This is a genomic window from Oceanospirillum maris DSM 6286, assembly GCF_000422865.1.
Lineage (GTDB): Bacteria > Pseudomonadota > Gammaproteobacteria > Pseudomonadales > Halomonadaceae > Oceanospirillum > Oceanospirillum maris.
Genome location: NZ_KE383936.1, coordinates 280127 through 336864 on the forward strand (window position 1 = coordinate 280127; position 56738 = coordinate 336864).

The 56738-nt window shown below is 45.3% G+C and carries 62 protein-coding genes and 3 tRNA genes (1 of these 65 cut by a window edge); 38 read left to right on the forward strand and 27 right to left on the reverse strand.

The genetic code is table 11. From position 1 onward, the window contains the following. The first annotated feature begins 44 nt into the window (after positions 1 to 44). Both G517_RS0113260 and G517_RS0113265 read left to right on the forward strand, forming a co-directional pair. Positions 45 to 296 carry a type II toxin-antitoxin system Phd/YefM family antitoxin gene (locus tag G517_RS0113260; protein ID WP_028304808.1) on the forward strand — a complete coding sequence of 84 codons (252 nt, stop codon included), beginning with the start codon at positions 45 to 47 and terminating at the stop codon, positions 294 to 296. After that, entirely contained in the window at positions 293 to 547 is a 255-nt protein-coding gene (locus G517_RS0113265; RefSeq protein ID WP_028304809.1) for a Txe/YoeB family addiction module toxin, read from the forward strand. Before G517_RS0113260 ends, G517_RS0113265 begins: the two co-directional genes overlap by 4 nt. Before the next feature lie 48 nt (positions 548 to 595). Here G517_RS0113265 and G517_RS0113270 read toward each other — a convergent pair whose 3' ends face one another. Further along, positions 596 to 1501, reverse strand: coding sequence for a helix-turn-helix domain-containing protein (locus tag G517_RS0113270; protein WP_051206394.1), 906 nt, complete (start codon positions 1499 to 1501; stop codon positions 596 to 598). Between the two features lie 131 nt (positions 1502 to 1632). Here G517_RS0113270 and G517_RS0113275 point away from each other — a divergent pair, with 131 nt between their 5' ends. Beyond that, positions 1633 to 2619 (forward strand): DMT family transporter, encoded by a 987-nt coding sequence (locus tag G517_RS0113275; protein ID WP_245543253.1) that lies wholly within the window; start codon positions 1633 to 1635, stop codon positions 2617 to 2619. Here the strand turns inward: G517_RS0113275 and G517_RS0113280 are convergent. From G517_RS0113280 to G517_RS19215, 3 genes are read right to left on the reverse strand one after another with little or no spacing between them, the layout of a single operon-like run. Continuing rightward, positions 2581 to 3888: a peptidoglycan DD-metalloendopeptidase family protein gene (locus G517_RS0113280; protein ID WP_028304812.1), complete on the reverse strand. Its 1308-nt coding sequence runs from the start codon at positions 3886 to 3888 to the stop codon at positions 2581 to 2583. The two genes, G517_RS0113275 and G517_RS0113280, sit on opposite strands and share 39 nt — an antisense overlap. An 8-nt stretch (positions 3889 to 3896) precedes the next feature. After that, positions 3897 to 4763, reverse strand: a complete 867-nt coding sequence (locus G517_RS19210; RefSeq protein WP_084632235.1) for a metal ABC transporter permease — start codon at positions 4761 to 4763, stop codon at positions 3897 to 3899. Continuing rightward, positions 4753 to 5505 (reverse strand): metal ABC transporter ATP-binding protein, encoded by a 753-nt coding sequence (locus tag G517_RS19215; protein ID WP_051206395.1) that lies wholly within the window; start codon positions 5503 to 5505, stop codon positions 4753 to 4755. The genes G517_RS19210 and G517_RS19215 overlap by 11 nt, the downstream gene beginning before the upstream one ends. A 160-nt stretch (positions 5506 to 5665) precedes the next feature. Between G517_RS19215 and G517_RS0113295 the strand changes: the two genes are divergently transcribed. Further along, positions 5666 to 6721: a zinc ABC transporter substrate-binding protein gene (locus G517_RS0113295; protein ID WP_028304813.1), complete on the forward strand. Its 1056-nt coding sequence runs from the start codon at positions 5666 to 5668 to the stop codon at positions 6719 to 6721. Between the two features lie 25 nt (positions 6722 to 6746). Then, positions 6747 to 7643: a GTP cyclohydrolase FolE2 gene (folE2, locus tag G517_RS0113300; protein ID WP_028304814.1), complete on the forward strand. Its 897-nt coding sequence runs from the start codon at positions 6747 to 6749 to the stop codon at positions 7641 to 7643. Here folE2 and G517_RS0113305 read toward each other — a convergent pair. From G517_RS0113305 to G517_RS0113320, 4 genes are all read right to left on the reverse strand, one after another. Then, positions 7626 to 8231 (reverse strand): class I SAM-dependent methyltransferase, encoded by a 606-nt coding sequence (locus tag G517_RS0113305; RefSeq protein ID WP_051206396.1) that lies wholly within the window; start codon positions 8229 to 8231, stop codon positions 7626 to 7628. The genes folE2 and G517_RS0113305 overlap by 18 nt on opposite strands. Continuing rightward, positions 8232 to 10367 carry an FAD-dependent 5-carboxymethylaminomethyl-2-thiouridine(34) oxidoreductase MnmC1 gene (gene mnmC1 / locus G517_RS0113310; protein ID WP_028304816.1) on the reverse strand — a complete coding sequence of 712 codons (2136 nt, stop codon included), beginning with the start codon at positions 10365 to 10367 and terminating at the stop codon, positions 8232 to 8234. A 334-nt stretch (positions 10368 to 10701) separates the two neighbouring features. After that, complete coding sequence (locus tag G517_RS0113315; protein ID WP_028304817.1) at positions 10702 to 11001, reverse strand: YciI family protein; 300 nt, start codon at positions 10999 to 11001, stop codon at positions 10702 to 10704. A gap of 69 nt (positions 11002 to 11070) precedes the next feature. Then, complete coding sequence (locus G517_RS0113320; protein ID WP_028304818.1) at positions 11071 to 11661, reverse strand: septation protein A; 591 nt, start codon at positions 11659 to 11661, stop codon at positions 11071 to 11073. 198 nt (positions 11662 to 11859) lie between these two features. On the opposite strand from G517_RS0113320, the gene G517_RS19220 reads away from it, so the two are divergent. The 8 genes from G517_RS19220 (at position 11860) to nadA (ending at position 18234) form a co-directional block, all read left to right on the forward strand. Then, entirely contained in the window at positions 11860 to 12756 is an 897-nt protein-coding gene (locus G517_RS19220; protein WP_036591510.1) for a PHP domain-containing protein, read from the forward strand. Positions 12757 to 12758: 2 nt separating this feature from the next. Then, entirely contained in the window at positions 12759 to 13379 is a 621-nt protein-coding gene (locus G517_RS0113330) for an L-threonylcarbamoyladenylate synthase (protein ID WP_028304819.1), read from the forward strand. 468 nt (positions 13380 to 13847) lie between these two features. Continuing rightward, the gene (locus G517_RS19225; RefSeq protein WP_051206397.1) at positions 13848 to 14696 is read left to right on the forward strand and encodes a segregation and condensation protein A; all 849 of its coding nucleotides are present in this window, start codon (positions 13848 to 13850) and stop codon (positions 14694 to 14696) included. Continuing rightward, complete coding sequence (gene scpB / locus G517_RS20260; protein ID WP_051206398.1) at positions 14686 to 15636, forward strand: SMC-Scp complex subunit ScpB; 951 nt, start codon at positions 14686 to 14688, stop codon at positions 15634 to 15636. The genes G517_RS19225 and scpB overlap by 11 nt, the downstream gene beginning before the upstream one ends. Positions 15637 to 15817: 181 nt before the next feature. After that, on the forward strand, positions 15818 to 16618 hold the full coding sequence (gene rluB, locus G517_RS0113345; protein ID WP_084632284.1) for a 23S rRNA pseudouridine(2605) synthase RluB: 801 nt from the start codon (positions 15818 to 15820) through the stop codon (positions 16616 to 16618). A gap of 84 nt (positions 16619 to 16702) precedes the next feature. After that, a tRNA-Lys gene (locus G517_RS0113350) sits at positions 16703 to 16778 on the forward strand. A 73-nt stretch (positions 16779 to 16851) separates the two neighbouring features. After that, positions 16852 to 16927 (forward strand) — tRNA-Lys (locus G517_RS0113355). A 263-nt stretch (positions 16928 to 17190) separates the two neighbouring features. Then, a complete protein-coding gene (gene nadA / locus G517_RS0113360) occupies positions 17191 to 18234 on the forward strand; it encodes a quinolinate synthase NadA (protein ID WP_028304821.1) in 1044 nt (347 codons plus the stop codon). Between the two features lie 41 nt (positions 18235 to 18275). Here nadA and G517_RS19235 read toward each other — a convergent pair whose 3' ends face one another. After that, on the reverse strand, positions 18276 to 19790 hold the full coding sequence (locus tag G517_RS19235; RefSeq protein ID WP_051206399.1) for a M48 family metalloprotease: 1515 nt from the start codon (positions 19788 to 19790) through the stop codon (positions 18276 to 18278). Between the two features lie 311 nt (positions 19791 to 20101). Between G517_RS19235 and G517_RS0113370 the strand changes: the two genes are divergently transcribed. After that, positions 20102 to 20341 (forward strand): sulfurtransferase TusA family protein, encoded by a 240-nt coding sequence (locus G517_RS0113370; RefSeq protein ID WP_028304822.1) that lies wholly within the window; start codon positions 20102 to 20104, stop codon positions 20339 to 20341. Positions 20342 to 20346: 5 nt separating this feature from the next. After that, positions 20347 to 21432, forward strand: coding sequence for an AI-2E family transporter (locus tag G517_RS0113375; RefSeq protein ID WP_028304823.1), 1086 nt, complete (start codon positions 20347 to 20349; stop codon positions 21430 to 21432). Between the two features lie 21 nt (positions 21433 to 21453). On the opposite strand, the gene G517_RS19240 is transcribed toward G517_RS0113375, so the two are convergent. Next, complete coding sequence (locus tag G517_RS19240; protein ID WP_028304824.1) at positions 21454 to 22659, reverse strand: GGDEF domain-containing protein; 1206 nt, start codon at positions 22657 to 22659, stop codon at positions 21454 to 21456. A gap of 207 nt (positions 22660 to 22866) precedes the next feature. Here G517_RS19240 and G517_RS0113385 point away from each other — a divergent pair, with 207 nt between their 5' ends. Genes G517_RS0113385 through G517_RS0113395 form a run of 3 tightly spaced genes read left to right on the forward strand, consistent with a single transcriptional unit; the run spans position 22867 to position 24682 of the window. Then, positions 22867 to 23925, forward strand: coding sequence for a permease (locus G517_RS0113385; RefSeq protein WP_028304825.1), 1059 nt, complete (start codon positions 22867 to 22869; stop codon positions 23923 to 23925). 36 nt (positions 23926 to 23961) lie between these two features. Next, positions 23962 to 24273 (forward strand): hypothetical protein, encoded by a 312-nt coding sequence (locus tag G517_RS20265; RefSeq protein WP_051206400.1) that lies wholly within the window; start codon positions 23962 to 23964, stop codon positions 24271 to 24273. Next, entirely contained in the window at positions 24266 to 24682 is a 417-nt protein-coding gene (locus G517_RS0113395) for an ArsR/SmtB family transcription factor (protein ID WP_028304826.1), read from the forward strand. Before G517_RS20265 ends, G517_RS0113395 begins: the two co-directional genes overlap by 8 nt. Before the next feature lie 264 nt (positions 24683 to 24946). Here the strand turns inward: G517_RS0113395 and G517_RS0113400 are convergent. Next, positions 24947 to 25023, reverse strand: a tRNA-Arg gene (locus G517_RS0113400). A gap of 64 nt (positions 25024 to 25087) precedes the next feature. Between G517_RS0113400 and arsS the strand changes: the two genes are divergently transcribed. Genes arsS through G517_RS0113415 form a run of 3 tightly spaced genes read left to right on the forward strand, consistent with a single transcriptional unit; the run spans position 25088 to position 27390 of the window. Beyond that, positions 25088 to 26050 (forward strand): arsenosugar biosynthesis radical SAM (seleno)protein ArsS, encoded by a 963-nt coding sequence (gene arsS, locus G517_RS0113405; RefSeq protein WP_028304827.1) that lies wholly within the window; start codon positions 25088 to 25090, stop codon positions 26048 to 26050. Positions 26051 to 26055: 5 nt separating this feature from the next. After that, on the forward strand, positions 26056 to 26730 hold the full coding sequence (locus G517_RS19250) for a TIGR04283 family arsenosugar biosynthesis glycosyltransferase (RefSeq protein ID WP_342662516.1): 675 nt from the start codon (positions 26056 to 26058) through the stop codon (positions 26728 to 26730). Between the two features lie 45 nt (positions 26731 to 26775). Further along, positions 26776 to 27390, forward strand: coding sequence for a TIGR04282 family arsenosugar biosynthesis glycosyltransferase (locus G517_RS0113415; RefSeq protein ID WP_028304828.1), 615 nt, complete (start codon positions 26776 to 26778; stop codon positions 27388 to 27390). 7 nt (positions 27391 to 27397) lie between these two features. Here the strand turns inward: G517_RS0113415 and G517_RS0113420 are convergent, their stop codons facing one another. The 4 genes from G517_RS0113420 to flgA form a co-directional block, all read right to left on the reverse strand. Then, positions 27398 to 28189 carry a flagellar brake protein gene (locus G517_RS0113420; RefSeq protein ID WP_028304829.1) on the reverse strand — a complete coding sequence of 264 codons (792 nt, stop codon included), beginning with the start codon at positions 28187 to 28189 and terminating at the stop codon, positions 27398 to 27400. A gap of 32 nt (positions 28190 to 28221) precedes the next feature. Next, the gene (locus G517_RS0113425) at positions 28222 to 28710 is read right to left on the reverse strand and encodes a flagella synthesis protein FlgN (protein ID WP_028304830.1); all 489 of its coding nucleotides are present in this window, start codon (positions 28708 to 28710) and stop codon (positions 28222 to 28224) included. A 9-nt stretch (positions 28711 to 28719) separates the two neighbouring features. Continuing rightward, positions 28720 to 29025 (reverse strand): flagellar biosynthesis anti-sigma factor FlgM, encoded by a 306-nt coding sequence (flgM, locus tag G517_RS0113430; protein ID WP_028304831.1) that lies wholly within the window; start codon positions 29023 to 29025, stop codon positions 28720 to 28722. A 222-nt stretch (positions 29026 to 29247) separates the two neighbouring features. Further along, a complete protein-coding gene (gene flgA / locus G517_RS0113435) occupies positions 29248 to 29988 on the reverse strand; it encodes a flagellar basal body P-ring formation chaperone FlgA (protein ID WP_157833200.1) in 741 nt (246 codons plus the stop codon). 131 nt (positions 29989 to 30119) lie between these two features. Between flgA and G517_RS0113440 the strand changes: the two genes are divergently transcribed. Both G517_RS0113440 and G517_RS0113445 read left to right on the forward strand, forming a co-directional pair. Beyond that, complete coding sequence (locus tag G517_RS0113440; protein ID WP_028304833.1) at positions 30120 to 31067, forward strand: chemotaxis protein CheV; 948 nt, start codon at positions 30120 to 30122, stop codon at positions 31065 to 31067. A 73-nt stretch (positions 31068 to 31140) separates the two neighbouring features. Further along, complete coding sequence (locus tag G517_RS0113445) at positions 31141 to 31980, forward strand: CheR family methyltransferase (protein ID WP_028304834.1); 840 nt, start codon at positions 31141 to 31143, stop codon at positions 31978 to 31980. Between the two features lie 151 nt (positions 31981 to 32131). On the opposite strand, the gene G517_RS0113450 is transcribed toward G517_RS0113445, so the two are convergent. Beyond that, entirely contained in the window at positions 32132 to 32596 is a 465-nt protein-coding gene (locus tag G517_RS0113450) for a peroxiredoxin (RefSeq protein WP_028304835.1), read from the reverse strand. A gap of 268 nt (positions 32597 to 32864) precedes the next feature. On the opposite strand from G517_RS0113450, the gene G517_RS0113455 reads away from it, so the two are divergent. Together G517_RS0113455 and G517_RS0113460 are read left to right on the forward strand one after the other, a co-directional pair. Beyond that, complete coding sequence (locus G517_RS0113455; protein WP_028304836.1) at positions 32865 to 33368, forward strand: LexA family protein; 504 nt, start codon at positions 32865 to 32867, stop codon at positions 33366 to 33368. A gap of 47 nt (positions 33369 to 33415) precedes the next feature. Next, positions 33416 to 34021: a YigZ family protein gene (locus tag G517_RS0113460; RefSeq protein WP_028304837.1), complete on the forward strand. Its 606-nt coding sequence runs from the start codon at positions 33416 to 33418 to the stop codon at positions 34019 to 34021. 48 nt (positions 34022 to 34069) lie between these two features. Here G517_RS0113460 and G517_RS0113465 read toward each other — a convergent pair whose 3' ends face one another. Both G517_RS0113465 and G517_RS0113470 read right to left on the reverse strand, forming a co-directional pair. After that, complete coding sequence (locus tag G517_RS0113465; RefSeq protein WP_028304838.1) at positions 34070 to 34465, reverse strand: PilZ domain-containing protein; 396 nt, start codon at positions 34463 to 34465, stop codon at positions 34070 to 34072. Between the two features lie 342 nt (positions 34466 to 34807). Further along, positions 34808 to 35185 (reverse strand): hypothetical protein, encoded by a 378-nt coding sequence (locus tag G517_RS0113470; RefSeq protein ID WP_028304839.1) that lies wholly within the window; start codon positions 35183 to 35185, stop codon positions 34808 to 34810. Positions 35186 to 35570: 385 nt separating this feature from the next. Here G517_RS0113470 and phaR point away from each other — a divergent pair, with 385 nt between their 5' ends. The 11 genes from phaR to G517_RS0113525 all read left to right on the forward strand — a co-directional run bounded on the left by phaR (position 35571) and on the right by G517_RS0113525 (position 45491). Next, positions 35571 to 36020: a polyhydroxyalkanoate synthesis repressor PhaR gene (gene phaR, locus G517_RS19255; RefSeq protein ID WP_084632239.1), complete on the forward strand. Its 450-nt coding sequence runs from the start codon at positions 35571 to 35573 to the stop codon at positions 36018 to 36020. A 295-nt stretch (positions 36021 to 36315) separates the two neighbouring features. Continuing rightward, positions 36316 to 36672 (forward strand): hypothetical protein, encoded by a 357-nt coding sequence (locus tag G517_RS0113480; RefSeq protein WP_028304840.1) that lies wholly within the window; start codon positions 36316 to 36318, stop codon positions 36670 to 36672. A gap of 383 nt (positions 36673 to 37055) precedes the next feature. Beyond that, a complete protein-coding gene (gene purD, locus G517_RS0113485) occupies positions 37056 to 38345 on the forward strand; it encodes a phosphoribosylamine--glycine ligase (RefSeq protein ID WP_028304841.1) in 1290 nt (429 codons plus the stop codon). A 176-nt stretch (positions 38346 to 38521) separates the two neighbouring features. Next, complete coding sequence (locus G517_RS0113490; RefSeq protein WP_028304842.1) at positions 38522 to 38965, forward strand: acyl-CoA thioesterase; 444 nt, start codon at positions 38522 to 38524, stop codon at positions 38963 to 38965. Positions 38966 to 38985: 20 nt separating this feature from the next. After that, positions 38986 to 39858, forward strand: coding sequence for a phosphoribulokinase (locus tag G517_RS0113495; RefSeq protein ID WP_028304843.1), 873 nt, complete (start codon positions 38986 to 38988; stop codon positions 39856 to 39858). A 155-nt stretch (positions 39859 to 40013) separates the two neighbouring features. Then, complete coding sequence (locus G517_RS19260) at positions 40014 to 41192, forward strand: methyl-accepting chemotaxis protein (protein WP_051206403.1); 1179 nt, start codon at positions 40014 to 40016, stop codon at positions 41190 to 41192. 200 nt (positions 41193 to 41392) lie between these two features. Next, complete coding sequence (locus tag G517_RS0113505) at positions 41393 to 41734, forward strand: histidine triad nucleotide-binding protein (protein ID WP_028304844.1); 342 nt, start codon at positions 41393 to 41395, stop codon at positions 41732 to 41734. Positions 41735 to 41910: 176 nt separating this feature from the next. Continuing rightward, positions 41911 to 42885 carry a bifunctional enoyl-CoA hydratase/phosphate acetyltransferase gene (locus G517_RS19265; RefSeq protein WP_051206404.1) on the forward strand — a complete coding sequence of 325 codons (975 nt, stop codon included), beginning with the start codon at positions 41911 to 41913 and terminating at the stop codon, positions 42883 to 42885. Beyond that, positions 42882 to 44081, forward strand: coding sequence for an acetate/propionate family kinase (locus G517_RS0113515; protein WP_028304845.1), 1200 nt, complete (start codon positions 42882 to 42884; stop codon positions 44079 to 44081). The genes G517_RS19265 and G517_RS0113515 overlap by 4 nt, the downstream gene beginning before the upstream one ends. Before the next feature lie 239 nt (positions 44082 to 44320). Then, a complete protein-coding gene (gene coq7, locus G517_RS0113520; RefSeq protein WP_028304846.1) occupies positions 44321 to 44968 on the forward strand; it encodes a 2-polyprenyl-3-methyl-6-methoxy-1,4-benzoquinone monooxygenase in 648 nt (215 codons plus the stop codon). 124 nt (positions 44969 to 45092) lie between these two features. After that, positions 45093 to 45491 carry a hypothetical protein gene (locus G517_RS0113525; RefSeq protein WP_028304847.1) on the forward strand — a complete coding sequence of 133 codons (399 nt, stop codon included), beginning with the start codon at positions 45093 to 45095 and terminating at the stop codon, positions 45489 to 45491. A gap of 150 nt (positions 45492 to 45641) precedes the next feature. Here G517_RS0113525 and speD read toward each other — a convergent pair whose 3' ends face one another. Further along, complete coding sequence (gene speD / locus G517_RS0113530; RefSeq protein ID WP_028304848.1) at positions 45642 to 46430, reverse strand: adenosylmethionine decarboxylase; 789 nt, start codon at positions 46428 to 46430, stop codon at positions 45642 to 45644. A 143-nt stretch (positions 46431 to 46573) separates the two neighbouring features. Beyond that, complete coding sequence (locus G517_RS0113535) at positions 46574 to 46996, reverse strand: OsmC family protein (RefSeq protein WP_028304849.1); 423 nt, start codon at positions 46994 to 46996, stop codon at positions 46574 to 46576. Between the two features lie 206 nt (positions 46997 to 47202). Here G517_RS0113535 and crp point away from each other — a divergent pair, with 206 nt between their 5' ends. Then, positions 47203 to 47835, forward strand: coding sequence for a cAMP-activated global transcriptional regulator CRP (gene crp / locus G517_RS0113540; protein WP_028304850.1), 633 nt, complete (start codon positions 47203 to 47205; stop codon positions 47833 to 47835). 125 nt (positions 47836 to 47960) lie between these two features. Here crp and G517_RS0113545 read toward each other — a convergent pair whose 3' ends face one another. The 7 genes from G517_RS0113545 to rpe all read right to left on the reverse strand — a co-directional run bounded on the left by G517_RS0113545 (position 47961) and on the right by rpe (position 56390). After that, entirely contained in the window at positions 47961 to 50387 is a 2427-nt protein-coding gene (locus G517_RS0113545) for an EAL domain-containing protein (protein WP_169447916.1), read from the reverse strand. Positions 50388 to 50624: 237 nt separating this feature from the next. Next, positions 50625 to 51422 (reverse strand): indole-3-glycerol phosphate synthase TrpC, encoded by a 798-nt coding sequence (gene trpC, locus G517_RS0113550; protein ID WP_028304852.1) that lies wholly within the window; start codon positions 51420 to 51422, stop codon positions 50625 to 50627. A gap of 16 nt (positions 51423 to 51438) precedes the next feature. After that, positions 51439 to 52476 carry an anthranilate phosphoribosyltransferase gene (trpD, locus tag G517_RS0113555; protein WP_028304853.1) on the reverse strand — a complete coding sequence of 346 codons (1038 nt, stop codon included), beginning with the start codon at positions 52474 to 52476 and terminating at the stop codon, positions 51439 to 51441. A 20-nt stretch (positions 52477 to 52496) separates the two neighbouring features. Then, entirely contained in the window at positions 52497 to 53078 is a 582-nt protein-coding gene (locus G517_RS0113560; protein ID WP_028304854.1) for an anthranilate synthase component II, read from the reverse strand. Between the two features lie 103 nt (positions 53079 to 53181). Next, positions 53182 to 54666, reverse strand: coding sequence for an anthranilate synthase component I (gene trpE, locus G517_RS0113565; RefSeq protein WP_028304855.1), 1485 nt, complete (start codon positions 54664 to 54666; stop codon positions 53182 to 53184). A 294-nt stretch (positions 54667 to 54960) separates the two neighbouring features. After that, positions 54961 to 55635 carry a phosphoglycolate phosphatase gene (locus tag G517_RS0113570; RefSeq protein WP_028304856.1) on the reverse strand — a complete coding sequence of 225 codons (675 nt, stop codon included), beginning with the start codon at positions 55633 to 55635 and terminating at the stop codon, positions 54961 to 54963. Between the two features lie 80 nt (positions 55636 to 55715). Beyond that, positions 55716 to 56390: a ribulose-phosphate 3-epimerase gene (rpe, locus tag G517_RS0113575; RefSeq protein ID WP_028304857.1), complete on the reverse strand. Its 675-nt coding sequence runs from the start codon at positions 56388 to 56390 to the stop codon at positions 55716 to 55718. 302 nt (positions 56391 to 56692) lie between these two features. On the opposite strand from rpe, the gene G517_RS0113580 reads away from it, so the two are divergent. Further along, on the forward strand, positions 56693 to 56738 hold the 5' portion of the coding sequence (locus tag G517_RS0113580) for a DUF3530 family protein (protein ID WP_028304858.1). The gene runs 1202 nt beyond the window's last position; only the first 46 of its 1248 coding nucleotides appear in the window; the start codon lies at positions 56693 to 56695; the stop codon falls past the right edge of the window.

Consider the following 56738-nt stretch of genomic DNA (forward strand, 5'->3'; position numbering starts at 1 on the left):
ACGTTATCCTGTGCAGGGTCAATATCCTGTACAGGAGTATCGTTATGGATGCTATCAGTTACACTTCTGCTCGATCTAATCTGGCAAAAACAATGGATGCGGTCTGTGAAGACCACTCACCGGTTATCATTACCCGGAGCAAAGCTCAGTCTGTAGTGATGCTGTCACTGGAAGATTACGAATCGCTGCAGGAAACGGCTTATCTGCTGCGCTCACCTAATAATGCCCGCCGTCTGCTTGAATCTATTGCAGAGCTGGAGCAGGGTGGAGGTCAGGAAAGGGAGCTTCTGGAATGAAGCTCTTATTCTCAGAACGAGGCTGGGAAGATTATCTCTACTGGCAGAAAACCGATAAAAAACTGCTGGCGCGTATCAACAAGCTGATTAAAGAAACTCAGCGCGAGCCTTTTGCCGGTGTAGGCAAACCAGAACCTCTAAAACATGCCCTTGGTGGCTACTGGTCACGCCGCCTTACAGATGAGCACCGGATGATCTATAAAGTTACCGATGATGCGCTGATGATTGCACAGCTTAGGTATCATTACTGAACTGATGAGCCCTGTTAACTCTTCGACGCCTCTAAAAATGAACTACCCTCAATGCCCCTTCCGATACTGAGCTGGGGTGACATGATAAAACTGTTTAAACCGTTGGCTAAAATGGCTTTGGCTGGAAAACCCACAGCGCAAGGCGATCTCCGCCAAAGATAAACCTTTATCCCGTATCAGATCTGCAGCACGGTTTAACCGCCGCTCGGTGACGTACTGATGGGGAGCCTGCCCGAAGCTGACTTTAAACATACGGGCAAAGTGATACTCGCTCAACTGGGCAAAAGCTGCTAACTCCTGCAGTGTTAACGGGTGATCGAGGTGCTGTTCGATATAGTCCAAAAGTTGTCGCTGCAGATACGGTGACAGGCCGCCTTTGCTCTCCGGCAGACGGGTGTAATTCCCGCAATAATTCTTCAATAGGTGAACCATCAACATATCGCTGGCGCTACTTAGGGCGATGCGATCCGCGTTGTCCTGCCAGTTCAGCGGACGTATCACCTGCTGGCATAGGTTGCTGATCCAGCTATCCTCCATAAACGTCATATCCTGCAGTTGCAGATGATCACTGCTTTTATCTTGAATTCTGCCTGCTAGATCCTTTAGGTGCTGCTCAGAGAAATAGAGATGCATAAAGTGGATCGAGCCGTTTACATCCCAGTGGGAATCACCATCCCCCGGCATCAGGCAGATACGGCCTGGGCCGCCACCGCCCTGTGTGCGGTTGGCAAATAAGCGCCGGATCGACTGACCGCCACCCAAGTAGCAGCTTAGGGTATGGTGGCCGGGGTGTTTATAGCGAGTAAGATCCGTTTCTTCTCTGCGCCAGATGGCGGCGCTGGAACCGTTACATAGCTCGGTATGGTTTTCTAGTTGCGCCTGAGTGCTGGACAGGCACTGAAAAACAGGCCGAAAGGTGGGCGATTGATGTTTAGAGGGGCGGTTATTAGACACAAAAAGCCTTTTATAACACTGATTGCTGGCCGGACATGCTGCTCGTGGCGTTCCAGACAGGCAACAAATTGGTCGTATTTAAGGGAATTTAAGGCAATAAAAACGCAATAATCTGATAAAAGCGCAGGAATATGAAATGCCTGAACGGTGTTTTGAGCGATAATCGCTCTTTAATTGACGGAGCTTCCCCTATGCTAAATATCGGTTTATACCTCACCACGGTTTTGATCTGGGGAACGACCTGGATTGCGATTAAGCTACAGTTGGGTGAGGTGGCTGTGCAGGCGTCGATTCTTTACCGTTTTACCTTGGCAGCTGTCGTGCTATTTGTCATTTTGTTACTGGCTCGTCGGTTGCAAAAGCTGAAAATGAGCGATCACCTTTTCTGTTTTTTACAGGGTTGTTGCCTTTTCTGCTTTAATTTTCTTTGTATCTATAGTGCGACGGGGTATATCAGTAGCGGCCTAATGTCGGTGATTTTCTCAATGGCAACGGTGATGAATGTGATCAATAACCGTATTTGGTTTGGTCAAACACCCGCGTTACGTACTTTGCTTGGTTCTACTTTAGGTTTGTCTGGCGTGGGGTGCTTATTTTGGCCTGAGATTATGACCGATGGCTTTAGCACGGGTGATATAAATTCAGATGTATTACTCGGTATGGGTTTTGCTGCTCTGGGTACTTGGTTTTTTTCCAGCGGAAATATGGTCTCAGTACGGCATCAGAAAAAAGGTCTTAAAACACCCACTACTAACGCGTGGGGCATGTTATACGGTGTGCTGATGATGAGTATTATCGTGATGATACAAGGTGTGCCGCTGACGTTTAGTCTGGAGGAGGGTTATATCGGTTCTTTGGTTTATCTGGCGATTCCGGGTACGGTGATTGGTTTTACGGCGTATTTAATGCTTGTAGGTCGTATTGGTGCTGATAAAGCGGCCTACAGTACGGTAATGTTTCCGGCGGTAGCACTAACGGTTTCTACCTTCTATGAAGGTTACCAGTGGACACTACTCTCTATTATCGGCTTTTTGCTGGTGGTGTTGGGCAATGTGATGATCTTTGCCCGCTGGCCGGGATCAAAAATCCCGGCTTTTTTGCGCCGTTTGCAGGCCTGAATTACTCGTGGCATGCTGCATCACCGCTAGCTGTTGCTGGCGTAGATCCGCAAATTTCGACGCATTCTGCGGTTTGATGGCAGCGGCTGTTGGAATCTTTGCGGTCATCGGATCAACGGGTTGACCATCAATATGCAGTTCGAAGTGTAGGTGAGGGCCTGTACTACGACCTGTATTACCCGATAATGCAATTCTCTGACCTCTTTTTACCTGTGAACCACGCTTTACCTGTATGCGATGGAGGTGCAGATAGCGAGTGGTGTAGCTGCCACCATGGTTGATATCAATATATTTACCTGCAAAAGGGTGATTGCCGATACGCGTCACGACACCATCACCGGTACTGAGGATTGGTGTTCCGACCGGTGTTGCTAGATCGACACCATGGTGTGGTGCGCGGCGTTTAGTAATAGGGTGCAGGCGGTTCTTATTAAAAGCGGAGCTGATCCGAAACCGCTTGTGAGTGGGCCAGCGCAGAAATGCTGGTGTAACGCTGATACCCTTATCGTCGTAGTAATGCCCTTTAAACCGAAATGCATAATGAGTGCGCTGACGGCGCTCTAGGGATACGGATTCGACCTGGGTCTGACCTGTGGCAATCTTGTCTGTCATTTCCCGGCCTATAACAACGGTAAAACGGTCTCCGGCTCTTAAATCACGTCTGAAGTCTAACTGATAACCCAATAGCTGACTGATTAGCGCTATCTGAGATTGATCCAGCCCCACATGCCGTGCAGACAGATAAAAGCTACCTTCAATACGGCCTCGATACACTTCAGAAACCCAATGGGTTTTTGCTTGCTTTTTTTGATGCTGGTAAGAGCCGTCGGACTGTCGAGTGTATATGATCTTCCGCGCAGGATCTCGATAGAGGGTCAGTTGGGATAGTGTGTTGTTATCGGTGAAATCTAGACCGAGACGGCCACCAGGTTGCAGAGCTTCTAGATCCAGATGCTGGGTATCCGCTTGCATGATCTCCTGTAATTCTGCCGCTGGTATGCCATTCTCTTGAAAAATATAGCTGAGGTTATCTCCAAGTTTGACCTGCCACTGTATCTGTTTCTTGTTATCACTCTGAGGTAGAGGCTCTTTTTTTGCTAGCGGTTGCCTCGTATTGACAGATGTTTCAGGGTTTATGGACAGACTAGGTAACAACAGGGCGGAGGCCTGATTAGAGGGCATCATAACCGCTATAGCGAGTATAAGAGAGGCCATTACTAATAGGATTTTATGCAGTGGCGTAAAAAACTGAACTCTGTTGAAGGTCATAACCGGTATTAGTCCTTACTTGCTTCTTTGAGGCTTGGGGGTTCTGGAGTACGGCTGGGAATGATACGAACAAAAAGCGCCTCTGTTTTTTGCCACAGAGGTTTGAGTGTGTTGAGTAGCAGAAAAAGTCCTGCGAGCACACAGACAATGGTCGGGCCAGTCGGGGAGTCCAGCTGGTAAGAGGCGAATAGGCCGCCAGTATTGGCCAGAATACCGATTAGAGCCGCGATTCCAGCCATCACTTCCGGTGTCCGGCTGAAAGGACGTGCTGTGGCCGCTGGAATAATCAGCAGTGCTGCAATCAGAAGTACGCCGACCACTTTAATGGCAACCGCCACGACAATCGCCAGCGCTACTGTCAGTATGAGTTGCTCTCGGCGGGGAGAAATACCACTGGCTAGTGCTAGGTCAGGGCTTAGGGTTGCTAGTAGGATTGAAGACCAACGGTAGCCCACCATGATGAGGACTAATAGAGTACCGCCCCAGATAACCGCCAGATCATTTCTACCTACGGCCAGAATATCGCCGAATAGATACGCCATTAGGTCGATTCGTATCCCGTCGAGGAAAGAAACGGCCACCAAGCCAACCGCCAGAGCCGAGTGCGCCATCACCCCCAGCAGAGTATCCATGGCATAATTGCGGCCACTAAGCATGGAGACGGTAACAGCCATTAATAGCGAAATCAGTAATACCCCAGCAAAAATAGGCGTTGACAGCGTTAACGAAAGGGCAACTCCCAGCATCGCTGCGTGGGCTGTGGCATCGCCAAAGTAAGCCATACGCCGCCATACGACAAAGCAACCAAGGGGGGCTGCCGCTAGAGAAACTCCGATACCTGCCAGCGCTGCTCGAACCATAAAGTCATCTAGCACGTGTGACCTCCTGAGAGTTTTGAGAAGACCCCTGAGAGTTTTGGGAATGATGATGATGCCGGTAAAGTGCTAGCGTATCGGCGTCATCCTCCAAACCAAATAACGCCCTAAAGATATCGGAGTTACCCACTTCCTCTGGTTTGCCCTGGCAGCAAATACAGCCATTAAGACAGATGACTTGTTCTGACTGACGCATCACGACCTGAAGGTCATGGCTGACCAGTACAATAGCGCAGTTTAGTGTCTGACGCAGATGGTCAAGTTGTCGGTAAAAATCTGCTGTACCTTTGCGGTCTAGCCCCTGAGTGGGCTCATCGAGCAGTAACAGATTCGGGTTCGTTAACAGTGCTCGGGCCAGCAGCACCCGTTGTAATTGTCCACCAGAAAGGCTGTTCAGTTGCTGCGGCATAAGCTCCGGCACGCCAGCATCGGCCATCGCACTCTGCATCCGTTTTGCGGATATTTTATGTGGTAATTGTAGAAAGCGTTTCACCGTGATGGGCAGGGTTACGTCGATATGCAGGCGCTGAGGGACATAGCCGATAGAAAGCTCAGGCGCTCTGATAATCAGGCCTTTAGCTGGCGGTAGTGAGCCGATCAGGGTTTTCAGCAGCGTTGATTTTCCAGAGCCATTTGGGCCGATAACGGTGAGGATCTGACCTTTTTCAACCTGCAGATTAATCCCCTTCAGGATTGTTTTTTTGCCAATCCGAACGTCAAGATCACGAGCTTCGATTAGCATTTAGAAATCCTTTTGGATATATGCCTAACGGCCTGGTTAGGTGCGCTCTTAATCAATGAATTATCACCATTTGGTTTTTAATTTTAAAGTTATGTTATAACATAACATGTAGAATTTCACGTTTTAACTCCCAACACACTTCACCGGAGATATTTTACCGATGCGCCGCTCATCTTTTATCGCTGGCCTTTTTATGGGGCTTTTACCGCTTATACCATTTAATAGCAGTTGGGCTTCAGCCCCGAAAGTTGTTGTTGATATTGCCCCTCTGCATTCCCTTGTGACCCAGGTGATGGCCGGTGTCGGTCAGCCAACGCTGCTAGTACCGTCGGAAGCTTCCCCGCACCGTTACGCGCTCAAGCCTTCGCAGGCTGGTGCGTTATCAGAGGCCGATACTGTATTTTGGATCAGCGAGGATCTGACTCCTTGGTTAGAGCATTCGCTAGATAATTTAGCGCCTTCAGCGCATAAGGTAGAGCTGCTGGAGCGTTCTGAAACCATCCGTCATGAATTCAGAAAAGGCGCGACCTTCGAAGCCCATGATCACCATGACGAGAATGAACATCACGGAGAAGATGATCATGATGATGAGAGTAAGCATCACGGTGAACATAATGATGACCATCATGAAGCCAGTGCCCATCATGATGATCATGAGGAAAGAGATGAGGCCCATCATGATGAGCATCACCACGGTCAGTACGATCCCCATGCCTGGCTCGATCCTCTTAATGCTAAAGCTTGGGCAAATATTATCGCCGGTGAACTGGCTAAGACAGACCCTGAACATGCAGGTATTTATCAAGCTAATGCCAGAAAACTGAATAGTTCACTGGATCAGTTGATGGATGAGCTTAATGCTCGTGCTGAAAAGCTAGAGGGTATTCACTTTATTGTTTTTCATGATGCGTATCAGTACTTTGAGCGCCGCTTTGGACTAATGGCTGCAGGAGCGATCTCCCTGTCTGATGCCTCAGATCCTAGCCCGGCTCGGATTCGTGAAATTCAGAAGAGAGTTGCGGATTGGCAGGTACAGTGCGCTTTTACGGAACCTCAATATAACCCTCGGATGCTAAATACTGTTTTTGAAGGCTCTGTTGTAAAAACAACCGGCGTGATGGACCCACTTGGTGTTGATATTAATGATCCTGCAGAGCATTACATTAAGCTATTAACACGGCTAATGGCCTCGCTTGAACAGTGCCAATCTCAATAACTTCTTTTAATACACAAGGCATAACATGAATCAACAACTGCCCGATGTGGCCCGTTACCAGGTTTCAAATATACACACGCCACTGGAATGGGTTGGTATGAGTGGTATTGATATCCTATTGAACCTTTCTGAGCCGGTGCCTTTGGCACCGATCCATGCTTCCGTTGATGCTCAGGTTAATCTCCCTGATGTAACCGTGAAGGGGATTCATATGTCACGTATTTACCGGATGCTAGATACTTTGTCACAACGGCATAGCGTAACGCCGGAAGACTTGGGAGTATTGCTAGGACAGATGGTTGATAGTCATCATGACTGTGGCACTGACAGTGCCCGAATGGTTCTTGAGTTCAAAATACTAGCTCGGCGACCAGCACTAAGCTCTCCTAGATTGGCAGGCTGGAAAGCCTATCCCGTCAAGGTGGAAGCTCTTTTGCAACAGGGGAATTTACGGCTTAATACATCTGTTCAAGTTGAATACTCCTCCACTTGTCCCTGCTCTGCAGCTTTGGCGCGTCAATTAATTGCTAGAAACTTTAGGGAACATTTTACAGAGGTTAATCCAACGGTTGACGGGGTATCAGATTGGCTAGAACAGCATGCTACCTATGCGACACCCCATAGTCAGCGCAGTATTGCCTCCGTACAGGTGGCTTTAGATCATGCCGCTAGTGATTTTGGCCTGATGCCCTTAATTGACTGTGTTGAACAGGCGCTAACAACGCCGGTACAAACCGCAGTGAAACGCGCGGATGAACAGGCCTTTGCTCTTCTAAACGGGCAGAACTTGATGTATGTGGAAGATGCTGCCCGTCGTGTACAAAAAGCACTTGCTGACGGTTATAGAGGGTTTGATGTAAAGATTAGACATTTGGAAAGCTTGCATTCCCATGATGCCGTGGCCTCAGTCTCCGTTGCTTGATGTGACTGGTCGCCCCAGTTGATATTGGTAAACCTTTGTTCGGTACAAGTCTGTTAACTGTTCCTGAGACTGGGGTTGGCGGCCAGGCAGTGCAAAGTAGATGCTAATTAATTGTTGTTGATACTCTGATGGAACGCTGGTCAGTTTATGATTGAGTTTTTGCATTCCCTCGGGGTGTAGGTAGCAGACGAGTACATCTGCTGTTGAGAGATCCTGTTTTAAAAAATCAGCTCGGATAAAATACAGATTTTTTAGCCCCATTACCCGTGCCGCTAGGGTGCTGAACAGCCAGGGTAGTCGCGATAGTTCGAAGCCTACGATCTTATCCTCTGGAAAATGGCGCGCTAGTTTAAAGGCTAGATTGCCCCAGCCGGAACCGCAGTCGATTAGCTGCCGTTTTGATGATGTTAAAGCATTACTTTGGCGTAGAAGACGCACCACCTGACGATGCGCCTTACGGGAGCTGGGCATTGGTGATATACCGGTGCGCAACGTGCCTATTAAAATGCTCATTAACGCGATTATGACCAGTAACACGGGGATTATCGACAGGTATTGCCCACTCAACTCCACGAATAATTGATCCATTCATAGCCTGCTTTTAATCAGGCCGCGAATAATAAAACGACTGGGTTGTAAGGCGTTAATCAGATCTCGTTCTAATGGCATCGGTTGACCGGCGATATATCCGGTGATCACTTCCGCACAAATAGGCGCGCTGGCTAAGCCTCGGGAGCCGTGTCCGGTATTCAGGTATAAGCCTGAATGATAAGTCGGTTCTGCGTCGGGGATTTTAGTGGCATCGTGACGTAATCGATCAAAGCGTTCTAGCATCTTATCGTAAACAGGGGCGGGGCCTGCCAAGGGAACATAATCTGGGCTGGCGCAACGAAAGCCTACTTTACCTGATAGTGTTTCGCTATCCACACCGCTACGGTTCAACTGTTCAGCAAACTCTGGCATGGCCTCTGCCATTAGCTCCAGATTGTGTTGTTGATCGCTGCGTCTTAATTCGGTCTCCTCATCTCTCAGGTTAAAGCTAGCACCTAAGCAGAGCGTGTTATCAAAGGATGGCGCAATATAACCCTCGTGACAGACTACGGCTTTTAGCGCCGGTGTCTGTGCTTTTGTTTGCAGATAGGTGGTCTGTCCGCGAATGGCTTTGGTGGGTAGCCAGTGGGTTTGTTCAAAGTGCTTTGCGCTAGCGGCACAGGCGATTACCACCTGATCCGCATCGAGGAGTACTGCACCGTTTTTATCCTGTAGTGACCACCCGTTATCGGTGGGCTGCAGTTTATCCACAAACTGGCCTGTTACCTGTTTGATATTGTCGTGTTGGCTTAGTTGTTGGCACAGTTGGTTTGGGCGCGCCCAACCGGCCTGAGGAAACCAAAGACCGCTTTGGTGCAAGGTTGTGCCGCTTAGCTTAGATGCCTGCTCTGCTGTAACCGCCTTTAGCAGTGTTTCAGGGAAATCGTTACGCTCGATAAAGCTCTTTTGGCGCTTCACCTCTTTTTCCGTATGAGCCAGTTGCAGAACACCGCAGGCCTGCCAGATCAGCTCTTTAAAATGGGTGTTGCTAAGCTGGTTTTGAAACTCTGTTATCTGGTTTTGAAGACTCATAAAATAATGGCGAGAGAACTCAAACCCGCTGAGATAAAAGCGACTGTGTGCCGAAGGTTCTGTGCCGAGTTTGATATAAAGCACGCCTTGACGATTCCCGGAGCCTTCCTGACCAACCTGATCATGTTGGTCAATCAGTGTGACGTTAAAGCCCTGTTTCGCTAACGCTTGAGCGGTGGTCGTGCCTGCAATACCGGCACCAATAACAGCAATATGTTGTTGGTTGCTGGTTGATGCCATCGGAGGTGAGTCGTGACAGAGTTCTTGGGGTTTAAACCACGGAGTTTTCTGCCAAGGCTGTGCCAGTGGCAGAGCTTCCACAGGAACAACATCCGGCGCAGGGTTGATCGTTTGTACCGCTTGGCCTTTTGCATCAAGAACCAGTTCACCACAGACCATATGGCGCTTGCGGCCAAAGCCTTTTACCTTTTTGACATCAAAGCCTGCGGCTTTCAGACCATTGCGCACAATTCCAGCCGCAGTAAAGGTCGCGATAGTCGTACCGTGACCACTTAGGCGGCGAATAGCCTGAAACAGTGTTGGTGTCCACATCTCAGGGTTTTTGGCCGGTGCAAAGCCATCCAAGAACCAAGCATCAACCTTTGCTTCAAGATTGGTAAAACAGTCACCGGCATCACCCTGCAGCAGGGTTAGCTGTACGCGCCCTTGATTAAAATGACGACGGTGAAACCCTGGGATTGGCAGTGGATAAGCGGCAATCAGTTGGTCCGCTAAAGGCTTTAGCTCTGGCCAGAGGGCAAGTGACTGCTCAAGGTCAGCAATATTTAGGGGAAACTTCTCCACAGAAACAAAATGGAGGCGGGCATCAGCAGGGGCGTTCTGTAAAAAAGCCTGCCAGACACAGAGAAAGTTAAGGCCGGTGCCAAAGCCTGTTTCTGCAATAACAAAGGGGCGTTGGTTGGCACCGAGCTCTTGCCAGCGCTGCGGCAGGCGATTGTGCTGTAGGAAAACATAGCGAGTTTCATCCAAGCCGCTGGCCTTGGAAAAGTAAACATCATCAAAGGCTTGCGAGATGGGGCGCTGCTCTTCATCCCAGTTCAGTTCAGCTTGATTCAAAGTTTGGTAGCGGTTGTTGTCCATTCTGTTTTCCAAGAAAGTTCGAGGGCGTATTTTTAATTCTGTGCTGTGATTCTAATGCATGGCTAAAGCGTGTTTATTCTTAGGTTTCGTAAGGGATTGATTAAAAAATAGTCAATTTGAGACTCTGCTATGCCGCATACGCCTTTGCGCTGCTTGTCCTGTATAGATCCACAAAGTTATCCACAGAAATTGTTAGAAAGTTAAAAATTGTTAGAAATTCATAAGGTTATAGCAAAGGCTAGGAGCGCAAAAACGGGCGCAAAATGCAAACCCGTTTTTGAATTTTCTGGTTTTTTAAGCAAAGCTGACCGGTGTGCAATTTTTATGTTAGGCGTTACGGTAGCACTTTACGGAATGGCTTAACGGTCACTTTTTCGTAAACACCTGCGGCGAAATAAGGATCAGCATTCGCCCAGGTTTGAGCGGCTTCTAAGGAATCAAATTCAGCCACCACAAGACTGCCGGTAAAGCCTGCTTCGCCGGGGTCATTGCTGTCGATGGCGGGATGGGGCCCTGCCAGAATAAGACGACCTTCTTCCTGAAGCTTCTGCAGGCGCGCAAGGTGCTCTGAGCGTACTTCTAACCGTTGAGCCAGAGTGCCTTCTTTATCTTGGCAAATAAAGGCATAAAGCATAATGTATTCCTCTCATGTATGGGTTAGGAAAATATATTGGTTAGGCTTTCTTGTTCAGTGTTCTAGTTTTTAGTTAGCTTTATCAATATTGACCTTGCTGTCAGTTTTGCTATCCACTTCGCTCTCTGGCTCCGTTTTAATATGTTTGGCCAGCCAAATACCTTGCGCGACAATAAAGACTAAGGTTAAACCTAGCATGCCGAACAGTTTAAAGTTGACCCATGCTTCTTCACTATAAAAGCTGAAAACAGCAATATTAAGTCCGCCCATAGCAATAAAGAAGATAATCCAATAGGCGTTTAGTGCCTTCCACTGAGGGCTAGGAAGGTCTATCTGGCTTTCCATCATGCGCTGAATCAAAGGCTTGTTGCCGATGACATAGCTGCCTAAAAAGGCGGCAGCAAAAAGCCAGTTCACAACCGTCGGCTTCCACTGGATAAAGGTTTTATCCTGTAAAATAACCGTGGCACCACCCATTACGATAATCAGCACGAGTGTGACAATGTGCATCTTTTCGATCTTGCGGGTTTTGAACCAAACGATGGCTATTTGAATAATGGTAGCGGGGATTAACACCGCCGTGGCGAGGATCATATCCTTGGTGTAGTGGTATACGCCGAAGAAGATCGCAATTGGGAAAAAATCTAAGAGTAATTTCATGGTGTTATAGACGTTAGTCTTTCATACTCGGTTAATAAGGGTTGATGTTTTGGCAATCTTCGCACGTTGGACTGTTATTTTACAGTGATGCCCCCAAATAACTGCCCCGTCCTGAGTGGGTAATATTTTTATGAGATAAGCTATTCACGGTAAGATGGCCGGAATAGGTTTGAGTGTTTTTTCTGAAAAAGGTTTTCCATGAACGCATATTGGTCTGGGTTTGATCTACACAGTCACTCGACATGCTCCGATGGGCGCTTAACCCCAGAGGCTTTAGTGCAGTTGGCCGCTAGTGAAGGTGTGCATACCTTATCGTTGACCGATCACGATACGGTACAGGGAATCCCCAGAGCACAGGTAGCCGCCAAAGAGGCTGGTATTGACCTAATTGCCGGTGTTGAAATATCCACCACCTGGAGTGGCTGTAATGTACATATTGTAGGGCTGAATCTGGATATTGAGCATCCGGTTTTAATGGCAGGACTTAAAGAGCAGCAATTGGCCAGACGGCAACGAGCAGAGATTATCGCAGAGAAGCTTAGCCATCTTGGGGTGGAAGACTTTTTGGCGAAAGTAGAAGCCAAAGCTAATGGTGCGGAATTAGGCCGACCTCACTTTGCTCAGGTTTTGGTGGATGAAGGTGTCGTTGCAACCATGCCAGAGGCCTTTAAGAAATACTTAGGTGCGGGTAAAAAAGGTGATGTAAAAAGTTTATGGCCCACCATTGAAACCGCGGTTAACTGGATTAACGCTGCTGGTGGTATTGCCGTTGTGGCCCATCCTTTGCATTATAAAATGACCAATATGAAACGCCGTGCGCTGCTTAAAAGTTTTAAAGATGCTGGAGGGCAGGCGATGGAGGTTGTATCGGGCGCACAGCAGTCCCGAGATCAAACTAATTATATGGCGCTGCTGGCTAAAGAGTATGGTTTAGCTGCCAGTGCTGGTAGTGATTTTCACTTTCCTAGTCAGTGGCAAAAGCCTGGTAAAGTGAATCACCTGCCAGAAACGGTTCAGCCGGTATGGCTGCTTTGGCAAGATGATAACGACGCTGCTAAAGAAAAAGAAACAAAAGAATCTATTACGAGGATGTAGCTATGAGTCAGTTTTTTCAGATTCATCCAGAGAACCCCCAAGACCGGCTTATTCGACAGGCCGTTGATATTCTCCGCAAGGGTGGTGTTATTGCCTACCCTACGGATTCCGGTTATGCATTGGGTTGCCATCTAGGTGACAAAAAAGCGGTAGAGCGTATTAAGCGTATTCGCCAGTTAGATCAGAAGCATAATTTTACCTTGGTGTGTGGTGATCTATCGGATATATCCACCTACGCCAAAGTTGATAATGCGGTGTACCGTTTGCTCAAAGCTCATACGCCAGGAGCGTATACTTTTATTCTTAATGCTACGACGGAAGTACCGCGTTTGCTGCTGCACCCTAAGCGCCGCTCTATTGGGGTTCGTATTCCTGAGCATGCAATCACGTTGGCATTGTTGGAAAGTTTTGGCGAGCCGATTATGAGTACGACGCTGATTTTACCTGGTGATGAGCATCCGCAAACGGACGCGATCGATATTCGTGATCAGCTAGAACATGCCCTTGATCTGATTATTGATGGCGGCGCTTGCTCGATGGAGGCAACGTCGGTGATTGATGTGCGTGAACTACCGCCGGAAATCGTCCGTGTGGGTAAAGGTGATGTGACTGTTTTTGAATAATGCTTTTGAGTCGTGTTTTTGAATAGCGCCTGATTAGCAAAAGGATTGAAAATATAAGCTTGTTAATGAGTTAGATACAGCTTGAGGCTTTACCGTAAAGTGCCCGTGCCATCTGATCTGTAAGCGCATCATTATTTATCCTATTGGGGGCTTTGGCTGGCTAGCCGAAGCCCTTTTGTGTGTTAGAATGAAAGCTTATTTTTAGTCATTTATTGTTTGTGTTCTTTTTATCACTGATCACCTATTTTTCACATCCTTGAGGAGACAGACGGCCGTGATGGTTGACTGGTTTTTGCAATACCCTGCTGATTTAAAATGTCTTACTCATTTAAAGCACACTGATTTAAAGTACTCTGCTGCTGGTGTCTTTACAGCCCTCTTTATCTTTATAGGGGCAGTGCTGCAGGCTTGCTTAAGCGGTCATCGTCTTTTCCAATATCAGTCTCAATATTATACTGGGGTGGTTGCGTGTCGGCAGTATTAGAATCGGAACAGCTCGATTTTTGGGCGCGTATCGGTAGTGAAACCGTTACCGAACTCCCGCAGGATCTTTATATTCCCCCTGAAGCTCTTCGTGTATTTCTGGAAGCCTTTGAAGGCCCGCTGGATCTTTTGTTGTATCTCATTCGTCGCCAGAACCTCGATATTCTTAGTGTAAATGTGGCTGAAATTACGCGTCAATATATGGAATATGTTGATCTAATGCGTGAACTAAACATTAGCTTAGCCGGTGAATATTTAGTCATGGCGGCTCTGTTAGCTGAGATTAAATCTCGCAGCTTGCTACCGCGTCAGCCTGTGGATGTTGACGGTGATGAAGAAGACCCTCGGGCGACTTTGTTGCGTCGGCTACAGGAATATGAGCAGCTAAAAGATGCATCAGAAAAGCTGGATGCTTTGCCACGGGTTGAGCGTGATGTAACGCCTATACAGCTTACGCCTCCTGAGTTTGAGGTTTATCGAGCACCGCCGAAGGTTGATCTACAGGAGATTCTGATTGCGATGGCTAAAGTTGTGCAGCGTGCAGAGCTGCAAACCCATCACCATATTGCATTAGAGCCGCTATCAACCCGAGAACGGATGAGTCAAATTCTAGAGGCGTTGACTGAAGATCGCTTTTACCCCTTCGAGCATTTATTCACCTTTGACGAAGGGCGGATGGGGATTGTTGTGACATTCTTAGCGATGATGGAACTGATAAAAGCAGGCTCTATAGAATTGGTTCAGAACGAACCTTTTAGCCCGATTCATGTGCGCTCATGTATTTTGAGTGAGCATGATGCTATAAGCGAACAGGGAGAAACAGATGAAACTTGAGCAGTTAAAACCTGTCCTTGAGGCTGTGTTGATGGTTTCTGATCAACCCTTGAACCTTGATCAACTTGGCGAGTTATTTGATGATTATGAGCGACCTAGTAAAGCCTTGTTGCGAGACGCGCTGCAACAGCTGATGGCAGACTATAAGGATCGTGGTATTGAATTGGTCGAAGTAGCGAGTGGCTGGCGCGTACAGGCTCGCAAAGAACATGCAAAACGTATTGCCAGACTTTGGGTTGAGCGTCCGCAAAAATATTCCCGAGCCTTGTTAGAAACACTGGCGTTGATCGCTTATCGACAGCCTGTTACCCGAGGTGATATCGAAGAGATTCGCGGTGTTGGTGTTAGCAGTTCTATCATGAAAACGCTGATTGAGCGTGAGTGGGTGCGGGTGGTGGGGTATCGGGATGTACCCGGTCGTCCGGCGATGTATGCCACGACACGGAATTTCTTGGATTACTTTAATCTAAAAACATTAAGTGAATTACCAACGCTGAATGAGCTTAGAGAACTTGGTGATCAGATGCAGGCTGAGCAGCAGCAAGCTATTGCTGATGACGAAGCTCGATTACTGGCTGCCCAAGAAGAAAAGCGCCGTCAGATGATGGACGATGCAAAAGCAGAGATGATCGCGGCAGGGTTAAGTGTAAGTGATGAAGGTGAAGGTGAGGGTGATCACCATGAAGGCTTTGATCTAGGCTCTTTGCCCGAAGTGCTTAGCTTCTCGGATTTGACCCAGCGACTTGATGAACGTTTGGCGAAGAAACAGATCGTGACAGAGCATGGTGCTGAACGTGAATATGATCAAACAAATGAATCTGAAGTAAGACGTGAAGCTGAAATAAGAAATGAACAAGACGATGGGCTAGAGATCGAAAAAGACATAGAGATTGAAGAAAATACAAAGATCGAAGAAAGCGGTGAACAAGGCTGCAAGTAATAAAAGCAATACGACAGAGACTAATGTTCGAATAACGAATATTGGCATACTGAAATAGATCATATACGTATTGGTACAGTGATCTGTACTGATACCCGAAAGAGAATGAAAGGTTAATTCTGTGAAAGATATCAACGAAGTAAAAACTGAAAAGTTACAAAAAGTTCTGGCTCGTACAGGAATGGGTTCTCGCCGTGAAATGGAACGTTTGATCGAAACCGGTGAAATCGCCATTAATGGCCAAAAAGCAAAACTGGGTGATCGTGTTTCTATCCATGATCGCGTTACGGTTCATGGTCGTCTTGTGAAGCTGATTGCAGAAGAAGAAGTACCTCGCCGTGTGATCATGTATAGCAAACCAGAAGGTGAGCTGTGTACCCGTCATGACCCTCAAGGCCGCCGTACTGTATTTGATCGTTTACCGAAGCTAAAAGGTGAGCGCTGGATCTCTATCGGTCGTTTGGATATCAATACCAGCGGACTGCTGTTGTTTACCACTGATGGCGAACTGGCGAACCGTTTGATGCACCCGTCCCAGCAGATTGAGCGGGAGTACGCAGTACGTGTCATGGGTGATGTGAAGCCTGATCATATTAAAGCGATGGTTGAAGGTGTCATGCTGGAAGATGGCTCCGCAAGCTTTACCGATGTACAGGAGTTTGGTGGCGAAGGCATTAATACTTGGTTCCATGTGGTGATTATGGAAGGCCGTAACCGTGAGGTTCGCCGACTATGGGAATCCCAGGGTCTAACCGTCAGCCGTTTGAAGCGTGTGCGCTATGGTAGTATCTTTCTCGACAAGCGCGCCCGTGCCGGTGAATGGATTGAGCTAACACAGCAAGAGATCGATCAGCTGTCCGAGATGGCGGGCCTTGAAAAGCGCCGTGTTCGGGACAGTATTGAGAGCCGTGAGCGTATCGATCGCCAGCGCAAAAAGACCCGTGCGATTCGTAGCGTGAACAAGAGTCAGCGTCCAAAATAAGTTTTTTAAAGAAAAAGGTAAAAAAGTTTTAAAAGGGGGTTGCGCGTCACGAAAATATGCGTATAATTCGCTCCCAAGTTGAACGGGTCGTTAGCTCAGTTGGTAGAGCAGTTGGCTTTTAACCAATTGGTCATAGGTTCGAATCCTATACGACCCACCAATTCAACTTTGTAACTTATTGATTTTAAAGGTTGATTTTTCTAAAGCTTCTGTTAAAATACTTTAAGTGCTCAGGGTCGTTAGCTCAGTTGGTAGAGCAGTTGGCTTTTAACCAATTGGTCATAGGTTCGAATCCTATACGACCCACCAAATTCGAAAAGAAAGCCCGCATTTATATGCGGGCTTTTTTTTGCCTTGAATTTAGTCAAATTAAAGATCTCATCCGATCTTGGCAATAAAGGCTTACACTGAGGGGCAAAGCTTCATCCGCGTTATCGGGATTTTATGCTAAAATCTTTAACCTTCTTTTTTGGTTCTCTCTTTCTGTGGCGATCTGTAGTAATTATTTTGATAGGCCATTTTGTAAAGAGAGATCAATAACATCTCCAATATGAATGAGTCGAATTCAGCCCATGACAATGCAAGCAGACCAGGCACTGGTTCGGGAACATCTGTCCACTCTGGGTACACCAGAAGAGCCAAACACTGAGAAGAAAGCAGAGCTTACTGCTCGTATCAAACAACTTCTTCAAGAGCAGAATGCGGTACTTGTTGCCCATTACTATACCAGCCATGATGTGCAGGCTTTGGCTGAAGAAACAGGTGGTTGCGTCGCTGACTCTTTAGAAATGGCACGTTTTGGTGCGAACCATGATGCCAAGACTCTGGTCGTCGCTGGTGTGAAATTTATGGGGGAAACCTCAAAAATTCTTAGCCCAGAAAAACGTGTGCTTATGCCAACGCTAGAGGCGACCTGTTCTTTAGACTTGGGTTGCCCTGTGGATGAGTTCAGCGCGTTTTGTGATCAGCACCCTGACCGTACTGTGGTTGTGTATGCCAACACGTCAGCGGCTGTTAAGGCGCGGGCCGATTGGGTTGTAACCTCTAGTATCGCACTTCAAGTGGTTGAGCATTTAAAAGATAGCGGTAAGAAGATTATCTGGGCACCAGATAAGCACCTTGGGGGTTATGTTCAGCAGAAAACTGGCGCGGATATGATCCTTTGGGATAGCGCGTGTATCGTACATGAAGAGTTTAAGGCGAAGGGTATTCTTGATCTGAAGAAGGTTTACCCCGATGCTGCTATTTTAGTACACCCTGAATCTCCAGCGGCGGTGGTTGACCTTGCTGATGTAGTCGGATCTACGTCTCAGTTGATTAATGCTGCAAAAGAGATGGATAACGAAACGTTTATTGTCGCAACGGATCGGGGCATCTTTTATAAAATGCAGCAGCTGTGTCCCAATAAAACTTTTCTAGAAGCACCCACTGCAGGTAATGGCGCAAGCTGCCGCAGTTGTGCCCATTGTCCTTGGATGGCGATGAATGAACTGGAGTCTATTGTTCATATTCTGGAAACGGGAGACCAAGAAGTATTTGTTGATGCGGCGCTGGGTGAACAGGCTATGCGTCCTTTAACTCGTATGCTGGAGTTTGGTCAGCAGATGAAAAAATAGCGGATTATAAGGTGCTATTTTTTGTCTTTTTTATTTATCCGTTATTGACCAAAATCAAGCTGTTTAAAGAGTGTTTGTAGCTCATTGATTCGGTGGTCTAATCGAGCAAATTCAACCGGATCATTGGCGGCATAGGCTCTGGCTAGTTTTAGTTCTGCTACACCGTGCGTAATATCACCGGTTAACTGGTGGTATTCCGCATTGGCTTTGTAAACGATTAACAGGTCTTGAGCTTGGCTGGCTGCTTTAGCCAGTTGCTGCCAAACCCAAGGGTCTTCGGGACGCTCTTTGCTTAAAGCCTGAAAGGCTGCAATTGCCTGAGGGGTCTTTTCCGCATCTAACTGGGTCTGGGCTAGAGAGGCCTTAACCGCAATGTTATCCGGCAATTCTGCTAATTGTGTTTTCAATAATGCTATAGCCTGCTCAAACTGTCCGTTAGCGGCCATCACCTTAGCATTTAGTAAACGAAAATAAAGATGATCTGGCTGAAGTGCTAACTGCTTCGCCAGCTCTTTAGCCTTTTCCGGTTGGCCTAGATCAATGGCCGATAATATATCCGCATACAGTTTTACCGGCTCTTTTAATCCCTCTGGCACACTATTGATTAGAGCGAGTAGTGTAATTGGGCGTTCTTTTTCTGTTGTTTGATAAAGCATTGCCCGTACGCGAATCAGTTGAAATCCTAAGCTGCTATAGAAATTATGATCATCGGTGTTCCGCTCCCGCTCTTTGGCAAAAGCGATTCGGCTTTCGGTAAGGGGGTGTGTTAATAAGAATTCTGGTGCATTACCGCCATTCGTTCGTGCTTCTTTTTGCAACAATTCAAACATTCTAGCCATACCGCTACTGTCGAAGCCTGCGCTGGTTAGAACACTAAAGCCAACGGCATCGGCTTCTTGTTCATGGGATCGACTAAACTGTAGCTGGCTCTGAATCGCCGCCGCTTGAGAACTTGCAATCGCAGCAATACCTGCTTGAGATTGGCCGTTGGCACTAAGTACAAAGCCTGTGAGCATGGCTGCTAATAATGGAAGGCTTTGGTTTTCTGCATTATCTTTACGACGAGCGTAGTGGCGTTGGCTAAGGTGGGCAAGCTCATGGGCGAGAACTGAGGCGACCATATCTTCATCCGATGACTTCACTAGCAGCGCGCTATGAACCCCCATTACTCCACCTGGTACGGCAAAAGCATTAATGGTTTTGGCGTTAATAGCGACAAGGCTGAGCCGTCTTTCATAAAGATCGGCCTCAACCGCTAACTGATGGACAAGGTTCTCTAGGTAGCTCTGTAAAATAGGATCATAAATAACAGGGCTGCTAGCACGATATTGGCGCAGCCATGTTCGACCTAGGCGATATTCTTGATTGGTTGTGACTCGATCAGGCCGATCACTACCGATATTCGGCAAGGCAGGTGCGTCCGCTAATGCTACCGGAGTACTGGCAAATGCTGCTAGCGAAAGGCTTATGACTAAGGCTTTCGCTTGGTGTTTAAATAGTTTGGCTTGATGTTGAAATAGTTTGCAACATAGGGCGATCACAGAAAACTTGATCAAAAGAAGCACCTTGCATCATGAGTATAAGAGTTTGTAAGCAGTCATCCGTTTATTTCAGGTCATCCAGTAACTTCAGACAACAGGATAATGCATCAGTTTCTATTTCAACAGCGCTTAACGCTCACTTCTATATTACAGCTGTTACACAGTATTTATAACAACGGGCTGCACTGGGATTTGAGATTGTGGCTTTTGGGGTTTATCTTGCACTTTAACTGGAGTTCCCCTTTAATCGGCTGTTGATTTCGCAAATCATGGATTTAACACGCCATGGATATTAATAGAAACAGTCACTTAATCCGAGGCATCAGATGTCCACCGCAATAGATCAAGAATTAGATACCCGAGGTTTACACTGTCCTATGCCATTACTCAAAGCGAAGCTGGCTTTAAATTCAATGCAAGCAGGGGAGTGCCTGCGTATTATTGCAACGGACGCGGGTTCTTGGGACGACTTTGAGGCTTTTGTTCGACAAAGTCCTCACGAACTGCTTAGTCGTAAGCAACAAGACGATGAATTTATTTACTGCATCAAAAAGGGGAATAGGTAGTACATATGGCGATGAAGGATGTAGCCCGTTACTGGGCTCAGCGTTATTTTTCGGATGAAGAAGCCGTTATTTTTTTCCTGATGCTAGTGGGTGGTTTTAGCATTGTGATCTTTATGGGGGCGATGTTGGCTCCTTTTCTGGCAAGTGTCGTATTGGCGTATTTACTCGCCGGTATTGTGCGAAAGTTAGAAGAGATACATATCCCTTTTAAGCTCGCTGTGGTCATTGTTTTTCTTCTGTTTGTCAGTTTGTTATCGGCATTAGTCTTAGTTGTTTTTCCTATCGCTTGGCGACAGTTAATGGCGCTGACGGATGAGCTGCCGGGCATGTTGTCCGCAGGGCAGCGCTTGTTACTGCTTCTGCCAGAGCAATACCCAAGCTTGATAAGCCCTGAACAGATGAAGGAATTAATTGGTGTTGCTGCGGTAGAGATTGGTCAGATTGGGCAAAAATTGGTGTCACTGTCACTGGCTTCTGTGCCAAACCTTTTTGCTTTGATGATCTATTTGGTATTAGTGCCTATTTTGGTATTTTTCCTACTGAAAGATCGAGATTTGTTAATTCAGTGGTTTGTAAGCCACTTACCAGAAAAACGTGTGTTTATGACCGGTATCTGGCGAGAAATGGATCAACAATTAGCCAACTATATTCGCGGGAAATTTATTGAGATCGTGATTGTGGGTGTTGCCACGTATTTAGGGTTGATCGCTTTTAACGTTGAATATTCTGCACTGTTAGGTCTGTTGGTAGGCTTGTCTGTATTGGTGCCTTATATCGGTGCTGCTGTTGTGACAGTTCCTGTCGTATTGATCGGTATGTTCCAGTTTGGTCTTAACGATACCTTCTTTTACATGCTGATGGTCTACGGCATTATTCAAGCTTTGGATGGTAATGTTTTGGTGCCTTTGCTTTTTTCAGAAGCGGTTAACTTGCACCCTGTGGCGATTATTGTTGCGGTGCTCGCTTTTGGCGGGGTTTGGGGGTTCTGGGGGATCTTCTTTGCTATTCCTTTGGCGACGTTATTAAAGGCGATTCTTTATGCTTGGCCTCGGGCGGTCGATGCGACGGATTCCCAAGCAGCAGCTGTTTAATAAACAGCGCTAAATCCTTCACTAGAACAGCTCAATATCTGTTTCTTGACTATTAGTTGATTGAACTTGGTTTCGGCCAAGTTCTTTTGCACGGTACAGTGCTTGATCTGCAATTCTGAAAATTTCATCGGCTTCTGCCGGCATAAGTCCATCGGCATGATAGCTGTAGCAGCCAATCGATATGGTCATTACGCCGTAGTTGTCATTGTTCACATGCTCAATCTGTAGCTCTAAAATGCTATCACAAAGCCGCTGGGCAAATGTTAGGGCTTCCTGCTCATTCTGTCTTGTAATCACTGTGAATTCTTCTCCACCAATACGAAAGGCATAGGCTTTGGATTCAGAGCTACTGCTAGCATGTATAGCGTTGAGGTTATGGCATGCATCTTCTAAGCAATTGGCGATCTGCTTCAGTGCTGTATCGCCCTTTTGGTGGCCGTAGGTATCGTTGTATTTCTTGAAATTGTCGATATCCAGAATGATCAAGCTAACATCTGGATTTTGGCTGTCTTGGAGTTGCTGGTCAAAAATCTCATTAAAATATCGGCGATTATACAGGCTGGTTAGAGGGTCTCTTAGGGATAACTCACGCACAATTCGATGGTCTGTTATATCTTGGTGTACCGCAATATAGCCGGTTTTTTTACCGGATTCATCGTAATCAGGAGTGATCGAGGCGTGTACCCAGTAGGCGGTACCATCCTTGCGACGGTTGCACATCTCTCCTGTCCAGCTCTGGTTTTTGTTGAGCTTTTCCCAAAGCTGTCGGTATGTCCCTTCTTCGGTATGAGGATGGCGAATAATAGAGTGGCTGTTGCCTACTAGCTCCGATGAGTTGTAGCCGGATATATCGCAAAAAGCTTGGCTAACATCCGTAATCGTACCATCTAAACCTGTACGTGATGTGATCACGTAGCGATTAATAATATTAAGGTAAGATTGAGCGAGATAATGCGTTGATTCACGAGCCTTAATCTCCGATGACAGTCGATGGTTCCAGTAGACAACCACGACAATTAAGACTGTCACAAACAGCATCCAGTGCAAATACGCTTGGTAAACAGGCATCGTCCCTTCAGGGGTTGCTTCAGCCCCCGTCCCTGAAAGAGCAAGCGTTTCTGCTAAGGCAATGGCTTCTTTAAAAGGCGTTGTAGCGCTTAAGAGATAGAGCAAAAACGCTGTAAAGCACTTAAATAGTATTGATTGAAATGATAGCCGTCTCGACACAAGAATCCTTTTCCTAAAGAGCGCCTTAAGATGCGTATTATCTCATAAAAATACTCGATAAATCTGTAACCACTTGTGTTTAAGGAGAAAGTTTGCCTTTTAATCATCGGTTGTTTTACAAACAAACACTTGCGCATTTGTGCTTGTGATAATATATTGCGTTCCGCACTTTTGAATTTCATGCTTAATTAAGGCGGTACGTACAATATGGATAAACTAACGATTGCACTGAATGAATTTATTCATGTGGGGGGCGCACTGGCTATCGTTATTGCGGTAGTGTCTATTTTAACGGGCTTTATGCGGGAATATATTCCCCAAGAGAAACTGCAAAAAAAGCTTACAAAACATGAAAAATGGGGGCCGCTATTCGGTGCTCTATTCGGAATGTTAACGCCTTTCTGTAGTGCATCCGTTGTGCCTGTCACGATGGGGATGGCAACAATGGGTGTTTCCTTAGGCACGGTTCTGAGCTTTTTGATTTCAGCACCGCTATGTAACTTTATTGTGCTGGCGATGGTTTATGCCACATTCGGGTTAAAAGTAACGGCAATTTACCTCGCGATTACCTTTATAGCAGCTATTGCTGGTGGCTGGCTTATTACCAAGACACCTTGGAGAAATGAGATAAAACGCGGGGATGAGTTGGAGGGCGGAAAGGTGCCACCTACCTGTTCCGCAGCGGCTCCGGTTTCAGGCTGTGGTGATGTTAAGCCCGTATCAGATTGTGGTGCTCAACCGGTATCGGCCTGTGAAGCTCAACCTACGGCTACGGTAGCGAATGATGCCGCAGCAGTGGATCTATGTGATGCTCACTCTACGGCTATATGCGGAACAGCTCCTGCCGGCGCTGAGTCAAGCAAAGCTCAGAATGCACTTCGTTTCGCAATGGCGTTGTTCAAAAAAATTATGCCTTATGTGCTGCTGGGCGCCTTGATCAGTGGGTTGTCTGCGGCCTATTTATCATCCGAACTGGTTGAAAAATACGTGGGCGGTGACAGTGTGCTGTCTATCGTTATTGCTGCGGTGATTGGTGTACCGCTTTACTTACGTATTGAGATGGCCATACCGCTACTGAATGTACTTATTGTTAAGGGAATGGGTATGGGGCCTGCTATGGCACTGATTATTGGTGGCACGGGGGCGAGTCTTCCTGAAATTGCCCTTGTTTCTGCGGTGCTTAAGCCAAAAGCGGTGATTGCATTTGTGGTGATTATATTAACAACGGCCATTACCGGCGGCCTTCTTTTTCAATATGTGATCTAAAAAATCATTAATCTAACGCTGCTTAGGGAGTCTTGTATGATAAAAACTAAAAAATTAGTCAATGGAGCAAAAGTACCCCTAAGCAGGTTAGTAAAATGGTGTGCTTATCATTATATCTATCAGGTCGTTGTAATACTTATTAAGGGTGGGGATCTATCAGAACAAACCAGAACCGGTCGGCATATTGCACTGCTCGGCATTTTTTGCCCTATCTTCTGGTTTTACTTTTTCTCTGGAGCAGAGACATCAACACTTATTTTTCATGGTACTCATTCGGGGATCGTTTTCTTAATTGGAGTCGTTATAATGGTGGTTAGTCTCAAGAAAAAAAGAAGAATTGATGAATAATGAACCATACATAGATGCTTTAAAAGCTCTTGCTGAACCTCATAGATTGCGTCTCTTTTGGTTGCTGATACATGTCGATCAACGTGTTACTGTCGCTGAAGCGATGGACGTCACTGGAGAAACGCAGTACAACGTGTCCCGCAATCTGAAAATGCTATATAAATCCGGTTTGCTGACTCAGCAAAAAAGCGGCAAGTGGGTTTACTACACGTTAGCGCAGCAAGATCAGCCTCACTGGGTCTCTTTAGTTGAATCTGTACGCACACTTCCTGAGGAAGATTTTGCCGAAGTATCCTCCCGCTGTGTCCTGCGTTTAGCTATGCGGGAAAATAATGAGTGTGTTGTTGGGCCAAACAGTGATGAGTGGCTTAGAAGGATTTCAGGGGCTGATTTAGATGGTGAGAAATAAGTAAGTGATTACCTTTTATTAGCTTTAACCTTATCTTTTTAGTTTGATCATGAAATAAACCGGCCATGGCGTCGGTTTTTTTGTGCCTAAAATTACATGGCGATTTTTTGAGAGCCATAAAAATGACAAAATGAATCCGTTTTGTTAGATGGTGCGTAACTCAATCTATGACTAGCTTTACTGATTGGTGGGTATCGTGGTGAGAGTCGGTTGTTTTTCAGAAGAAGTTAAAACGCTTGTTTTTCTATAACTCATTGATTTAATTGGTGCCCCAAGCAGGAGTCGAACCTGCGGCCTTCCCCTTAGGAGGGGGACGCTCTATCCATCTGAGCTATTGAGGCGATCATTACTAACAGGCGGGCATTATAATCAGTTCGCGCCAAAAAACCAAATAGAGGATATTTCATGCTTGATACTCGACCCTTACTAGAAACGACTGATTTTCCGAGAATTTTTCGGGGGCAGTTGAGTATTCTGCAAGTTAATTTGGGTTATCTGTGTAATTTGAGCTGTGTACATTGCCATGTGAATGCGGGGCCGAAGCGTAAAGAATTGATGACTCGGGAAACAATTGATCAGGTGTTGGCTTTTATTGATAAGCAGGGGATTAAGGTGCTGGATTTGACCGGTGGTGCACCGGAGATGAACCCTGATTTTCGATATCTGGTTGTAGAGGCTCGTAAGCGTGGGGTTGAGGTGATTGATCGTTGTAACTTGACGATTCTTAATGAGCCGGGTTATGAGGATCTTGCTCAATTTCTAACGGATCAGCGTGTGATTATTACGGCATCTCTACCTTGTTATTCTGAGCAGAATGTTGAAAAGCAGCGTGGTAAGGGTGTTTTTGCAGAGAGTATTGCGGCCCTACAAAAATTGAATGCTCTAGGGTATGGCATGGAAGGTAGCGGCTTACAGCTTAATTTGGTTTATAACCCAGGCGGCCCTTTTCTTCCGCCGGATCAAGAAACGCTACGGGCAGATTATCAGCGTGAGTTGAAGCAGGCCTATGATGTGGAATTTAACGACCTGTTGACCATTACCAATATGCCGATTAGCCGCTTTGGTAGTATGTTGCTGTCAAAGGGGCAGTTTGAAGGTTATATGCGGTTGTTAAAAGACAGTTTCTCTAAGGAAAACTTAGCAGGCTTGATGTGTAAAAGCTTGATCAGTGTTGATTGGCAGGGAGAGGTGTACGATTGTGATTTTAATCAGATGCTGAAGATGCCGTTGATCACCTCTGACCGTCCAATAACGTATCTGTCGGATCTGCTGGATGAAAGCTTGGAAGGTGGTGAAATTGTTATCGGTGAACATTGTTACGGCTGTACGGCAGGGCGAGGTAGCAGCTGCGCAGGAGCATTAGCTTGATCAGTGTGATTGTGCCGGTATTGAATGAATCGGAGCAGATTGAGTCTGTGCTACAGCAGTTGCAGGTATTTCGACAGGCTGGTCATGAAGTGATTCTTATTGATGGCGGTAGCACGGATCATACGGTTGCGCTGGCGCAGCCCTATGTTGATGTGTTGATTGAATCTGAACGAGGGCGTGCCAGCCAGATGAATGCGGGAGCAGAGATCGCCCTTGGTGATTTGTTGCTGTTTCAGCATGTGGATACACGGTTGCCCCCTGATGCTCTGGAGCAACTGGACGGGCTACAGGGCAAAAGCCTGTGGGGGCGGTTTGATGTACGGCTTTCCTCAGGACACTGGATGTTTCCCGTGATTGCTCAGATGATGAATTGGCGTTCCCGTTTAACAGGCATTGCGACGGGGGATCAAAGTATATTTGTCAGCCGAGATCTTTTTAAGAAAATTGGTGGCATTCCACCGCAACCTTTAATGGAAGATATTGCGTTGAGCACCTGTTTAAAGAAGATTGTTGCTCCGGTTTGTTTGAAGGCGGCGGTTACAACCTCTTCTCGACGATGGCAGAAGAAAGGGGTTTGGCGCACGATTTTTTTAATGTGGGCCATGCGTCTCGCTTATGCTTTTGGAGTATCGGCACATTATTTAGCGGATATTTATTACCCGAGTAACCGTTCCCGCTAAATATTTTTAATGTAACCGTTTTTAATATCGCAAGAGATTTTTCCGATGAGCAAAGTCAAAAGGCTGATTATACAGTTTGCGAAAGAGCCTGTAGCCGGTAAGGTGAAAACGCGTTTATTAAGTGAATTTTCACTGTCTGAAACCGTCGACCTACATTGCGAGTTGGTTTTGGCAACGGCAGATACTTTGCTAAAGGCGGATGCTGATAGTGTGTATCTGTCGGTGGGGGGGGATTTAACGCATCCTTTTTTTGCACCGTTTAAAGCTCAAGGTTTTACGCTGGTTCCGCAAGTTGAGGGTGATCTAGGTGTTAGAATGTGGGCAGCGATCAATAAAGCTTTGGGGGATTTTGATCAAGTCTTGCTGGTCGGTAGTGATTGCCCTGTATTGACAGTTAAAGTGCTGGATCAGGCTTTTAAGGTATTAAGTGATGGCTATCCACTGGTGTTAAACCCTGCGGAAGATGGCGGCTATGTGTTGATTGGTGCTTGTCGGCCTTTGCCTATCGAGGTATTTAGCGGTGTTCATTGGGGAACGGCAACAGTATTGGAGCAAACGCTAGAAAACTGTATTCATGCCGATGTGAGGGTATCTCTGCTGCCGGAGCTTTGGGATGTTGACCATCCCGAGGATGTAAGGCGCTGGCTTGCAATAAAATGAAGAGGCTTTAGTCAAGGCCTCTGCGGCGAGCTTCCCGTTGTATATACGCAACAAAGCGATCAATTTGCCGTTGATTGTATCCGTCTGGGCTTAAAAATCGAAAGCCACATTGAGTCATATGCCTGTCTTCAAGGTATGTTGCCCGACGGGCCTCTGCTGCACAAAGTACAGACGTATCAAATTCTGATTCTGGTAGATCAAAGCTAACTTCATCAAATACTTCAAAATCAGTAAATGCAGGATCTATGATGTAAGGGAACTCAACCTTACATCCAGTGGATGATATGTCGATAATACGACCCACTAAAGGCTTTTGGCGTTCGTAAGATATTAGCTTTACTTCAACCTGATCAGCAATTGCAATATGTGCCCGATAGGCATCACGGCGCTGCTTATAAATAAGCTGTTTTGGCAGTGGGATTTTGTAAATAGCCGCCCCGCCATTACTACCTGTGCCCGTAATGGTATTGTTACCAAAAAAGACTTGGATGCCTTTATCATTAGCTTGAATTGAAAAAATACCACCGCTTATAGCGTGCTGGTGGCCGCTAGGTGGTGCAATCTCATCAAGGATAAAGTAGCCCTCGTCTAGATCAACTTTCAAGACAATACTGGTGAAAACTTGATCGCTGTGATTACGGAACGTAATTGACAAGGGTGCACGACTCTTTTGCAGTGCACGGAGCACTGCAAATATGCTGGCTTGACGCGTTACCACATGCTTGCGGTCATCGTCTTTTTTTACTTTTTCTGATGTTTTCGGCTCGTCGGCCACACCTGAAGGAACAATGCCAGTCATAGGTTAAATCCCTGTGATTGTTATGTGTTAACTCAGGCTTCGCCGAGATTACGAGAAGACTTTGCAATGGAGCGGCCCTTAGCATTATAGGTGCGAGCCGTTCTTGCTTCAGTGCTGTACTGAAGGATGCTAAGCATTGCATCAACCTGTTGCAAACCTCTGTTGACAATCATGCCATTGGTTTGGTTTAGGTGCTGAATGCTGTTGTGTAATGAAATAAGCTGTTGCCAACCTTGAGCCAGAGAGGTTGCAATTTTTTCAGGAAAACTATTGATCAGCACATCCATACCTGAATCATCAAGTTCTAGATCCTGATCGGCTAATAACTGTCGGCGCTCTTCAATATCAGCTGCGATCAGCTTCAGTAGTTTTTCTTTTTCGAGCGTCAAAACCTGAATCTGCTCAATCTTACGATTTTGCAGAGCTTCTTTTTCATTTTCGATGCAACGCTTAACCGCTTTCATATTTTGAATGCTGTTAAGCAGATGCTGTTTCACAGTGTGCGAAAGCTCTAGAGTCACGGGCTAACCTTACAGTTCGTTTTCAAACTGAATAATGCTTTTTGCCAGCGCCTGATAGTCAACTTTATAACTGCCATCTTCAATAGAAGATCTGATAGCAGAAACCTTGCTTTCATCAATTTCAGGAGCAGATTGTACGCGACTGTTCAGGCGAGTTGCCTCACCGCTGAGTTGTACACTATCTGCTTTAGCATTTCCCTGTGAATTTGGCGCTTGGGCTTCACTTTTTGAAGCTTCTTCTTTACCAGATACAGGGCCGCCTGTGCGGATGCGTCCGGCTAAATTGCCTGACAGAGAGCTAAGATCAATAGCCATGTGGACTGACCTCTTTTAAGAGTAACGATAACTTGTAGTTATTTATCGGCATCTTATATGAAAGCTTTAATAAAAATTAACTATTTTACAGGCAAGAATAACAAATAAGATTTTGCTTATTTGATGCAAATCTACTCTTTTAGTTGAATAGGGTTTGTTTGTATCTAATTGCTTTGATTTTGTCGGTATCTTCTTGAATTTCTGAAAATTGACTTAAATCTATTACATTGGCACCAGTACATTACCTGGCCCTGTAATGATGGCTCTAATTATACGACGAGATTGGGTGTTGCGCACCTGTATCTGCTCCCCAATAGCTCCGCCGTGCAGGGCTAGGCCTTTTATGCGTACACTTAAGCCTCCTATTTGAGCCTTAATAATGACCTCATCGCCTTTGCGTACGGCGTTTGAAGCCTGCACCATATTGCTAAAAATGACGCTATTGGCCTGTATCGATTTTGTGGTTTCTGTACCTATTACCTGGTTTATATCTCGGTAGTAACTGTAGTTTAGAGAAGAGCTTTCGACTTCTCGTAGCGCTAAAAGTTCTCGGCTAATAACAGAGCCTCGGGGAAGGGTGACACGGCTGACAACAACGGGCTCAAAGATTTGAATATCGACGGGGATAAATATCCCCCAACTTGGATTATGGCAGTTGATGCGAATGTTCACTCTGCCCGATAGGTTTTTGTTGCCAAGTTGTTCAAGACTTAGAGGCTCAGAGCATTTCTGTAGCCTTAAACGGGGATCAATACGGCCTATCTCAATGCTTAATCGAGCTGCATTTAGATCTTGTAGTTTAGGCTCTAAAAAGGCGTTAATAGCAGCATTTAAGCTTTCCTCTGTTTCAACGTCATCAGCGAAAGAAAATGAAGCCGCTAGCATGGCACTCAATGCTAGTATGGATAGCAGAGTGTAAAGAAAAGGGCTTTTTTTGCTGGAGATTGAGCAGGGTATTCCCAATGTAACTGCCTCGTAATCGTAATGTTAGAAATTGTCAGGCTGGATATTATGGGGTAATCCCCAGTTCAACCCGCAGATATAAAAGGGTAGTCTACACATTCTGAATTGAATTCCTATCAGTGGATAACTTTATGAGTGAGCAAGCAGGGCGCCTCGCAGAGCGTGCGCAACTTGTTGGTGGTAATCGAATGGAGCTGTTGCTTTTCCATTTGAGAGGTCGCCAGAGTTACGGAATTAATGTTTTCAAAGTTAAAGAGATCCTTCCATGTCCTCATTTAACGAATTTACCTCACCACGGTGCGATTGTCCGAGGCGTGGCTAGTATTCGTGGTGAAACGATCTCTGTTATTGATTTAGGTATGGCTATAGGTTTGCCTCCCGTCAAAGATTTGACGGAAAGCGTTGTGATCGTGACAGAATATAATCGCGTGACTCAGGGCTTTTTGGTCGCCAAGGTGGATAAAATAGTCAACCTCAATTGGAAAGAGGTTCATCCGCCGCCAAAGGCTACGGGGAAAGATAATTATTTAACAGCAGTGACAGAACTCAACGGTACTATGATTGAGATCATTGATGTTGAGAAAGTTATCTCTAAAGTACATCCTGTAAATGAGAGAATTAGTAAAGGGGTTGTTGATGAGACCCTAAAACTGATTTCTTCCAAGTATCATGTTCTTGTGGTTGATGACTCTGGCGTTGCCCGTAACCAAGTGTTGCGTTGCTTGGATGAAGTTGGTGTACAGACGACAGGTTTGACTAACGGGCTGGAGGCGTTGCAATACTTACAGCGTATTGTGGATTCGGGCAAAGAGATTGAAGATGAAGTCTTAATGATAATTTCTGATATCGAGATGCCTGAAATGGATGGCTATACTCTAACGACAGAAATAAGGTCTAATCCCAGTTTAAGCCGCATGCAGATTTTGTTACACACCTCTTTGAGTGGGATTTTCAACGAGGCTATGGTTAAAAAAGTGGGAGCGAATGACTTTTTAGCGAAATATGATGCCGATGAGTTGGCAAGGAAAGTGGTTAGCCGGATCAACTCTTTGCAGCAACTTGCGACAGTAGATGACTGATAAAGTCGCTTGTGTTTTGCTAATATGTGGTAAGCTGTTAAAAAACGTAATGCTGTTTGAGTGAGTTCAAAGAATGTCAACAGTTAGAACCATTGATACCAAAGACTACGATACCTTTCGCAAGTTTCTGCAGGATGCTTGCGGCATTCTGCTTGGTGATAATAAACAATATCTTGTCACCAGTCGTCTGAATAAAATCATGGCTCAGCATAGTATGACGACTTTGGGTGAGCTAATTAAGGCCATTACTTCACAGCCCCGTTCTGGTTTAAAAGAGGCGGTTGTTGATGCGATGACAACGAATGAAACGCTTTGGTTTCGTGATATTCATCCGTTTAATATTTTGCAGAACCAGTTGCTGCCTGAGCTTAGTAAAAGCTTGGGTGGTCAACAGCTTAAAATATGGTCAGCAGCCTGCTCTACAGGCCAAGAACCCTATTCAATCAGCATGATCATTGATGAGTTCAAAAAGAAAAGCCCCGGTGCTTTTCGTGCTGGTGAGCGTATTGTCGCCACGGATATTTCTGCGACTGTATTGAATAATGCTCGCAGTGGTGAGTATGAGATGTTGGCCTTAGGCCGAGGTTTATCTCAAGATAGATTGACGAAGTTCTTTCTGCAGACAGGCGATGGGCGATGGGCTGTTAAAGCGCCGATTAAGCAGCGAGTTGATTTTAGACCAATGAATCTATTGCACAGTTATTCGATGCTTGGCAAGTTTGATATTGTTTTCTGTCGGAATGTCTTGATCTATTTCTCAGCAGATTTAAAGAAAGATATTTTGACTCGTATCCATGGTGTGCTTAAGCCTGGTGGATATTTATTTTTAGGCGCTTCAGAAGCTTTAAGCAATATGCCAGACCTGTATGAAATGGTTCAGTGTCGTCCTGGTATTATTTACCGCGCTAAGTAGCTTTTATTAAGGTACTTTTATAAGATATAAGATGCTTTTGACTGACAGTATTCTTACTGGCAGAGTTTTGATCGAGAAAGTCCCGCTGACAACCATGTTGTTAGCGGGATTTTTTATTTTTAGCACATTTGTCTGCTAGGGCATTTGTTAGCTAGAGTGCTTGTACGGCTTCTAGTACCTCTGCAACATGGCCTTTCACTTTCACTTTTTTCCACTCTTGTACCAGTACACCCTCAGTGTTAATCAAGAAGGTGCTACGTTCAATCCCCATATATTCTCGGCCATAGTTTTTCTTAAGTTTGATCACATCAAAGTGCTTACATAGAGATTCTTCTGGATCACTGATCAGCTCAAATGGGAATTCATGTTTGGCTTTAAAATTGGTATGTACACGTAAGCTATCTCGAGATACGCCAAATATTACCGTATTTGCAGCTTCAAAAGAGGAATAGTGGTCACGGAAATCTTGACCTTCCGTTGTGCAGCCAGGAGTGTTGTCCTTTGGATAAAAATAGATAACGATATTTTTTCCAGCCAGCTCTGACAGCGTAACGGTTATATCATTGGTGGCTTCAGCGGTAAAATTTGGCACAGGTTTGTTGAGTTCAATAGACATAAAAGATTCCTAGCATCCTGGTGGTGCAGTCATGGTAGAGAATAATAAACGAACATCAGGTTATGTCTGAGTGACAGAATACGCAACCTATATATCGGCATATTCCTATGGGCTATTCGCTATTGTTTAAGCAGGCATTATGCTGTTTATACAGCGGAGGTTGTACTCCCGTTTTTTTGGTTTAGGTGAATAGTTGCCATTTACTAGAATACTGTATAAATTAACAGCTTTATATTTTTGTGAGTTAAGCCAACTCAGGTAAGGTGTTATGTTTATCGAAAAATCAAAATACGAGGCGTTATTTTTGCTTCGAGCACCCAATAGCAAAACACATAATGAGCTTTGGCAGGATGCTATTTATCTAACCGATGATTATCGGTTGCATACATTACAAGAGATTCCATTGCTTGGCTGGGTAACGGCAGGTATGCCGATGGATATGTGTGAAAGCCATGAGCAGGTTCAAGTGCCTTCGCAGCTGGTTAAGAAAAATACTTATGCATTAAAGGTTCGCGGTGACTCCATGGTTGATGCGAATATTCATGATGGAGATATCATTATTATTGAGCAACACCAGACCGTTGATAATGGTGAAACCTGCGTGGTTATGATTAATAATCAGCATGTTACTTTAAAGAGGCTTTATATTGATCGCTTTGGGGTTAGGCTTGATCCTGCAAATAGCACCATGTCTTCTATTACGCTGAAAAATGAAGATGTACAGGTTTTGGGAATCGTTAGGGGTCTTAAGCGCACTCATTCGTTACAATAGGGCAATAATTTTTATTTTTACATGCGATGGAGCCGGTCTGCTAACGAATGATTATTTACCATAAGCCCGCAAAAGAAGTACGTACTGAATTTGAAGTTAAGCGCAGTCGTTTTATTTCTATTGCAGCCTCTGTCGAGGATACAAGCGCGTGCCATGCTTTTATTCAGTCTATTAGGGATGAGTTTCCAGATGCACGCCACCACTGTTCAGCCTTTATTGCTGGTGCGCCCAATAACAGCCAATGTTATGGCATGAGTGATGATGGCGAGCCCTCAGGCACAGCCGGTAAGCCAATGTTTAACGTTTTGACCCACAGTGGTTTAGGGGAGGTTGTTGTCGTTGTTGTGCGTTACTTTGGTGGAATTAAGCTAGGAACTGGTGGTTTAGTTAAGGCTTATTCTCAGGCAACTCAGCAGGTGCTTGATGCGTTAGAAACCGTTGAAGTTCGCCCTCACTACGCCGTGCAAATTAATGCTGATTATGCTTTTGAATCGGATATTCGGCATTGGTTGACCCAGCTTTTAGCTAGCAATATTCATTTTGAATATGGCCAAAGTATAGAGATTACAGCCGATGTGGAAGCCCCTGATCTACTCGCTGAAAAACTACAGCAAATAGGCCAAGGGCGGGTTTTATTCAAAACATTAGATTAGATTATTTCTGATAAGGGGCTTTCAGGTGATCGTTTTAAGTGAGTTTGACTAGGTAAACATGGACGGTTGTGCTGCGACACCTGCAAGAGAGCTGAGAAACTCTTTTAATACATTCTTCTTCAGTGTGCCCATATTCTCAAAATTTAGGCCTAGTAAGAACTGAGTCTGTGATTGACGATGGCAAAACGCCACTTTTCCATTGACCTCAAATAGCTCATTTGAGCCGAGATCAATTTTCATGGGAATACTAAGGTGTTCGTTAGGGGTAAATTGGGCTCCCAGAGGGATAACCCGCAAAATATCTTCTTTAGGGCACTGTAAGCGAATACCTTTGTAGCAAATATCCGCTGAACGCAGTTCTAACTCACCATCTGGAAGTTGTAGCTTGCTTTTGATGTCAACTTGGTATCTTGGAGAGTGACGGCGTTGTATTAATGACTGCATTTTATCCTACCTTGGTTAATCCTATTCTTAGTATGAGTAATAAGGATGTTGCAGTCTACAAAGCTCTGGTAACAGAATTTTATGCCTGCTTGGTATGTTGCCGTGGACAGGGCGGGAAGTGCTGGTTTTGGTGAGGTTTTGGCAGTTAATTTAATTAAAACAAATAGTTAAATTATAGGATATAGCTGGGATAAAAAGATTGTTGAATTAAAACAGGCTGCTGAAGAAGCCGGGTATTTTCGGCTTCTAGCATAAAAATCAGGTCGTAAAAACACGTATAAAAAAAACATTTTAGAGTCTTGCTTTAGCGGTTTTTTCTGCCTGATATTTACCTTATCTTGTTTAATCTCGGTTCAATGTACTTTGGTCAATGGCACTTTTTATACGCTCAAACTCAACAATATTGTCTGGCAGGAAGTAAAGCGTGTAAAAAACCTTCTCAAATAATACTCGCTTAACTTCTTCGCCTTTAATTTTCTCTTTTGAACTGCTGAAATTACTGCTCATGGTAAAATGCAGTACTCGGGTACTAGGTGGAATCGGTAGAGTACCGCCACCGATTAGCTGTTTGTCTTTTGGATCTTTTAGGGTGTAAGAGGAGATTTCAGTGACAAGTCGTAGATTAATATAGAAATGGCTTGAAACAGGAGCAATGACTTTCTTTCCACTCTCATTGCTTTGCATATAAATACCGCAGTTTTTACGAACCTTAAGAAACATATTCACCTTCCTGTTGGGGCGGCTTCGGTTGAGCATGCCCGTTTACACTTGAGAACGAGATAACGCCACTTATCGTAATCTGGCTTTTTAAAGCTAAAGGTCTAGCTTTTAAACCTAAATTGCTGGCTTTAAAGTTAAATGATAGTTGTCAGCTAAAGAGATTAAGACAGGTGTATGATGCTTTTGTGACGACCACTTTGGCAAGCATAGACTGTTATCTTAATGAGATAGGTCTATATTGCTGGAAAAGAGAGACTTTGGTCGCCGATAGCATGAATATTTACAGAACAAAACGCCTGAGTCATTGTGCCGGTACGCAAACTGATTACAATATATCCAGCAAGCGAAACATGTTAATCACAGGGTCGGAAGAGAGAGTCATAATTTGCGAGTTATAAGAAAGTACGCCAACCGCCGTTTGTACGACACATCGGAAAGTCGTTATGTCACTCTTGAAGATATCAAGCTGCTGGTTATCAACAAGGAAGCATTCCGCGTAGAGGACTCAAAAAGTGGCGAAGATCTTACTCGTAATATTTTATTGCAAATTATTACTGATCAAGAGAACGGTCAGAGTTCCAGTGGCAACCCTATGTTCAGTAACCAGGTTTTGCAGCAGCTTATTCGCTTTTATGGCGATAGCATGCAAGGAACAATGAGTAGCTATCTTGAAGACAGCATTAATACGTTTCTTGAGCAGCAAAAAGCACTGCGCGAGCAGATGCAAACTGCAATGACAGCAACACCAATGGAGCTTATGCGTCGTGTGGCTGAGCAGAATATGAAAATTTGGCAGCGTTTTCAGTCAGGAAAAACCCAAAAAGATGAAGAATGAGAAGATCGGTTGATCGAATAAAGCCAGCTTAGAGCTGGTTTTTTTTCGCCTGAAATAAATAAAATCAATACGTTATAGGCAAGAAAAAAACAAAATGCTGCAAGTGCGAAAAATAGGTTTGACAGATTATTGTGCACTGCACTATATTTGTTGATAGCAGATTTGTGCGCTGCAAAATAAATTCCAAAATCAACATGCTGCCTATTCGTTAGCGATCAATATGTTGGTTGTGTATTTTTGAAAAAATAGTCTAAGACATAGTTTGGCTTGGATAGGGTCTGACTTGGAGAGTGATATGAGTTTATTTGACCAATGGTCTACTGACCTACAAAAAACCTTCAAAAGTTTGTCGGAATCTGCCAACTGTAAGCCTGTAGAGGTGATGGGGGATCTGGTTTCAGCGGAAGCAAAAATTGCTGAGAAAATGATTCACCAACAAAATCGTTATTTAACCGATAGCGTGAGCCAATTTAATAAGCATGTGATGGATTTAATGGCTAATCAAAACCCTATGGCTGCTGTCGGTGCTCATTATAATTTCTTTTGCGAGCAACAGGTTAAAGCAAATAGCCAATACTTATTATCACTGGATTTAATGGGTGAAGCTAAGAATTTACTGACTGAAAAAATGAAGACTGTTTTAGCTCGATGAGCGCGTATTTTGCTCGCTGAATGTGTTGTTCTGTATTAGGTGATTTTTTCACCGAAATGTTCACTAAGTGAGTATTTTGTCAGCTTTGCTGACACTTTCTTTTTGTCTACTCTTCCCTCCCTCTGCTAGGCAAAAAGTGGCCCCTTAAATGGGGCTTTTTTTTATCTATATTTTAGAATTGCTAACCTTCTGTTGTTCGTTCTTTTATCCATTAATTGATTGAAAATAGGACTTGCGGGAACTAAAAAGAGATCAACGCTTTTGCTAAAAGGGAAGTTGCTCCCACTTTGATGCTTTTTTTGCGATAATGGCTGCCAAATTTTTCGGCAGGCCGAGCATCGTTCGGCCTAGCACATCAACGTTTACAGTGAGATGAGGCAAAGATGAAGGTTTTAATCATCGGTAGTGGTGGTCGTGAGCACGCATTGGCCTGGAAAGCAGCGCAGTCTGAATCCGTAACCCAAGTATTTGTTGCCCCTGGTAATGCCGGCACAGCTATTGAGCCTAAGTTAGAAAATGTCGCGCTGGATGTGCTGGATTTTGATGGGCTGGTTAATTTTGTAAAAACGAGTGATATCGGTCTAACCATCGTTGGCCCAGAAGCACCTTTGGTTGAAGGTATTGTCGATCGTTTTCGCGATGAAGGTTTACGTATTTTTGGCCCATCAAAGGATGCTGCACAGCTTGAAGGTTCTAAAGCGTTCACTAAAGATTTTCTAGCGCGCCAGAATATTCCAACAGCTGAGTATCAAAACTTTACTGAAATTGAGCCCGCATTGGCTTACTTGAAAGAAAAAGGTGCTCCTATTGTTGTTAAGGCTGATGGCCTAGCAGCAGGCAAAGGCGTCATCGTTGCGATGACTCTTGAAGAAGCTGAAAGTGCCGTTAAAGATATGCTTGCCGGTAACGCTTTTGGTGATGCGGGCAGTCGCGTGGTGATTGAAGAGTTTCTTGATGGCGAAGAAGCTAGCTTTATCGTAATGGTTGATGGCAAAAATGTACTGCCTATGGCGACGAGCCAAGATCATAAGCGTGTGGGCAACAAAGATACCGGTCCTAATACTGGTGGTATGGGGGCTTATTCTCCTGCACCGGTTGTTACTCAAGAGATTCATGATCGTGTGATGGCAGAAGTCATTATGCCAACGGTTGAGGGCATGGCCGCAGAAGGCAATGATTACACCGGTTTTCTGTATGCTGGCCTGATGATTATGGCGGATGGTACACCTAAAGTGATCGAGTATAACTGCCGCTTTGGTGATCCTGAAACACAGCCGATCATGTTGCGTTTGAAGTCGGATTTAGTAGCACTGTGTGAAGCCGCTATTGATGAAAAGCTTGATGTGGCAATGGTTGATTGGGATGAGCGTCGCGCCCTAGGTGTTGTTCTGGCGGCGGGGGGCTATCCAGCTGACTACAACAAAGGTGACCTGATCCAAGGTCTGCCTGAGACAGAACAAGAAGGTATGAAAGTATTCCATGCTGGTACGCAGTTGATTGATGGTCAAGTGGCAACCAGTGGTGGCCGAGTGCTATGTGCTACCGCTTTGGGCAACACCGTTAGTGAAGCTCAAGCTAATGCCTATAAGCTAGCGGAAGGTATCCGTTGGAACGGTTCTTTCTACCGTACTGATATTGGTTACCGTGCAATTGCCCGTGAACAGGCTGAATAATAAGCCGTTAGCCCTATAGATTGATTTTAAAGCCGGAGTTATGCTCCGGCTTTTTCGTCCTTTATGGTCAATGCCTCTAATGCCGTCAGACACTGTCTGAACAGCAGTAGGCAAGATTTCGACCTAGTAATATCGGCTTTATTTTGACTAAACAATAACAAACAAGGAGTTATCAAATGGCCCGTATTCGTATTGATTACCCAGAGGCAAAAACGCTATATCAACAGGATATAGTGTTGAGAATTACCGACCTTAATTACGGTAATCATCTGGCCCACGATACTTTAATCTCTTTAATCCATGAAGCACGGGCCAAGATGTTTATCGCCTGTGGCCATAAAGAGATCGATATTGAAGGTGTTGGCATTGTTGTCGCAGACCTTGCTATCAGTTACCGAGCTGAAGTTTTTTACCCTGATACTTTAACCATTGAAATTGCAGCGGATGAGCTATCACGCAAAGGTGGGGATCTTGTTTACCGCGTGACTAAAACGTCTGATGGTAGTCTAGTGGCTTTGGCTAAAACGGGCATTGTTTTTTTTGATTACGACACCCGTACAGCGGTTAACGTGCCCGATGCTTTTAAAGCAATGATTGCGAAGGCTAGTTCGGTTGAGTAGGACATCCGAAGGGGGCATTTATGTCTAGAGAGTATCCCATTATTGCCGTAACAGGATCGTCCGGCGCAGGTACAACCACGGTTAAGGATGCCTTTGAACGTATGTTCAATCGAGAGCGCATAGAAGCAGCGTTTGTGCATGGTGACAGCTTTCACCGTTACACGCGGGAAGAGATGAGCCAAATTCTAAAAGATACGCCAGAACGGAAAAAATCAATCAGCCACTTTGCCGTAGAAGCGAATATGCTGGATGAGCTGGATCGTCTATTTAGCTCTTATGCGGACAATGGTACGGGTGTTTATCGTCATTATATTCATGCGGAAGATACCGAGATGTTAGAGCTTGGTCATCGTATGGGGACATTTACCCCTTGGACGGAGCTACCGGAGGGAACCGACTTACTTTTGTATGAGGGGCTGCATGGAGGCTTGGTTGCGGATGACTTTAATATTGCTCAGTATGTTGATCTACTGGTTGGTGTCGCACCAACGATTAACTTGGAATGGATTCAGAAAATTGATCGAGATACCAATTTAAGAGGTTATTCCCAAGAGGCGGTTATCGATACGATTCAAAGTCGAATGCCTGATTATATGCAGTATATTTTGCCGCAGTTTAGTCGTACTCATATTAATTTTCAGCGCATACCTACTATTGATACTTCGAATCCGCTTGCGTTGCAGGATGTGCCGTCTAACGACGAAAGCATGGTGATTATTCGTTTCAAAGATCGCTCTTCCATGGACTTTCCGTATTTGTTGGCGATGATTAAAGATTCTTTTATGACGCGACCTGACACCTTTGTTATTCCCGGTGGCAAAATGAGCTTGGCTATGGAATTAATTCTGACACCCCGGATACATGACCTGTTGGAAAACCGGCGTTTTCGCTAACGAAACAACACAGGGTGTGACATAGCCCAAAAGAAACACATATCTGTGACAGACCTCCTTTACGGAGGTTTTTTTATAGCTCATTATGAACAGCGAATATACCTCAAGATTCATACCTTGGGAGCTAATGGGTGAGCGTTATAGGGGAAAATTGTATGAAGCAGAGCATTCAGCAAAAGTTGTTATATTCATTTATTGGTTTTGGATTGCTGATGGGGGCTATTTTCCCGCTATATGCCCAAGGTTTTGTGAGCTTTAATCCCGGTATGAAAGTGTGGTTTATTTTAGGCTGTCTTGTGGCTGGTCTTGTTATTGGATTGATCAATTACTGGTTGTTTAAACGGATGGTGCTAAAGCCCTTAGAGCAAATTGCTTTGATATCTAAAGCGGTTGCTGCTGGAGATCTTCGTCAGCATTGTACGATTAAAAGTGAAGATACCTTTGGTGATATTATCGATCACTTTAATCAGATGAACCGGAGCCAACGAGATCTGGTGGGTGCAGTTCAGGCCGGTAGTGATATTATCCATACTTCTATGCTCGCTTTAAATCGGCAGACCGAACGTACTCGCAGTGATGTTGCCGAGCAGAATGAGAGCTTAATCCGTATTAACGAAACAGTAACAACGATGGCTGACGCGGTTGTTAGTATCGCTTCCCATGCACAATCTACAGCGGGTGTGGCGCAGCATACAGAAGAAGACGCGCGCAAAGGGAATGCGGTGGTTCAGCAAGGTATTGCCGGTATTTCTCAGCTTATTTGTGATGTGGATTCTGTTAGTGAAACTTTACAAGGCTTAGCATCAGAAGCCGAAAACATTGGTGAAGTGCTGGACATCATTGAAGGCATTGCAGAGCAAACAAATTTACTGGCTTTGAACGCAGCTATTGAAGCAGCGCGAGCAGGGGAGCAGGGTCGTGGTTTTGCTGTTGTCGCCGATGAAGTGCGTACACTCGCCAGTCGCTCTCGGCAGGCAACGGAAGATATTCATGGAATGATTGATCGGCTGCAGCAGCAGTCCCGTGATGCGGTGGCTGCAATGAATCGTGGACAAATGACCGCTCAATCCAGCGTGAGCCAGATTAAAGAAACAGGCGAAGCTCTAGAAAGTATCACTCAGGCCGTGATTGATATTGCTGAAATGAACTCAGATATTAGCCGCACAGCAAATGCTTATAGCGGTTCTGCAGAAGAGGTGGTTACTCAGATGCACACGCTACAAACTATGGTCGCTGAAACTCAGCATGATGCGGACGCTGCTGAGCAAGCTTCCGAATCCCTTGTTAATGCCATTAATGGATTGCATGAGAGAGTTCAGTGTTATCAAGTTTGATCACTTAAGATCAATAAATAAGTCTAACAGGGGATAGGAAGCCTCCGTGAGCATGTCTACAATGAACCTTTCTAAGGTTATGATGCAAGCCTAAGCCTTTAAAAACTGGATTGAAAACCGCAAGATAGCCTACAAGCATTTTGCGTTTTATTAAATGGACAAATTTAGACTTGTCCCTCACGTTAAGCGGAATCAACACTATGGATTGCCTTTTTTGTAAATTAGTGGCCCGTGACATTCCGGCCGACATCGTTTTCGAAGATGAGGATGTCATCGCTTTTCGCGATATTGCACCCCAAGCGCCCACTCATATTCTTATTATCCCGAAACGTCATATCTCAACATTAAATGATTTGACCGAAGAGGACTGCGCACTTGTTGGGCGATTACAGTTTACCGCTCAAAAAATTGCTAAGGAGATAGGCATTGCAGATGACGGCTATCGTGTCGTGATGAACTGCAATGAGGATGGCGGGCAAACGGTTTACCATATCCATATGCACTTGCTGGGCGGACGGGCACTGGCCTGGCCTCCGGGTTAAGTGTTTACCAGCGGGTGCCTTAGGCACCCGTTTTTAGTTGTGCTTAATTTGACTTGAGAGTCATACAGCAAGCAAAATTTTTGCTCTGCATCAGAAAAACGTCACAATCAGTAGGGATACTGAAATCAGGCCGGAAGCCTGTCAGACTTCAACATCGATTATAGGAACATAATGTTATGGATCAAGTGATTCGCGAAATTCTAGTGCCAAGTACACCACAAGTAGAAGACCATCATCACGAGCAACTCAATGCTTTTCTTCAGCAAGCTAAAACCTATGATCCTATCCCAACAGCGGTGGTTCATCCTGCGGATGTTAATAGCTTAATGGGGGCTATTGAGGCTGCGGAAGAAGGATTAATTATTCCTTATCTAGTAGGACCAGAAGCTAAAATTCGCTCTTTAGCCCAAGAATGCGGTGCTGATCTAAGCAATTACACCATTATCCCTACAGCCCACAGCCATGAGTCTGCTGAACTAGCCGCATCAATGGCGGGTAGAGGAGAAGTACAAGCGCTGATGAAAGGCAGCTTGGGTTCTTCAGAATTACTGGCAGCCATTATTGATAAAAAAGCCGGTTTACGTACAGAGTACCGTTTAAGCCACGTGTTTGTGATGGATGTACCGAGTTACCACAAAACACTTATCGTGACCGATGCAGCGATCAATATCGCACCTGATTTAATGACCAAAAAAGACATTGCTCAAAATGCGATTAACTGCGCTCATGCTCTAGGTATTGAGCGTCCAAAAGTGGCCATTCTAGCGGCTGTTGAAAAAGTTAAACCGGGTATGCAAAGTACGCTTGATGCCGCCGCACTATGTAAAATGGCTGATCGCAAGCAAATTACTGGTGGATTACTAGATGGCCCTCTAGCGTTTGACAATGCTATTTCAAAGGAAGCTGCGCTAGATAAAGGTATCGAATCTGACGTGAGTGGTGATGTTGATATTCTGCTAGTACCCAACCTAGAAGCCGGTAATATTCTGGCAAAACAGCTACAGTATCTTGCTGGCGCTAAATCAGCCGGTATTGTTCTGGGGGCCAAAGTACCGATTATCTTAACCAGTCGTGCGGCTAAACCTTTAGAGCGTTTAAGCTCCTGCGCGGTGGCTTCTTTAGTGGCTCATAAACAAGGGCTAATGCTATGAACTCAATCTTGATTGTTAATGCGGGTTCTTCAAGTCTCAAGTGTTCTATTTTTGATGAAGACGGTGGTGATATCCGTCAGCATTTCCGGGTTAAAGTGGCAAACCTTTCAGGCCCAGCCCGCCTTGAGATTTACGATCATAGTGAAAAAATTGACGGTATTTTGGTTGATAAGCTAGATCTATCAGCAGAAGAGTTAGATGTAGCCCATAGTCAGGCACACCATCAGGCTCTGTCGGTTGTTATGGCTTGGCTTGATCGCAATACCAGGTTTAAGATCACTCAGGTTGGACATCGTATTGTTCATGGCGGAGATTATTATTCAGAACCTGTCGTGATTACTCCTGACGTTATGGATAATCTCGCAAAGCTTATTCCTTTAGCACCTTTACATCAGCCTTATAACCTTAAGTTGGTGGAAGTCTGCCAAGATCTTTTACCGGGTCTTCCACAGGTGGCGTGTTTTGATACAGCTTTCCATAGCAGTATTCCTGATGTTGCACGCAACTTTGCAATCCCGCAGGCGCTGACTCGTGAAGGTGTTCGTCGCTACGGTTTTCACGGGCTGTCTTATCAGTATATTCATAACAAACTGATGGAATTAGACTCTGAGCTTGCCCAAGGCCGTATGGTTGTGGCGCACTTAGGCGCTGGCGCCAGTATGTGTGCGATTGATCGCGGTGAAAGTATCGCCTCAAGTATGGGCTTTACCGCTTTAGATGGCTTGCCAATGGGAAGCCGTTGCGGCCAGATTGATCCCGGTGTTCTGCTTTACCTTATGCGAGAGCACAAGATGGATGCGGATGCGATTGAGACCTTGCTTTATAAGAAAAGTGGCTGGTTAGGGGTTTCAGGTTTAAGCAGTGATATGTTAACCCTGCACAAAGGCGGCACGCCCCACGCTCAAGAAGCGATTGATATGTTCGTGTATCGTATTGCCCGTGAAACAGGCTCTTTAGTTGCCTCTATGGGGGGCTTGGATAGCTTTGTCTTTACTGGTGGTGTGGGTGAAAATGATGCGGAAATTCGAGCTCAAGTCGCCCATCAAAACGAATGGCTAGGTATGAAGCTTGACCCTGAGCGCAACTCCGCTAATGAATACCTGATTAGCGCTGATGACAGCAAGGTGAAAGTGTTTGCGATACCAACCAATGAAGAATTGATGATCGCACGCCACACGTCGCGCCTGTTGCGCTAACGGTTGCGTTAGTTCGTTGGCTAACTAGCCAACCAGTTCACTCATCCTGCTTATGTTATTTGATAAGAGCAGGATGAGCGCTCATTGTTCGCTTTGCCTTGTATTCTTTGGTTTTTTTCTATATTCCTTGAACAGTCCTTTGATTTATCTCACCCGACGTTTAAAAGTCGCCATAAAGCCATAGCCGAAAGCGTAGGCATTCGCTAACATGCCTTGCAGATACAGGTGAGGTTTTTCCTATGCAAAAAATTCGTCAACATACACCACTCGATAAACTTTTGATTGGTGCTGATACTGTTTTAAAAACTCTAATTCCCGGTGCGGCTGAACCTTATCGCCCGAATCCTGCTCGAAAAGCAGCGGAGCAAGAGATGACACTCGTCGAGCGTAAACATGCGGCGGGTTTGATGCGTATTAATCATACTGGTGAAGTTTGTGCTCAAGCGTTGTATCAGGGGCAATCTGCTACCGCAAAACTCCCAGAAGTACGCGCCCAAATGGAAGAGGCTGCCCGAGAAGAAATTGATCATCTTGCGTGGTGCGAGCAGCGTATTCGTCAGTTAGGTAGTCGCCCTAGTTTGTTGAACCCTGTTTTTTATGGTTTGTCTTTTGGTATTGGTGCCGCAGCAGGTGTTGCGGGCGATAAATACAGCCTTGGGTTTGTGGCCGCTACAGAGCAGCAAGTGTGTAAACACTTAGAAGATCATATGGCGCATTTGCCTTCTTCAGACCAAAAAAGCCGGGTTATTTTGGAGCAGATGTATGCTGATGAAGAGCAACATGCAGAGCAAGCTTTAGCGGCTGGCGGTATCCGGTTTCCTGTACCGGTTAAAATGGCGATGAAGTTGATGTCTAAGTTGATGACAAAATCTGTTTATCGTATCTAACTCGATTTTTATAACGTTTAGTGAGATAGCACAAGTTATTGATGGGTTCGTGTGAAAAATACGGAGCCATTCATTGAGCATCATGGAATCAAGGACGTGATGTGAATTCTTCAGGAGAAAGGCAATGACGGCTTCATCGCTCAACAGTACTAAAAGAACACCAAATAGTTTAAGAGCTTTTCTAGAGTCTTATGCTTCTTTACCGTTTCGTCACCACGTTATCGTTACCTGCGTTTTTCTAGTTATTCTGGGCGCAGTAAAGCTTTTGATCAGTATTAGTCAGCCTGAAGGTGTTTGGTGGGATGCGCTGAGTACGGTTAATTTATTCGTGGTGATCAGCGCGTTGATGTACGGTGCTATCTTCTTTTCACAGGTTTTTGCCAGCATTGGCGCGCAAGTTATGATGACGTTGTTTCCCAGTGAAAAAGCAGCTTCGACGGGTTGTGTTATTGGCGTATTAGCTTCCGGCGGCCTGATTATGTTTCTTGCTCCCTATGTTCTGGATGCGATTTGGCGGCTGTAGTTGTGTTTAAGTAAAGCGTTGTGGTTTAAATAATGGCTTAAATAAAAATGCCTACTTGAAATACGACGTAGCCCTGCCATATAGGGCCGATCATAGAATCAAGTAGGCATTTTTTTACACGCTTTTTACGGACGATGCGCTAAGCGGGCATTATCCGATATTGCGAGAGTAGAAAATCTCTAACATCTCTTTACGAAGGCGAGCTTCAATATCAGCCGCTTCCTCAAAGGTTAGCTTGTTCTTGTTAATACCAAATAGGTAATTATCCAGCTCAAAATCCTTTAGTAGCATTTTGGTATGGAACGTATTTTCTTGGTAAACGTTCACATCAATCATCTGGTAAGCATTTTTCGTATCTTTAGACAGGTAGTCTTGGATCGATGTAATCGGATGATCAATAAACAGTTTACGGCCTGATTCATCACGGGTGAAACCACGAACACGGTAATCCATGGTGACAATGTCAGAATCAAAACTGTGGATAAGATAGTTCAGCGCCTTAAGTGGTGAAATCATCCCGCATGTGGATACGTCAATATCCAAGCGGAAGGTACTAATACCGCCATCAGGGTGACTTTCAGGGTAGGTATGAACGGTGACATGGCTTTTATCCAGATGGGCAACAACCGTCTCTGGGAGTGGGCCGGGACCTACGTTATTTTCTGATTCATCAGTGAGTTCGTGCTCTGCAATCAGAACTGTAACGCTCGCACCGTGGGGATCGTAATCCTGACGCGCAATATTAAGAATGTGGGCACCAATAATATTGGTGACATCCTTTAGAATCTGTGTCAGACGCTCAGCATTATAAAGCTCATCGATATAATCGATATATTCTTCACGTTGCTGTTCCGTTTTGGCATAACAGATATCATAAATGTTAAAGCTCAGGGAACTGGTAAGGTTATTAAACCCATGAAGCCTGATATTATCCTTCACGCCCGAGACCTCGCGCACTGCAAACTCGTGAATTCTCACCAACCAATTTGGCTAGCCACTTTTTGAAAGGCGCGTATTATGCCTATAAAAAACGGGTATTGCACAAAAAAATTACCCTGATTTTAGGGTAACTTTGATATGCGTTATGGCTGTTCGATAATTTCGTAGTCGTGGCTAATTTCTACGCCACCTGCGGCTAGCATAATAGAGGCTGAACAGTATTTTTCTGCGGACAGCTCAACGGCGCGTTTGACGTGAGCTTCTTTAACGCCTCGACCTGTAACAACAAAGTGCAGGTGAATTTTTGTGAAAAGAGCAGGAACCGCATCAACGCGTTCAGCTTCAACTTCTACGTGGCAGTCGATAATATCCTGACGTGATTTTTGTAAAATCCCGATCACATCAAAAGAGCTGCAGGAGCCTAACCCCATCAGCAGTAATTCCATAGGGCGAGGGCCTGTATTTCGGCCACCTTTTTCAGGCGGACCATCCACAATGATCGCATGACCAGAGCCTGACTCAGCTACAAACTGTACACCATCAGTCCATTTAACAACGGCTTTCATTCTGTTTCTTCTCCTGCATTGAATAAGGGGCTACAAGGTAAAGAGCAATGAATGGGAATATCGCTGATATAGCTAGGAGGCGCAAGTTTTCTGAGTAAAAAGCGCTTATACTACGAGCTCTTTTGATTAGCCTTTGTTGTTTTCGAGGCGATCAGTTAAGGTCTTACAGGTTTTTCCTGTATCTTGGTTAATAGAAGGGTTTTACTATGTTGCCTGCCAGTAAAATGGAGGTTCCTGGACTGAGTGACTTCTTAGCCATTAGTCATCGACGTCACTTCCCAAAGCGTTCAACATTACTCTCGGCTGGCGCTGAAAGTGCATCTCTTTTTTATCTTGTAAAGGGATCTGTGACGGTTTCTATTGAAGACGAAAATGGCCATGAAATGGTGGTCACCTATTTAAACGAAGGATCTTTCTTCGGAGAAATGGGGCTTTTTGATGAGATTAGTCGGCGCAGTGCTTGGGTTAAGGCAAAAACAGAAGTTGAGGTTGCCGAGGTCAGTTATAGCCGTTTTATGGAGCTGACTGAAAAAGATAGCCGTTTACTCTACGTGCTAGGCAATCAGGTTGCTGTTCGTTTGCGTAACACCACTCGTAAGGTTGGTGATCTTGCCTTTATGGATGTTACAGGCCGAGTGGCGCGTACTCTACTTGATCTTTGCAAAGAACCTGATGCGATGACACATCCTGATGGTATGCAGATTAAAGTCACTCGTCAGGAAATTGCCCGTATTGTGGGTTGTTCCCGAGAAATGGTTGGACGGGTTCTAAAAGAACTTGAAGAAAAAGGGCTTGTAACGGCCAGCGGTAAAACGATGGTGGTATTTGGAACACGATAGGCCTGCGCTGTACAATGATAATTAAATAGCAGGCCTTATCTATACAGCCCTGCGGTGGTTATACCCCGCAGGGCTTATTTGTGTTTAGGTTTTTATTTGACATTAAGCACTAGCTCTCTAAGAACTTAAGTGTCTAAAGAGTGTAAGCTCCCAAGAGGTAGCCTTTGCACCTGTAGTAATTGTGCGCAGTTATCAGGGCTAACAGGCCGACTGAAATAGTAACCTTGAAAATGCTGGCAACCTAGTTGAATAAGCATGTCCATAATGGCTGCATCTTCTACACCTTCTGCAATAATATCCAGTTTCAAGTGAGAGGCCATGGCGATAATTGTCTCGGTAATCGCACGGTCATTGCTGTCGATAAGCAGATCCATAACGAAAGACTTATCAATTTTTAATTGATTAATCGGCATCTGCTTTAGGTATTTTAATGATGAATAACCCGTACCAAAATCATCGATAGATAGCGCGATCCCCATATTCTTAATCGCACTCATACGGGCGATAGTCGCTTCCATATTTTTTACGAGAAGGCTTTCAGTTAGTTCAAGTTCGAGCTGGTTGGGGTCAACATCTGTTTTGGCGATAATGTCTGATAGTACGGTTAAGAAGTTAGGATGATCGAACTGCTTGGCGCTGATGTTGACGGCCATTCTGAAGTTTTCTGGGCATATACCCGCCTTGTTCCATTCTGCCAGTTGTCCACAGGCTTCTTCGAGCACCCAGCAACCAATGGATATAATGAGGCCGGTTTCTTCCGCCAAAGGGATAAACTGGTCTGGCGGTACAATGCCCTGCTCAGGGTGCTGCCAACGAATTAAGGCTTCTGTGCCGACAATTTTATGGTGCTGATCGACCTGAGGCTGGTAGTGCAGGTAAAACTCGTTATGCTCAAGTGCCGCATGTAACGATCTTTCCATCGACAGATGCTGATCCGCTAATAACTGCATACTTGGGCGATAAAAATGATAGGTGTTTTTGCCGTTAAATTTAGCTCTATAAAGTGCGGTGTCAGCCTGTTTTACAATGTTTTTAATATCATTATCATCATCTGGAAATAAACGAATACCAACGCTGGCGGTAATATGCAGTATATGCTGATCAATGTGGATTGGTTTTGCTAGCGTCTCAAGAACTTGAGTGGTAATACGTTGGGCATTCAGGGCGGCGGGTTCCTGTTGAGTGGCAAGCTCAGGCAAAATAACAACAAACTCATCACCGCCTAAACGAGCAACGGTATTTTTCTCGCCCATGATCTCTTTTAAGCGAGCCGCAATAACAATTAATAATTGATCACCGACATCATGGCCTAAAGAATCATTAATATTTTTAAAGCGATCCAAGTCTAAAAAGAGCAGGGCGCTGTGCATATCATTGCGAACGCTCTTGGTTTGGGTTTGTTGGAGCCGATCTAGGAATAGGCTGCGATTAGGCAGATCAGTTAGTGCATCAAAATAAGCAAGATGGTGGATGCGCGCCTCTTGAGCTTTACGCAAAGAGATGTCTCGGGCCAAGGCCAGCAGGTATGTTTTTTCAGCAAGCTCAATACGGCGGGTTTTGATTTCTACAGGGATGGATTTTCCCGATTGGCTGCGTAGCTCGCTTTCAATGGGAATATCTTGTTGCGTTTCGTCGTTATGGATAAGGCTCGATAACAATAAGGGGTCGTGGCTTACATTGCATAGGTCTTCAAAACTCATGCCCACAAGATCTTTTTTGTCATAACCTAACGTTTGAAATACGCGATGGTTTGCATCGAATATTTTAAAGTCGGTTTCAAAAATAATCAGCATATCGCTGATACTGTTCATGACGTCTCGATTGAATTGCTCGCTGCTTCTTAGGGCCTGTTCCGCACTATTACGTGAACTCCAGAGCTCGTTAAAATTAGAAACCAAAAAACCTAATTCATCATCGGCATGCCCCTTCAGAGGCGGAATTTGTCCCGTGGCGTTATGGTTGTTTTTTAACAAAATGAGATTATCAGATAGCCGGGTTAATGGGCGACTGATCAAGACATGAAAAACAAAGAATAAACAGATGGCAAGCAGTACATTTCTTAAAAAACCAGTGGCTAAAATCACCATCGCACGATCAATAATAACGGTGCTTAGAGCCTCTGGATCAGTCTTAACAATAAGCGTACCAACAGGGGATTCTTCAAAAATGGTGACAAGGGGAACCGAATAAGACCGGTGTTCTTCTTTTAAGAGATCTGCGATAAGCGTGCTATTGGTTGTGTTGTTATGGGATGAGGCGAGGTTGGTATTGTCATCTAAACGAATCTGAGCGTAATAAATATAACCGTGATTGATAAGACCTTTTACGACGCGCTCGGCAAGATCTTTGTCGATATTATAAGCCGCTTGAACGGCTGACTCCTCAACCAGATGAATAACCTGTTGAACCTTGTTATTCATACTTTCTCGGCTATGACTAATATCAATAGCAATTTGGATACCACTAAAGATAAGTCCTAAAAGCAGAGCAACGATCACCGTAAATTTGGCTTGACGGTATGAGAGTCGTTTGTGCAGAGCTGATTTTTTCAAATGTAGCATCCGTTATTGCTTTATTTACGAGACGTTAAGTTTAGGCTTTGCGAGATTCTAAACTTAGGGTAAAGAGGTCGTTTAGTATGTTAAAGGGGCCCCCAACAGGCAAGTGATTTATACGTTTGTAGCATTAAGGGGGATGAAGCCGAGGTGCAAGCCATCTTTTTTTCTTTCAAGAAAGGGCGAAAGAAAAGATATTCCTTTAAAAAGATGGCTGCGATCTTTAATTAAAAATTAAATGAAAAACTCTGCCAGAGTCTCTCCCGGATTTTCTGTCCGCATAAAGGCTTCACCGACTAAAAAGCTATTCACTTGATGTTGGCGCATCGCTTCAACATCTTCACGTTTTAATATGCCGCTTTCAGTCACTACGATACGGTCATCAGGAATATGTTTGAGTAGATCAAAGGTGGTTTTTAGATCGACGTCAAACGTGTGCAGGTTACGGTTATTGATGCCAATCAGGCGATTAGGCAGCTTAAGCGCACGGTGTAGTTCTTCTTCATCATGCACCTCGATCAGCACATCCATATCCAATTCGTGGGCTAGAAGATTAAGGTCACGCATTGTGTCGTCGTCTAGGCAGGCTGCAATCAAAAGGATACAGTCAGCGCCAATGGCCCGAGCTTCAAACACTTGATACGGATCGACAATAAAATCTTTACGAATAACAGGAAGATCACAGGCTTTACGGCCTTCTTTTAAATAATCTTCATGGCCCTGAAAGAAATCATGGTCGGTTAAAATGGATAGGCAACTTGCACCGCCTTCTTCATAACTGGCGGCAATGTCAGCGGGATGAAAGTCTTCCCGTAGAACGCCTTTACTGGGTGATGCTTTTTTAATTTCAGCGATGACGGCAGAGCGACCGGCTTTTAAGCTGTGAGCAAGAGCATCCGCAAAGCCTCTTGGGGCATCTTTATTGGCAAGGGCGAGGTCACGCATGGTTTCCAGAGAAACCGTTTGCTTACGCTCTTTGATCTCTTCCCACTTGCGATCAACAATTTTTTTCAGAATGGTTGGGGTATTCAAAGGGATTCTCCTGAGATCAAACCGCGGCAAAAATATTGGTAAAACTGGATAGTTCTTTCATTTTCTCGCCGGCAAGGCCGCTTGAAACCGCATCCTGCGCCATAGCCACGCCTTCTTTTAAACTATCGGCTATGTCCGCTGCGTAGAGGGCTGCACCCGCATTAAGGGCGATCATATCCGCTGCTTTTTCCGCGATAGGATTACTTTGCTTGCCAAGGGCATTCTGGATCAAAGCGAGGGAATCCTCGGCGTTTGAAATATCTAATCCGACCAAGCTTTGGCTGGTTAACCCGACCTCTTCTGGTGTGATCTCATATTCGGTAACTAAGCCATCCTTTAATTCGGCAACATGGGAGCTGGTGGCTAGAGAAAACTCATCTAAGCCATCTTTAGCGTGTACAACGATAACATGTTTGCTGCCCAGCTCTTTGAGGACTTCTGCCATGGGGCGGCAGAGTTTTTCTGTGAAAACGCCAATGACCTGATGCTTAACGTTGGCGGGGTTTGTCATAGGGCCAAGCATATTAAATAAGGTGCGCATTCCCAGCTCTTTACGGGGGCCGATGGCGTATTTCATTGCGCTGTGGTGTGCTGGCGCAAACATAAAGCCAACGCCTACTTCGCTGATACAGCGGGCGATCTCTTCAGGCTTTAGATTAAGATTGATGTGAGCGGCTTCAAGCAGATCGGAGCTACCGCTTGATGATGATACGGAGCGGTTACCATGCTTTGCAACATGGCCGCCAGCGGCGGCAATCACAAAGGCGGCGGCGGTGGATACATTAAACAGGTTAGAACCATCACCACCGGTTCCGCAGGTATCTACTGCGTTGGGGATTTCTAGCTCAACAGGGATAGCCAGCTCTCGCATAACCTCTACGGCTGCCGCGATCTCATCTAGCGTTTCACTTTTCATACGAAGAGCGACTAGAAAGCCGCCAATTTGAGCATCGGTGCATTGACCGGTCATGATTTGGCGCATGACGTCGCGCATCTCATCACGGCTTAGATCCAGTTGATCAACGACTTTACCAAGGGCTTCTTGAATATTCATAGTCGGGTCCTAGTCATATATCACTTTTTATTAAGAAAATTCTGCAGCATATCGTGGCCATGCTCTGTCAGAATCGACTCAGGATGAAACTGCACACCTTCAATGGGTAGAGTTTTGTGACGCAAGCCCATGATTTCGCCGGGGGTGCCATCATCATTATTGACCCAAGCGGTGATTTCTAAGCAGTCGGGCAGGCTTTCCCGCTCAACCACTAAAGAGTGGTAACGAGTGGCCTGAAAAGGATTATTGAGCTGGGCAAAAACGCCTTCATCAATATGATGCACTGGAGAGGTTTTTCCATGCATGACCTCGTTGGCTCGAACGACTTTACCACCAAATGCTTGGCCGATACTTTGGTGGCCTAGGCAGATACCCAAAATAGGCAGTTTACCTGCAAAATGTTTAATAGCCGCCACGGAAATACCCGCTTCATTTGGCGTGCAAGGACCGGGGGAGATAACCAGATGCTCTGGATTTAGTGCTTCAATTTGCTCAAGGGTGATCTCGTCGTTGCGGTAAACCTGAACATCCGCGCCCAGCTCCGCAAAATATTGCACAACGTTATAAGTGAAAGAGTCGTAGTTATCGATCATTAACAGCATAGTGTTTACCTGTTACTGCCTACTTGTTTGGTAGGCAGAGTTCCATAAGTCTTTGAATAAAGGTTTTTTTTTACGGCTATCTTTTTATGCGTGACTTTGAGGGCTAGCCTTGATTGTCCAAGCCTTTCTCTGCCATCGCGACGGCTTTAAAGATAGCGCGGCCTTTGTTCATGGTCTCTTTCCACTCAAGGCGAGGATCTGAATCGGCAACAACACCCGCGCCAGCCTGAATATGCAAGACTTGATCTTTGATCACTGCTGTGCGAATTGCGATGGCGGTATCCATATTGCCATTCCAAGAGAGGTAGCCCACTGCACCGCCATAGACGCCCCGTTTCACCGGTTCCATTTCATCGATGATTTCCATCGCTCGGACTTTAGGTGCGCCGCTTAGTGTTCCTGCAGGTAGGGTGGCTTTTAGTACATCCATTGCACTCATACCCTCTTTAAGCTGACCGGTAACGCTGGAGACGATATGCATCACATGGGAGTAGCGTTCAATCACCATCTTATCGGTTAGGGTAACGCTACCTGTTTGAGCAATACGACCAACATCATTGCGGCCTAGGTCGATCAACATCAGGTGTTCTGCGAGTTCTTTTGGATCACCCAGCAACTCTTCTTCAAGGGCTTTATCTTCTGCTTCGGTGGCGCCGCGTTTACGGGGGCCTGCAATAGGGCGAACCGTCACTAAGTTGTCTTCTACACGGGCCAAAATTTCTGGTGACGAGCCGACCACATGGAAGTCATCCAGATTAAAAAAGAACATATAAGGTGAGGGGTTTAAGCAGCGCAGGGCGCGATACAGCTCTAAGGGCTGAGCTTCGAAGGGTGTCGACATACGCTGAGAGATCACGCACTGCATAATATCCCCTGCCAGCACATAATCCTTGATTTTAATGACCGTCTCTTTGAATTTTTCTTCGGTAAAGCCCGATTTAAAATCGCTTTCTAGAGTGGTGCGACCTGTGCCTACGCTATAAGAGGACACGGCCAATGAGCGCAGTTGGCGTTCTAGCTCATTCAGGCGCTGACGGGCTTTTTCCAGCGGACGTTTGTGTTCGGTGTTGGCGTGAACAATCAGATATAACTTGCCGCTTAAGTTATCGAATACCACCACTTCTTCGGAGATGAGCAGCAGAATATCCGGTGCATCAATCGGATCATTTTCTGGGATATTCACTAAGCGCTTTTCGACATAACGCACGGTGTCGTAACCGAAGTAACCCACAAGGCCGCCGGTAAATAATGGCAGGTTGTCTAGTTCTGGTACGGAGAAGCGTTTTTGAAAATCTTCAATAAAGGTTAGCGGGTCATCCTGTTGGCTCTGTTCAAGAACCGTATTACCTTCAAACAGGGTGACTTCATGGCCGCGTACCTGTAAACGACGCTGGCAAGGCAGGCCGATAATTGAATAACGACCCCATTTTTCACCGCCTTCAACGGATTCCAACAAGTAGCTATAGGGTTGGTCTGCTAGTTTAAGATAGGTACTTAAAGGTGTATCCAAGTCAGCCAGCACTTCGCGTACTAGTGGGATACGGTTGTAGCCTTGCTCGGCCAGCTGGGAGAAGCGTTCCGGAGTCATGTTGTCTTCCTGTCACTGAAAAAAGTCAATAAATTACAAACGAAATAGCATTAAAGCCACATAGAACAGCGTTAAGAGATATAACGCTCTGTGAGCTTCACCATCGCCAGCGTTTGACTTCGCGCATTAACCCCAGTGATTTTTCAGGCAGCATTTTAGATCCGTTTTTTTAGATAAAATTTGATGTAAAAGCGTTATCGTTTCTTAATAACCGGTTAACCGGTGATCGCTCTTTATAACTTAATGCATTAAAAAATAACAATTTTAAGTTTCGTTCGTACTAAGCGGGATAAATTATACCAGCTCGGCCAATGAATCAACCACAACATCAGCACCGCATTGATCAACCGGTACGCCGTGGTCGTAACCATAACGAACTGCAACGGTTTTAAATCCAGCTTGTTGCCCTGCTGATATATCGGTGATGGAGTCGCCAATCATGACACAATTTTTTGGATCGACCTGTAATTGCTCTGCGGCATAAAGTAGCGGTAAGGGAGAAGGCTTTTTCTCTGCCAAAGAATCACCGCCCAGCACAAGGTTAAAGTAGTGATCTAATTTAAGGCTCTGTAGAATTTCCGGCACAAAACGGTAAGGTTTATTGGTGATGAGCGCCATGGGAATTTGTGCTTTTTTTGCAGCATTCAGTAGTTCAAAAATACCGGCATAGCAGCGGGTTTTTGCACCTTTATTGGCATCGTAGGCTGTTAAGAAGGTTGCATAGGCCCGCATAAACAACTCTGAGGTTTCGTCGATCTGGTCAATCTTCAGGCCATCTGCCAGTGCCCGCTTGACCAGTACTATAGCACCCTGCCCCACCCAATTACGTACCTTGTCTTGACCTGCCCTAGGGCGATCCAGCTCGATAAGCATTTGATCAACCGCGTCAGCTAAATCCGGTACGGAATCAATCAAAGTACCATCGAGATCAAACGCCAATAACTGAATTTGAGAAAGAAGTGGGGGCATGGGGTTGCCTATATGTTGATTAGCCTGAATAGTACAAATGTAAAAAGGCACTCAATCGAATGCCTTTTATCTGCCGGTAGTTAACGTTTTACTTGAGCCAGCTCAGCCCGCATGGCGTCGATGGTGGCTTTGTAATCATCGGTGTTGAAGATGGCAGAGCCCGCCACAAAGGTGTCAGCACCGGCTTCGGCGATTTCACGGATGTTGTGGATGCCCACGCCGCCGTCGATTTCAAGGCGAATATCGTAGCCGCTCTCGTCGATGATTTTACGTGCCTGACGCAGCTTATCCAGTGTGCCGGGGATAAATTTCTGTCCGCCAAAACCTGGATTTACCGACATCAAGAGAATCATATCGACTTTATCTAGGACATAATCCAGGTAATGCAGTGGTGTGGCCGGGTTAAAAACAAGACCTGATTTACAGCCACCGTCACGGATCATCTGTAACGAACGGTCGATGTGGCCCGCTGCTTCAGGGTGGAATGTTACCCAGCTTGCACCAGCTTCAATAAAGTCACCAATCATACGATCCACTGGGGATACCATCAGGTGAACATCAATCGGTGCGGTTACACCATGATTTCGCAGTGCTTTACATACCATAGGGCCAATGGTTAGGTTTGGAACGTAGTGGTTATCCATTACATCAAAGTGAACAACATCCGCCCCGCTTGCCAGTACGTTATCAACCTCTTCCCCTAGGCGGGCAAAGTCGGCGGATAGAATAGACGGTGCGATTTTAAAGTCAGACATCAGGCAGGCGCTCTTATCGGTCGTAGATAAGCCAGAAGGATGGTAATCCTGTCGGGCTTAGGTTCAGGGGTGGTTATTCTAACGAATGCTGATGATGACTTCTATCGATCACTTCTTTCTATCCCTTCGCTTGATCATTGATGGTGGGTTATATGAGTCATCTTGTTGGTCTTGGTTTAGGCTGGGTTTCTTTTTGTAGCTTTGGTTCTTAAATGCGTTGATGTTATTTATACTGCTGATGCAATGGTTTTTGCCATTGGTGATATCGGGTTCGGTTGATCGGAATAAAACAGGATAGATGCATGGTTCAGTCAGGATGGAAATATAGGATTGGTTTGTTTGTCAGTC

Coding starts and splice junctions, on each gene's coding strand:
- G517_RS0113295 (WP_028304813.1), top strand. CDS start 5,666: ATGCGCCGCTCATCTTTTATCGCTGGCCTTTTTATGGGGCTTTTACCG.
- G517_RS0113395 (WP_028304826.1), top strand. CDS start 24,266: ATGAATAATGAACCATACATAGATGCTTTAAAAGCTCTTGCTGAACCT.
- G517_RS0113505 (WP_028304844.1), top strand. CDS start 41,393: ATGGATTGCCTTTTTTGTAAATTAGTGGCCCGTGACATTCCGGCCGAC.
- trpE (WP_028304855.1), bottom strand. CDS start 54,666: ATGACTCCGGAACGCTTCTCCCAGCTGGCCGAGCAAGGCTACAACCGT.
- G517_RS0113265 (WP_028304809.1), top strand. CDS start 293: ATGAAGCTCTTATTCTCAGAACGAGGCTGGGAAGATTATCTCTACTGG.
- G517_RS0113450 (WP_028304835.1), bottom strand. CDS start 32,596: ATGTCTATTGAACTCAACAAACCTGTGCCAAATTTTACCGCTGAAGCC.
- G517_RS19265 (WP_051206404.1), top strand. CDS start 41,911: ATGGATCAAGTGATTCGCGAAATTCTAGTGCCAAGTACACCACAAGTA.
- trpD (WP_028304853.1), bottom strand. CDS start 52,476: ATGAATATTCAAGAAGCCCTTGGTAAAGTCGTTGATCAACTGGATCTA.
- G517_RS0113460 (WP_028304837.1), top strand. CDS start 33,416: ATGATTATTTACCATAAGCCCGCAAAAGAAGTACGTACTGAATTTGAA.
- G517_RS0113455 (WP_028304836.1), top strand. CDS start 32,865: ATGTTTATCGAAAAATCAAAATACGAGGCGTTATTTTTGCTTCGAGCA.
- rpe (WP_028304857.1), bottom strand. CDS start 56,390: ATGTCTGACTTTAAAATCGCACCGTCTATTCTATCCGCCGACTTTGCC.
- G517_RS0113490 (WP_028304842.1), top strand. CDS start 38,522: ATGGCCCGTATTCGTATTGATTACCCAGAGGCAAAAACGCTATATCAA.
- G517_RS0113370 (WP_028304822.1), top strand. CDS start 20,102: ATGTCCACCGCAATAGATCAAGAATTAGATACCCGAGGTTTACACTGT.
- G517_RS0113330 (WP_028304819.1), top strand. CDS start 12,759: ATGAGTCAGTTTTTTCAGATTCATCCAGAGAACCCCCAAGACCGGCTT.
- arsS (WP_028304827.1), top strand. CDS start 25,088: ATGCTTGATACTCGACCCTTACTAGAAACGACTGATTTTCCGAGAATT.
- G517_RS0113260 (WP_028304808.1), top strand. CDS start 45: ATGGATGCTATCAGTTACACTTCTGCTCGATCTAATCTGGCAAAAACA.
- G517_RS0113525 (WP_028304847.1), top strand. CDS start 45,093: ATGACGGCTTCATCGCTCAACAGTACTAAAAGAACACCAAATAGTTTA.
- G517_RS0113385 (WP_028304825.1), top strand. CDS start 22,867: ATGGATAAACTAACGATTGCACTGAATGAATTTATTCATGTGGGGGGC.
- G517_RS0113495 (WP_028304843.1), top strand. CDS start 38,986: ATGTCTAGAGAGTATCCCATTATTGCCGTAACAGGATCGTCCGGCGCA.
- G517_RS0113315 (WP_028304817.1), bottom strand. CDS start 11,001: ATGCTTTATGCCTTTATTTGCCAAGATAAAGAAGGCACTCTGGCTCAA.
- coq7 (WP_028304846.1), top strand. CDS start 44,321: ATGCAAAAAATTCGTCAACATACACCACTCGATAAACTTTTGATTGGT.
- G517_RS0113515 (WP_028304845.1), top strand. CDS start 42,882: ATGAACTCAATCTTGATTGTTAATGCGGGTTCTTCAAGTCTCAAGTGT.
- G517_RS0113470 (WP_028304839.1), bottom strand. CDS start 35,185: ATGTTTCTTAAGGTTCGTAAAAACTGCGGTATTTATATGCAAAGCAAT.
- rluB (WP_084632284.1), top strand. CDS start 15,818: ATGGGTTCTCGCCGTGAAATGGAACGTTTGATCGAAACCGGTGAAATC.
- flgM (WP_028304831.1), bottom strand. CDS start 29,025: ATGGCTATTGATCTTAGCTCTCTGTCAGGCAATTTAGCCGGACGCATC.
- scpB (WP_051206398.1), top strand. CDS start 14,686: ATGAAACTTGAGCAGTTAAAACCTGTCCTTGAGGCTGTGTTGATGGTT.
- G517_RS0113375 (WP_028304823.1), top strand. CDS start 20,347: ATGGCGATGAAGGATGTAGCCCGTTACTGGGCTCAGCGTTATTTTTCG.
- G517_RS0113305 (WP_051206396.1), bottom strand. CDS start 8,231: ATGGATCAATTATTCGTGGAGTTGAGTGGGCAATACCTGTCGATAATC.
- G517_RS19215 (WP_051206395.1), bottom strand. CDS start 5,505: ATGCTAATCGAAGCTCGTGATCTTGACGTTCGGATTGGCAAAAAAACA.
- G517_RS0113415 (WP_028304828.1), top strand. CDS start 26,776: ATGAGCAAAGTCAAAAGGCTGATTATACAGTTTGCGAAAGAGCCTGTA.
- purD (WP_028304841.1), top strand. CDS start 37,056: ATGAAGGTTTTAATCATCGGTAGTGGTGGTCGTGAGCACGCATTGGCC.
- G517_RS0113280 (WP_028304812.1), bottom strand. CDS start 3,888: ATGACCTTCAACAGAGTTCAGTTTTTTACGCCACTGCATAAAATCCTA.
- G517_RS0113560 (WP_028304854.1), bottom strand. CDS start 53,078: ATGCTGTTAATGATCGATAACTACGACTCTTTCACTTATAACGTTGTG.
- G517_RS0113465 (WP_028304838.1), bottom strand. CDS start 34,465: ATGCAGTCATTAATACAACGCCGTCACTCTCCAAGATACCAAGTTGAC.
- G517_RS0113570 (WP_028304856.1), bottom strand. CDS start 55,635: ATGCCCCCACTTCTTTCTCAAATTCAGTTATTGGCGTTTGATCTCGAT.
- G517_RS19260 (WP_051206403.1), top strand. CDS start 40,014: ATGAAGCAGAGCATTCAGCAAAAGTTGTTATATTCATTTATTGGTTTT.
- G517_RS0113535 (WP_028304849.1), bottom strand. CDS start 46,996: ATGAAAGCCGTTGTTAAATGGACTGATGGTGTACAGTTTGTAGCTGAG.
- G517_RS19220 (WP_036591510.1), top strand. CDS start 11,860: ATGAACGCATATTGGTCTGGGTTTGATCTACACAGTCACTCGACATGC.
- G517_RS0113445 (WP_028304834.1), top strand. CDS start 31,141: ATGTCAACAGTTAGAACCATTGATACCAAAGACTACGATACCTTTCGC.
- G517_RS0113275 (WP_245543253.1), top strand. CDS start 1,633: ATGAAATGCCTGAACGGTGTTTTGAGCGATAATCGCTCTTTAATTGAC.
- G517_RS0113440 (WP_028304833.1), top strand. CDS start 30,120: ATGAGTGAGCAAGCAGGGCGCCTCGCAGAGCGTGCGCAACTTGTTGGT.
- G517_RS20265 (WP_051206400.1), top strand. CDS start 23,962: ATGATAAAAACTAAAAAATTAGTCAATGGAGCAAAAGTACCCCTAAGC.
- folE2 (WP_028304814.1), top strand. CDS start 6,747: ATGAATCAACAACTGCCCGATGTGGCCCGTTACCAGGTTTCAAATATA.
- G517_RS0113480 (WP_028304840.1), top strand. CDS start 36,316: ATGAGTTTATTTGACCAATGGTCTACTGACCTACAAAAAACCTTCAAA.
- crp (WP_028304850.1), top strand. CDS start 47,203: ATGTTGCCTGCCAGTAAAATGGAGGTTCCTGGACTGAGTGACTTCTTA.
- G517_RS0113320 (WP_028304818.1), bottom strand. CDS start 11,661: ATGAAATTACTCTTAGATTTTTTCCCAATTGCGATCTTCTTCGGCGTA.
- nadA (WP_028304821.1), top strand. CDS start 17,191: ATGACAATGCAAGCAGACCAGGCACTGGTTCGGGAACATCTGTCCACT.
- G517_RS0113420 (WP_028304829.1), bottom strand. CDS start 28,189: ATGACTGGCATTGTTCCTTCAGGTGTGGCCGACGAGCCGAAAACATCA.
- mnmC1 (WP_028304816.1), bottom strand. CDS start 10,367: ATGGACAACAACCGCTACCAAACTTTGAATCAAGCTGAACTGAACTGG.